The following is a 57671-nucleotide window of genomic DNA, read 5'->3' as shown; positions in this document are numbered from 1 at the left end:
ACTCCGGGTGCAGCCGGCGCATCCAGCCGAGCCGCTTCTGCACGACATCGTCCCCGAAGTCCACGCCCTCGGCCTTCGCCACGGCAGCGGCCTCGGCCAGCAACTGGCCCAGGGTCGCTGTCAGCTCCTCGGAGGCCAGGATCTCGCCGATGGGCGCGCGGGTCAGTGTCGTCAGCCCGGCGAACGGCACGATGAACAGGAACTTGTCCCACAGCTCGGCGCGCATGTCTTCCGGGACGGCCACGTTCAGCTTCGCCTCGGCAAAGGCCGCCCGCAGCGTCTCGACCCGCTCGCTGCCCGAGCCGCCGGAGTTAAGCTCCCCGAACCGCGCGATCGCGCCCTTGCTGGTGTGGGCGATGACGCCCGGCTCGGCGATGCTCGTCTCGATGCGGATCGTGCCCGGCAGCGCCACGCCCGCCCCGAGCACGGCGTCGATGCGCTCGTGGTTGTCGATGCCGTTCTGGACGGTCAGCACCGTCGCGCCGGGGCGCAGCAGCGGCTTGAGGGCGGCAGCGGCCGACTCGGTGTCGTAGGTCTTGACGGTGAAGAGGAAGAGGTCGGCCGGGCCAAGCTCGCCGAACTGGTCCGTGGCGTTGACGGACGGCAAGGCAAAATCGCCGTCGGTGCTCTGGACCCGCAGCCCACCCGCCTTGAGGGCGTCCAGGTGCGCCCCGCGGGCCAGAAACACGACCTCGTGGCCGGCCTGCGCCAGCCGTCCGCCGACGTACCCGCCGACCCCACCCGAGCCGATCACCGCGACGCGCATTCCGATCTGCCTCCTGAACGCTCCGGCCGCTCGCCAGATCCGGGCACGCAGAGTGTCCCAGGGGCGGCGCGGCCGGGGGAGTATGGCGCACGGCGCGGCTGGCTACAACGTCCGAGCGGCTACCATCAGGGCGATTGCATGTTTGATGTCGTCGTGCCGCCGCGTCGGGGCTTGAAAGCCCCGCCTACCATCCTGCTGTCGCTGCGCGACGCGCCAGGCTCGCCAGCCCCAGCCGTTCCCGACGGCCGTCGCGCAGCGACTGAATGACTGTAGGCGGGGACTTCAGTCCCCGACCGCCCGTTCCGTGATGCTTCGGGGACACCAATGAACAGGCAATCACCCTGATGCTGCTACCAGTGCAATCGTATGTTGAGCGCGTCGTGCCGCCTCGACGGGGCTTGAAAGCCCCGCCTACCATCCTGCAGTCGCTGCGCGACGCTGTAGTCTCACCAGTCCCTGTCCGTGCCCGGCGGCCGTCGCGCAGCGACGGCGTGAGTGTAGGCGGGGACGTCAGTCCCCGACCGCCCGTTCCATGATGCTTCGGGGACACCAATGAACATGCCATCGCCCTGCTTCTCGCAGGCCGCCGCGCGCAGGGTCCGCCGGGGACACCGGCCCCGGTAGCTGCCATCCGGTTCGTTCGGCCATTCGCGCTCCCGAGTCATCGCTGCCAGAGACGACAAGAAGGCCAGAGGGGATGTCCCCCCTGGCCTCCAGGCGTCCGGTCAGCCGCGCACCCTCGCGAGATCCAGCCAGCAGCCCCGCTCGCGGACCCTGCCGCGCCCGACCTGCGTATTTTCTGGTTAGACAGTCAGCAAAGTCGAGAATACCCGATGATGCGTCCCCGCCGCCAGCCGGACGCAGCGCAATCGCATGCTTCTTGGCGTTTCCAGAGCGTGGTAAGACGCGCAGTCGGGGCTTTCAAGCCCCGACTGCGCTGCACGATGCCGTCACCAGGCAACCACCCTGCCCCCGGCCGGAACCTCCGGCTGGCGCTGATTCGCCATTCTGTCAACATGCCGATGCTGTCACGCGGGGTATCCCTCGCGCGCCGTCCGCTGCCCGAGCAGCCCGTAGTGCTCGTCGAGATCCCGCTGGTAGGCATCCACCGAGCCGTCGAGCACCTCGCTCAGGCGGACGGCGCGCCCGGCCTGCGAGGCCTCCACGATGGCGAAGCTCGCCGCGAGGTCGTGCAGGCCCTCCTGGCCGCTGGTCTCGGCCGGCGTGCCGTTGAGGATGCCCCCAAGCCAGCTTTCGTAGAGCAGCGCGAACGAGTCCGACAGGTCACGCGGAAACAGCCGCGCCACCTCGGCAGCCGTCGCCCGCTCCAAGAAGTACGCCTCCAATGAGGTCGGCTCCTGGCCGTCGAGGTGCAGCGCGTCGCCGCGCAGGCTGCCCTTGCTGCCGAACAGGTTCAGGCCAGACGACGGCATCGGATCGCCGTGCCCCGCGAACGAGAACGACAGTTGCCCGATGGCCCCTGACTCGAAACAGGCGACGGCCATAAACGCGTCGTCGGCGTCGCACTGGACGGTGTCCACGACGTTCCCATCGACGTCTCGGTAGTAGCGAGTCGGCTCGAACACGCGCGCGAACGCCGCCACCGACTCGACCTCGCCGCAGAGCATCCGCAGGCGGTGGAAGATGTGCGGCCCGATGTCCAGCGAGGCGCCGCCCGCCCCGACCAGCTTCTGGTGCCGCCACGGCGAGTTCCCGACGAAGTGGTCCGGCGACCACATCGCCGTGCCGAGCGCCGTCACCGAGACCATCTGCGGCGTGCCGAGATCGCCCCGGTCCACCAGCCACTTCGCGATACGGACGCTCCGGTTGTAGCGGGCGTTCTCCAGCACGGCCAGCGAGACCCCACGCTGCTGCGCCGCGTCCAGCATCATGCGCGCCGCCCGCACCGAGATCGCCAGCGGCTTCTGCACCACCGCGTGGCAGCCGGCCTCGATGGCCGCCAGGGCCTGGGTGTGGTGGACGCTGACCTCGGTGGTGATGTCCACGGCGTCTACCACGCCTGCCGCCAGCATGTCGCGCACGTCGGTGAAGACCTGCACTTCGGCATCGTCCTGGAAGTCCGAGACGGCGATGGGCGGCGCCAGCAGCGGATCGGCGGCCATCGAGGGCGGTCCGGCCATGCCGCCCGCCCTGCGGCCATCCGTCCCGACCAGCGCATGCGCCCGCTCCGGATCGCGCGAGCAGACCGCCGTGATCCGGAAATCGTCGAAGCCAGCCGCCCGCAGCGCTTTGTAGCCGTGCAGGTGGGCCGGCACGATCCGCCCGGCCCCCACGATGCCCACCCTGATCGCCGCCATGGTGCTCCCCTCGCGCACGGTCCGCCCGTTCGGCCATCCGTGCCTCATCGCTGCCATCTATCCGCGCGACAGCGTAGCACGGCCTGGGAGCGCAGCGTCCCCCCTAGGAGCGCAGCGATCTCCGCCGCCCCCGTTTGAGTCAACCCGCCGGCGAAGCGCCCAGGAGGTCGACGACCGCGCGCGCAGAAGATGCCGCCTGTTACACCAGGAGTGGCGCTATACTCGCCCCATGACCCCGTCAGTCGCGCCCGCCCCATCCCCGAGCCCAACCGATGTGCTCGCCGCCCTGTTCGAGTACTACGGCCCGCCGGCCCCGCGCCAGACCAACGGCCCGTTGGCCGGGCTGATCCAGACCATCCTCTCGCAGAACACCTCGGACGTGAACACGGACCGAGCCTTTGCCAGTCTCTGGGGTACGTTCGGCTCGTGGGAAGCGATCCGGGCCGCGCCGACGGCCGCCGTCGCCGACGCGATCCGCTCCGGTGGGCTTGCCGAGATCAAAGCGCCGCGCATCCAGGGCGTCCTTCACGTCATCCAGCAGGATCGTGGCGAGCTGGGCCTGGACTTCCTGGCCGAGCTTCCGCTCGACGACGCGCGGGCGTACCTCACCCGGCTGAACGGCGTCGGCCCGAAGACTGCCGCCTGCGTCCTCCTGTTCGCGCTGGGGATGCCGGCCATGCCGGTGGACACGCATGTCCACCGGGTCAGCAAGCGGCTCGGACTCATCGGCCCGAAGGTCAGCGCTGAGGCCGCCCACCAGATCCTTGAAGCCAGCATGCCGCCCGACCAGATGTACGAGGCTCACATGCTGCTGATCCGGCACGGCCGCGTGCTCTGCAAGGCGCTGCGCCCCCGCTGCGGCGCCTGCCCGCTGACGGCCGTCTGCCCGAAGGTCGGCGTCGAGGCGTAGCCGGCGGCAACCGTCGTTCCCGGCACGCGGCAACACCGGCTCCGGGATAGTCGCAGTCGGCTGGTATCATCGGCCGGCGTGAACGACCTCGCCTGCCGCGACCATCGACCCCGCCAGGAGCCCCGGTGAGCGCCCTCCGCGACCGTCTCCACCTGGCCGGCCCCGAGCCGTTGGTGGCCCTGGTCACGGTCCTCGGTGCGCTCTGGCGGCTGGCGTCGGTCCGGTTCAACGTCTGGCCGCACGGCGATGTCGTCATCGACGCCGCCATCGCCGAGAGCGTCGCGTGGCAGGGTCGGCTGCTCGTCCCGTTCGTGGACGTGCGGTACTACCCCAGCGAGCCGTTCGGGTTCGGCTATCCGCCGGATCAGCATCCGCCGCTCTGGCCGCTGCTCGGGGCGCTGCTCGTGCCCCTCACCGACGACGGCTACAGCGCGCTCAAGGTGGTGAGCCTGCTCGTCGGCGTGGCCCTGGTCCCACTCACATTCGTCGGGCTGCGTCGGCACGTCGGTCAGCCCGCCGCCCTCTTCGCCACCGTGCTGGCGGCCTGCTCGTTCCCGCTCGCCGATTTCTCTGGCAACGGCTCGCTCTGGGTGCTGCTGGCGGCCTGCTACCTCGGCTGGCTCTGGCTCATACCCTGTGACGTGGCGAACATGGCTACGTCATCCAGGAATACGTCGCTTCGATGGGCCGGCCTCGGCGCGGTCATGGGCGTGGGGTATCTCACCAACTACCCGGCCGTGGTGCTGCCCATTGCGCTGCTGGCCCTGCATCTCGTGCGCCACCGGCTGGCCGCCTTCCGTCCCCAGGCGCTGGCCGGGCCGGCCATCAGCGCCGTCGTGATGCTCCTGGTCATCCTGCCGTGGCTGGCCTACAACGCCGCGCAGTTCGGCGGACCGTTCTGGAGCCAGCCGTTCCAGCGGACGCTCGCCGGCGGCAGCCGACAGGTTGAATACGTCCTGGTGAACGGGCAGGCCGTCAAGCGAAACCTCCCGCAGACCGCCAGCCGCGCGGCCCTCCTCCGCGAGCGCGCCCTGGATCTCTACGGCAACGTCGGCTTCCTGGTGAAGCAGTCGCTGGTGATCGCGCCGATCCTGGCCGGCCTCTTCGCCCTCGGGCTGGTGCTGCTGGTTCCCGGCACGCCGCGTCTCCGCGAGTCTGCACCGGCCGGCCAGGCCGCGCCACCCGAGCCGAACCCCATCCCCGTGGCGGTACTGGCCCTCGCCCACCTCGCGCTGATCGTCTGGTGGCCCACCACCAAGTTCCGCTACCTGATCCCGCTGCTGCCGCTGGTCTTCGGCATCGGGGCCTGGGCGCTCGGGCAGATCGGGCCGGTCGCCGTCCGCCACCGGCTCGCCGCGATCACCGCCGCCCTCTGCCTCTTCACCAACGCCTGGACGATGCTCTCGATCCCGAGTCGGACCTACTACTACAACGGCGGCCTGGTCGGGGACAACTTCGGGCAGCAGGGCGAGCGCATCTTCATGGAAGATGCCGCCCGCTTCCGAGCCGCCGCCGACGCCATCGTCGCGCGCGGCCAGGGCACGATCCTGGCAGACCACATCCTGGCGCCGTTCACACGGATGCCGCTGGTGGTCAACTCGACGGGCTACCCACCCGACATCATCGAGCACCTGATCGAGCAGTACGGCATCCGCTACATCGTCATCGACGTGCCGCACGCCAACCTCTATGACTTCCTGACCCCGGACCGTATCTGGTCGGACGAGAAGCTGACTGTGCTGGAAGTCCGCCCGCGCGCAGTCACAGCGCCGCGCTAGAATCCCCCATGCGCTGGAGCGGTGTCGGACTGGTCGCGGGGGCGTTCCTGGTCGTGTTTGGGCTGGGCGGCCTCCGGTTGATTTTCGGGGTCTGGATGCGGCCCCTGGAGTCCGATTTCGGGGTGGATCGCAGCGCGATCAGCCTTGTGGCGTCACTCGGGCTGCTGGTGTTCGGGCTGGGGCAGCCGCTCCTGGGCCGACAGGTGGACGTGCGCGGGCCGCGCCTGATCGTCCCCGGGTCCGTGCTGCTGACGGGCGTCGGGGTCGTCGCGGCGTCGCTGATGCCCTCCTATGCTGGCTTCGTCATCACCTTCGGCATGATCGCCTCGCTCGGCTTCGCCGGGGCGGCCAACGCCACCATCGTCGCGCTGGTCGCCCAGCGGTTCGAGCAGAATCGGGGCCTGATCTACGCCATCTGCAGCGCCGGCGGGCCGCTCGGACAGATGACGCTGGCGTCCGTCGCTGCCGCCGGGGTCGAGGCGTTCGGCTGGCGCCAGACGATGCTGTTCTTCGGCGTGGTGCTCCTGGCGGCCGTCCTGCCGCTCGTCGCCGTGCTGCTGCGAGGCTCTGCGCCGCCGCGCAAGGAGCCGCTGCCCAGCCTCGGCGAGACCATCCGCCTCGCGTTCCGTGCGAAGGGGTTCGTGCTGCTCTGGTGGGCCTACTTCATCTGCGGCGTGACGACCCTCGGCCTCGTCCACACCCACGTGGTGGCGTACGGCGCAGACCGCGGCCTGCCGCAGATCTCGGCGGCCGGCATCCTCAGCCTCGTCGGGCTGTTCAACATCGGCGGGCTGATCCTGGCTGGCCGCATCGCCGACCGCTTCGGCGGACGCCGGCCGCTGATCGCCGCCTTCACGATCCGCTCGGTGGCGCTGCTCTGGCTCGCCAACGCCACAACCGAGGGGCAACTGATGCTCTTCGCGCTGATCTTTGGCCTGACCGACATGGCGACGATCCCGTTCTCGGCAGCGGCCACCGTCCAGATGTTCGGGCCGCGCATGCTCGGCGTGCTGACCGGCTTCCTGGCCGTCGCCCACCAGACCGGCGCGGCGCTCGGCTCGTATGTCGCCGGGCGCGGCTACGAGCTGTTCGGCGGCTACCCGCCCGTCATCATCGTGGCGGTGGGCGTAGCCCTGACCGGCGCCCTGCTCAGCTTCGCGATGGATACCCGCCCGGTCCGGTATGGCGCGTCGGCCGGGACCACCGGCCTCGCGCCCACGGGCGCCTGAGACGGGTGTCGGCGTGTCCTGACCTTCGGGCCACCGTGACGCGGCAGAACCAGCGCGCTACAATGGCCGCCTAGCCGCCCCTCCGGCGGCCGACTCTTGGGGAGAGGTTTGCCACCGGCTCACGTTCCCGACTTCGTAGCGCCAGTCAGAGCAGTTCGCCCAGGCGATGGCAACGGTGCCTCGCGACAGAGATGTCTGTTTCTTCACGACCTGGGGAGGACACGGAATGACCGCTCATCACACCGCTTCACGCATTTCGCGCCGCATGATGCTCGGCTCGACCCTGGGATTCAGCGCCGCGCTGCTGGCGGCCTGCAGCGCCCAGGCGCCCGCGCCCAGCAAGCCTGCTGAGTCGAAGCCCGCCGCACCCGCCCCGACGACCGCTCCCGTCCCGACTGCCGCTCCGGCAGCACCAGCCGCCGCCGCCAAGCCGACGGAGGCTCCGGCTGCCGCCAAGCCAGCCGAGGCCGCCAAGCCGGCCGAAGCGGCCAAGCCGACCGCTGCCCCGGCCGCGGCCAAGCCCGCGGATGCCGGCATCCTCCGCGCCACCGACGCCAACCCGAAGCGCGGCGGCAAGGCGACCTTCGCCTTCAGCGTCACTACGAACCACTTCGACATCCACCAGGGCGGCGGCCCGGCCCCGATCCTCTGGCACACCTACAGCAACCTCGTCCGGCTGAACCCGGTCGACGGCCTGAAGACCATCGTTCCGGAGCTGGCCCAGAGCTGGGAGGTCTCGCCGGACGGCAAGGTCTACACATTCAAGCTGCGCCAGGGCGTCAAGTGGCACGACGGCACCGACTTCTCAGCCGACGACATCCTGGCGACCTACAACCGGATCCTGAACCCGCCCTCCGGCATCGTCAGCGTGTTCAAGGCCCGCTTCGGCGCGCTCAAGTCGGTCGAGGCCCCGGACAAGCAGACCGTCAAGATGACGCTCTCCGAGCCGCGCGCCTACTTCCTCGAGCTGCTCACCGGCGAGCAGGGCATGATCTACTCGAAGAAGGTGCTGGACGAGAACGGGGGCGACCTGCGGAAGATCATCGCCCCGGGCACCGGGGCCTACGTCTTCAAGGATCACAAGGTCGGCGAGCGCTGGATCCTCGAAAAGAACCCCAACTACTGGGACAAAGAGCTGCCGTACATCGACACGCTCGAGTTCATCCACGCGCCGCAGTGGAGTGACCGAGGCACCGCGATCCTGGCCGGGCAGGCCGATATCTCCTGGAACGTCTCCAAGGAGACCTTTGAAGAGGGCAAGGGCCGCGCCAACGAGATCGGCACCTACATGGTGCCGGGCGCGGGCGCGTACATGCTCTACTTCAACACCGCCAAGAAGCCGTTCGACGATCCGAAGGTGCGGCGAGCGTTCCACCTGGCCCTGAGCCGGCAGGATCTCTTCGAGGCGTTCAAGACCCAGGAGCCGCTCAACTACACCCGGTACATGAGCCACGGCTTCGAGTTCGCGACGCCGCCCGACGAGGTGCTCAAGCTGCCGGGCTACCGTGCAGACAAGGCCGCCGACATCGCCGAGGCGAAGAAGCTGCTCCAGGAAGCCGGCGTGGCCGACAAGCTCAAGGGCATTGAGATCCTGACCGCGTCCGTCGGGCCACACGCTCAGACGCTCGCGCCGGCCTCCCAGGCGATCCTCAAGGCGAACATCGGCGCGGAGACGACCATCAAGGCCGTCGAGCGGGCCGTCCTCAACGACGAGCTGAAGAACGGCCAGTGGGATCTCTCGCTGAACACCATCGAGCTTCGCATGTACGATCCAACGCTCGGCTGGATCGACTACTTCACCAAGGAAGGCCCGACCAACTTCGGCAAGTACACCAACCCGAAGATGGACGAGATGCTCAAGAAGCTCGACGCCGAGACGGACCCGGCGAAGCGCAAGCCGATGTTCCGTGAGATCGAGGACTTCCTCGATCAGGAATCGCCGTGGATGACCATCGGCTTCACCAGCCACCTCCACATGTGGAAAAAGTACCTCAAGGGGATGCCGATGGAGCGCGTGCGGCTCTCCTGGAACAAGACCGACACCATGTGGATCGACAAGTAGGAGCGAGTTGTCAGGTGTCAGTCGTCAGTTCTCAGCAGGAGCAGTCCTCTGAGAACTGACGACTGACACCTGAAGACTGAGAACGTCCACGATGCATCTCTACGTGCTGCGCCGCCTCGTGATCTCCATCCCGACGATCATCGGCGTCACGCTGCTGATCTTCTTCGCCATGCGCATCCTGCCCGGCGACCCGCTCGAGATGATCGAGAGCGAGCAGGTGGGCACCATCCGCCTGACCCCCGAGCAGCTTGCGGCGGCGCGCGCCAGTCTCGGACTGGACCGCCCGTACTACCAACAGTACCTGAGCTGGATGTACGACGTGCTGCGCGGCAACTTCGGCACCTCGTTCTGGCGGGGCGAGCCGCTGATCGAGCTGATCATGCGCCGCGCCCCGATCACCATCCAGATCGCCATCATGGCCATCGTCGTCTCGTGGGTCATCGGCCTGCCCATCGGCATGCTGTCGGCCGTCCGCAGAAACTCCGGCCTGGACTACGCCGCACGCTTCTTCGTCACGTTGTTCCAGGCCATCCCGAGCTTCTTCCTGGGGATGCTCGCCATCCTGGTCGGCATCCTGTACTTCAGCTGGCGGCCGTCCATGACCATCGTCTACCTCTGGGACGATCCGGTCAAGAACTTCCAGATGACGGTCGGGCCGGCGCTGGCGCTCGGCGTCGGGCTGGGGGCGTTCATTGCCCGCATCGCCCGCTCCTCGACGCTCGAAGTGCTGGGCGAGGACTACGTGCGGACCGCTCGCGCCAAGGGCCTGCGTGACAAGGGCATCCTGGTGCGGCACGTCCTCAAGAATGCCCTGTTGCCCGTGGTGACCGTCTCCGGCCTGGCGCTCGGCGGTCTGATCGGCGGCTCGGTGGCCGTCGAGCGGGCATTCGGGGTGCCGGGCCTCGGGCTGGCGCTGGTGATGGCTGTCACCGAGCGAGACTGGATGCTGATCCAGAACCTGGCCCTGTTTTACGGCGTCGTGTTCATCCTGGTGAACCTGATGGTGGACGTCAGCTACGCGCTCATCGATCCCCGCATCCGGTACAGCTAGGCTGCCGAGACATCGGCCAGCGCTGTGCTGGCAATGGAGCTACACCGTATGGCAAGGCCGCTTGAGATGGCCCCGGACGCGCGGCCCGGACCGGCCCCCATGGGGGAAGTCGCCGCGCCGACGCAGATGCGACGGCGACCGCGGACCAGCTTCCTCGTTCGGTTCTACCGCTCGTCGCTGCTCGGCACCGGGGCGGCCATCGCGCTGCTGGTGATCTTCGGCATCGGCGCATTCGCGAGCGTCGTCAGCCCGTACGATCCGCTGGCCGCGAACTTCGCCGCCACCCGCCGCGAGCCGTCGCTCCAGTATCTGCTCGGGACCGACTACCTGGGCCGTGATGTCCTCTCGCGCATCTTCTACGGGGCGAGGATCAGCCTGCTGGTGGCCGTCACCTCGGTGCTGCTGGGCGACTCCATCGGGTTCGTCTGGGGCGTAGCGTCCGGCTACATCGGCCGCCGCTTCGACATGATCAGCCAGCGCGTGCTGGACATCATGCTCTCGTTCCCCGGCCTGATCCTGGCGATCCTGCTGATGGCCGGCCTCGGGCCACGTCTGGAGACGGTCATCATCGCCATCGCCATCTCGCGGGTGCCACTCTCAACGCGGGTGATCCGGGCCGTCGTGCTGTCGGTCAAGGAGACCTCGTACGTCGAGTCGGCCCGCTGCATCGGAGCGACGTCCCTCCGGGTGATGGTGCGCCACGTTGCGCCGCAGTGTCTGGCGCCGTTCCTGGTGATCTTCAGCGCCAACCTGGGCACGGCGATCTTTGCCGAGTCAGCGCTGGCGTTCCTGGGCATCGGCGTGCCCGAGCCAACGCCGACGTGGGGCCGCATGCTCGGCGGCGTGCTGAGCGAGGCGTTCCGGCCGCCCTGGTGGCTGATCGTGTTCCCGGGCCTGGCCATCACCATCACGATCATGGCCGCGAACCTGTTCGGCGACGCCCTCCGCGACATGCTGGACCCGAGGCTGAAGCAGCGCCTGAGCTGAGGGCGTGGGCGTGGGGCGTGGGCGTGGGCGTGGGCGTGGGCGTGGGCGTGGGCGTGGGCGTGGGAATGATGCGGTGAAAGGAAGCAACTCCCCATGTCATCCTGAGCGCAGCGAAGGACCTCACCCGCTGACCGTCAACGCTCGCGCCACCCGCCGAGCGTCACCTTGCACCCCACCCGCTGACCGTCAACGTTCGTGTCACCCACTGGCCGTCAACGTTCGCGTCAGCGGGTGAGGTTCTTCGCTGCGCTCAGGACGACAATTGCAACTTGCACGTTTGCACAATCATCCACGCCCCACCATCCGCGACCCTCGATCCACTCCTTCACGTATCTGTTCGCGAGACGACAGACACGAGCGGCAGAATCGCGTATGCTGTGCCCATATGGTCGCGCTTGCTCCTGCCCAATCAGCAACCGGCCTTGACGAGGCCGAGCGGCTCCGCCAGTTTCACGAGGTCTGCCGGCGCGATCTCGTGCAGCTGGCGGGCGTGCACACCTCGTGGTTTGCGCGGAACGCGCTCCAGATCGGCATGCGCGGCCAACTGCGGCGCTTCGCCGACAGTATGGCGCACTTCAACGAGCGTCTGGACAGCCACGGGCTTGCCCACGCCGCCGTCGATATCTGCGCCCGCTACAACGGCACGGTGGACTCGCGCGGCGCGCAGTCGATTCCCGCTGACGGGCCGCTGCTGCTGGCCTCGAATCATCCGGGCATGTTCGACACGCTGGCGATCTACGCCACGCTGCCGCGACAGGATATCCGGGCCATCGCCCGGCCGCAGCCGCTGCTGAATCTGCTCTCCTCGCTGGCCCCGAACCTGCTCCTCCTGCCAGATGAAGGCCCCGGCCGTTCCGGCAGCCTGCGCGAGGTCTTGCGCGTCCTGCGCGAGGGCACGCCACTGCTGATCTTCCCGGCCGGCCACCTGGAGCCCGAGCCGGTGCTGATCGGGCGGCACGGCCCGGGTGACGACTTTCCCACCGAGCCGTTTCAACCGTGGTCGGCCGGTATCGGTACGATGGTCAGGATGGCCGCGCGCCAGGGCATCCCGCTGAAAGTCGTCCCGACCTCCATCGTCGGCGTGCTCTCGTTGAGCACCTGGAACTGGTTCGGACCGTTGATCCGCCGCCGTCCGACGCTCCGTCGGCGCGAGGATCTGGTGGCCGTGCTCCAGGTCGCGTTCCCGTCGTTCGGCCCGACGACGATCCGTGTGACCTACGGCGAGCCGATCGATGCTGCCGAGCTTGCGGCCGAGGAACCCAGCCCCGAGGCGATCACGGCTCGCGTGCAGGGCATCGTCCGGCAGCAGATCGCAGCGGCCCGCAACGACCTTCTCGTCGTGTGAGCGCGCGTCCGCCGTTGCCCGCGCGCAAGACGCGATGACGTGCGGGGAACGGACGGCTACCGTTCGAGCGCCACGCCGAGGTGGCCGGCCGCTTCGTGGAACGTGTCCACCACGGCCAGGCACCCTTCCAGTACCAGCGTCGCCGTCGAGGCCGTTCGCAGCCCGATGGCTGTCATGCCGGCCCGCCGCGCCGCCAGCACGCCATTGGCCGAGTCCTCGATGACGGCGCAACGCTCCGGCTGCACGCCGAGCAGTTCGGCGCAGCGCAGGAAGATGTCCGGCTCTGGCTTGCCATGCTGCACGTCGTCGCCGCCAACGATCACGTCGAAATACTGGCGGACGCCCAGGTTCGTCAGGATCTGCTCGACCCAGCCGTGCCCGCTCGACGATCCGACCGCGCGCGGCACGCCGTGATCCACCAGCCGCTCGATCAGCTCTCGCGCGCCCGCCGGCGGCGTCAGCGGCTTCCCGAACTCGATCAGCACCTGCTGGCGCGTCTCGGCGATATAGTAGGCGGCGTCGTGGGCCAGCCCCATCGCCGGGATGATCTCGGCCAGCATGTCCGGGAACCGCACCCCGATGTAGCGCGCGTTCTCCTCAGGGCTGAGGTACTTGCCCTCGCGGGCCAGCACGCCGTTGGTGGCCGCGAGGTAGATCGGCTCGGAGTCGAGCAGCACGCCGTCCATGTCGAAGATGACGGCATCAAACAGGCAGACACTCATGCGCCGAGTGTACCCGGACCATGCCTACCCAGGCGAACGTGCTCCGGCTAGTCCGCGTACAACTCTGAGAAGAGGTCGTCTGGCGTGAGATGAAGGCCGGGTAGGACGCTATCCAGGTCGATTCGATCTTCGTTGCGCAGCTCAACGCGTGAGCCATCCGCGCCGAAGCAGATCACATCCTCGCGGTCGGGATCGATCATCAGGCTGATCTCCACCCCGTTCGCGCAGTACCAACGGCACTTGGCCTTAAGGTCAGCCCGGCTTTGGTCCGGCGAGACGATCTCGACAACGATATCCCACGGCGTCTGAAATTCCCTGAGGAGCTTACCATCCGCTCGTCTCGGCAGATTCTCCCAGCGATACACCCCAACATCCGGGACGGGCGACCAGCCCCCGAATGTTGCGCGCGTTTCGGGAAATGCCCGTGCAAGTCGACGGGGACGCCCGTACAGGTTCACCCTCTCGGTGAGAGCATACTGGGTCGCACCGTGATACGCTTTTGGGGACACCTTTCGTACGACCCTCCCGTCGAGGTACTCAAGTCCGGGGCTCTCCTCGGGCAGCGCCAGGAACTCGTCCAGGGTCAGGCGGCGGCCAGTCAGCGTCATCATGCTCCTCCCGCGTGGGCCTCGCATGGGTATCGTACCAGCCGCCGCCCGTCACACCCTCGGGGGGGATCTCGGCGTGTCGAAGCCACGTCGAGCGTATCGGGCGCTCGCGTCAATGCTTCCAGGGCACGCTCGACTACCGGCGTCCGAAATACAGCGCCGAGAACAGTTCGTACGGTGTGATGCGGAAGCCTGGGATGACGCTCTCAAGGTCAATGACATCGTCGCCTCGCACCACGATGCGCGAGCCATCCGCTCCGAACCGAAGAACATCCTCTCGGATCGGGTCGATCATCAGACTGATCTCGACGCCATTGGCGCAGTACCACTGACACTTGTCAGCTACGTCGGACCGGCTTTGATCTGGCGAGACGATCTCGACCGCGATGTCCCAGGGTACGAACGAGTCCGTGACGACCTTACCATCCGTATCCTGAGGTACGCGGGACCATCGGTAGACGCCCACATCAGGGATGCGGCTTTGCCCGCCGAACGTGGCTCGCGTCTCAGAGAAGGCCACCGCAAGCTCACGGGGCTCGGCGTAGACGTTGACGCGCTCAACGAACTTCGACTGAATCCGACCGTGGTACATCTTTGGCGACACTTTGGGTACCACCACCCCGTCGATGAATTCGAGGGCCGGGCTCTCCTCGGGCAGCGCCAGGAACTCGTCCAGGGTCAGGCGGCGGCCAGTCAGCGTCATCGTGCTCCTCCCGTGTGGGCCTCGCATGGGTATCGTACCAGCCGCCGCCCGTCACACCCTCAGTACGGGAACTCGAGGTCAGGCCGCTGCTGCGCGTAGCGGGCCTGGGCCACGCCCAGGTTCTCCTGCAACTGGATCGTCAGGCCGCCGTCGACGACCAGCGCGTGCCCGGTGATGAACGACGCCTCCTCCGAGCAGAGGAACACGATGGCATTGGCGATATCGACCGGGCGGCCCGTCCGCCGCAGCGGGTACTGCTGCTCGAAGAAGCGCAGCCCCTCAGGGTTGGTGTCCCAGCGCTGCTGCATCCGCTCCGTCACGATGTGCCCAGGGCAGATCGCGTTCACCCGAATCCCGTCCTGGCCGTAGTCGCAGGCCATCTGCTTGGTCACGCCGATCACCGCGAACTTGCCGGCCTCGTAGATCAGCGACTTCGCGGCCGTCAGCAGCCCATGCACCGACGACAGGTTCACAATCGAGCCGCCGCCGCTCTCCCGCATGTGCGGCACCGCGTACTTGGTCGCCAGAAACATCGACTTGACCAGGACCGCCATTCCACGATCCCAGGCCGCCTCCGAGATCTCGGTCGCGCCGCCGGCCCCGTCCGCGCCCGACGGCGAGTAGGCGTTGTTCACCAGGATCCGCAGCGAGCCCCACTCGTCGACGGCCCGCTGCACCATCGCCTTGATGTCGTCGTGGCTGCCGGTGTCGGCCTGCATCGCCTCGGCAATGCCGCCGTTCGCCCTGATCCGCTCGACATTCTCCTGGGCCAACGCCGGGTTGATGTCGGCGATCAGCACCTTCGCGCCCTCTTCGGCCAGGCGCCGGGCCGTCGCGCCGCCGATGCCCGTTGCGCCGCCCGTCACAATCGCGACCTGTCCTGACAGTCGTTCCACGTGGACCCCCTCGCTGCGAGCTGGTGTTGAGTTGGCTGCGTGAGCCGACCTCGGGCATGCTGCCACAGGGCCGGCACCCGATCATGGTAGCCGCACACGAGGTACCATGATGGCTGCCATCGAACATGATGGCTGCCATCGAAGAGGAGGGCGGACAACGTGAAGATTGTCGCCATCGACAACCTGCTGATGCGGGTCGAGCGCCAGAACTGGCACTTCGTCAAGATCACCACGGACGAGGGCATCACCGGCGTGGGCGAGGCGTCCGTCGAGGGGCGCGAGCTGACGGTCTGCGCCGCCGTCGACGAGTTCAAGCGCTACCTGATCGGCGAGGATCCCGGGCCGATCGAGCACCACTGGCAGCGCCTGCACCGTCACGGCTTCTGGCGCGGCGGGATCATCCTCAACTCGGCCATCGCGGCCATCGAGCAGGCGCTCTGGGACATCAAGGGCAAGAAGCTCGGTGCGCCCGTCTACGAGCTGCTGGGCGGGCCGACCCGCAACCGGGTCCAGGTCTACACCCACGCCGGCGGCCCGACCGCCGAGGCCACGGTCGAGCACGTCCAGAAGCTGATGGAAGAGGGCTACCGGGCGTTCAAGCTCGGGACCGGCCAGCCGAAGAACGGCATGGACGAGCGCACGCTGATCCGCGCGGCCGCGAAGAAGATCGAGGCCGTCCGCAAGGCGGTGGGCGAGGACGTCCACCTGGCGCTCGACAATCACGGGCGGTTCTCGCCGTTCTACGCCATCGAGCTGATGCACGCCCTGCAGCCGTACAACATGCTCTTCCTCGAAGAGCTGGTGCCGCCGGAGAACCTCCAGGCGCTCAAGAAGGTCACCGACGTCAAGGCGAACGTGCCGCTGGCGACGGGTGAGCGGCTGTTCAGCAAGTGGGAGTTCCGCGAGCTGATCGACGAGCAGATCGTGGACATCGTCCAGCCGGACATCTGCCACGCCGGCGGCATCCTGGAGCTGAAGAAGATCGCGGCGATGGCCGAGGCGCATTACATCAAGGTCGCGCCGCACAACCCGAACGGGCCGGTCGCCACGGCGGCCTCGCTGCACCTGTCAGCCGCCATCCCGAACTTCCTGATCCTCGAAACGGCCAAGAACGAGCCGCATCGGACGATTGCCCAGAAGACGGGGTTGAAGATCGAGAACGGCTGGATCGAGCTGCCGAAGACGCCGGGCCTCGGCATCGAGCTTGACGAGGAGGTCATCGCGGCACACCCGTACAGCCCGCGCGACTACGCCAGCGAGTACTACCCCGACGGCTCGGTGGCCGACATCTGACACGGGGATTCGGGTTTCGGGTTTCCGGGGATGGCGCCCCCGAAACCCGAAACCCAGAGTCCGAAACCTACGGTACGAGGCTGGCCCGGGTGATGTGCCCCTTGTCCTGGGCCGCCAGCACCTCGTTGACCTCTTCCAGCGGGAAGCGGTGCGAGACGATCTTGTGGAACGGGTAGACGCTGCTCTTCCGATCCAGCATCCGCAGCGCCTCGCGGAGGTGGCGCGGCTCGTAGACGTGAATGCCGGTGATGGTGCAGTTGTTGGTCACCCAGAACGACGGATCGGCGTCGTAGGTCAGGCCCGGCGAGATATTGCCGATCTCGACGTAGCGCGCGCCCTGGGCCATCATCTTCATGCCCTCGGCCACGACGGCCGGGAAGCCAGCCACATCCACTACGACATCCGCGCCCCAGCCGCCGGTCAGTTCCTTGACGCGAGCCGCGCGATCCTCAGGCGTCTTCGACTCGCGCATATCGATGACATGATCCGCGCCGAACGCCTCGGCAAGATCCAGCCGCTCCGGCACCCCGTCCACGACGATGACCTGTCCCGCGCCGCGCTCCTTCGCCACGGCGATGGCGTACAGGCCCAGGCCGCCGGCGCCCTGGATCACCACCGTCTCGCCGGTCTGGAGATTGCCAACGTCCATGCCGCAGACCACCTGCGAGAACGCGCAGTTGACGCCGACGACCAGGTCGTCAGACAGATGGTCCGGCACCTTGAAGACGGTGTGCCGGGGCCGCAGGTAGAAGTAGTCGCCCCAGCCGCCGTTGAAGTAGGGCGGCTGATCGCACGGCACGGCTGTGTGAGCGTAGCGCAGCGGGCAGGCCCGGCTCCGCCCGGCGAGGCAGTTCTTGCAGCGGCCACAGGGGAAGAAGTACTGGAAGACGACGCGGTCGCCCTCTTTGAGCGGCTGCCCATCCGAATCCGTCGTGACGCCCTCGCCGAGCTTCTCGATGAAGCCGGTCATCTCGTGGCCGTTGTGGCGGGGCAGCGCCCAGTTCCGCTTGATCGGGTCCAGCTCGCCGCGCCAGATGTGCAGGTCGGACCCGCACACATTCGAGAGCGTGATCCGGACCAGGGCGGCTCCTGGTTCCACGTCAGGGACCGGGTACTCGCGGATCTCAAACGGTGCGCCCGCCTTCGCCAGGACGACCGCGCGACCAGTCTTTGCCATCGTGTCCCTCCGCTTAGTGGGTCATGGATCGTAGATCGTGGGTGGTAGGGATCGTGGTCAGTCCGAGAACGATACACCGTCAGCTCGTTCCCATGACCGATGACCCTCGATCCACGACCGGCGGGCGCAGCCTACGGCAACAGGTACTGCGCCGACACCCAGCCGGTGACGCCATCCGACGTGCTGCCGGTGGTGCGGACGTTCTTCCAGGTCACGCCGCCGGCCTTCACGTCCTCGCCGACCACGTCGAGCTGCGTGTCGTCCAGCAGGATGGCGATGACCCGCGCATCGGGCCGAGGCTCGGCACGCAGGTTCGCACCGGTCCCACCCGTCTTCGTGATCCGCAAGCGGATGAGCGCCGTTGGCGACGCCGCCGGTGGCTCGGGCAGAGCCGCCGTGGCCGGGCTGGCCTGTGCAGCCGGCGTCTCCAGCAGCGGGGCGGCGCTCGGCTCGGGCGTCGGCTCCAGGGCCGGGACGAGCGTCGCCGTTGGCGCGAGCGTCGGCTCGGGTGTCGGCGCAACCGGAGTCGGCGAGGCCGCCTGCGCGGCTGCCGACAGGCGAGGGCGTGACGCCCCCCGCGCCAGCTCCTGCTCGCGCCACGCCTTCACCGCTTTCCAGGCCGGGCGCGGCGAGTGGTCCTTGTTCAGGATCGCGAACCAGGGCATCCCGTCCTGCGGCGCGGTGTGGTACGGCGAGGTGCTGGCGTCCAGGTTCGAGAGCAGCAGCCCGGTCATCCAGGGCCAGTTCCTCTGCGCGTACTGGAACGAGCGCACGACGTACTCGGCCTGCTTCTCTGCCGAGACACGCATCCAGTCGTACTGGCCCATGTTCTTGCCCGAGTCCAGCAACCAGCCGAACTCGGTTCCCCAGAGCGGCGTGTTGCCGTCGCCCTGCTCCACCATGATCTGCCGATACAGCTCGGCACGGCGGAAGCAGATGCCGCAACTGCCAGGGTCCGTCTCCGGCTCGAAGTTGCCGCCGTAGTTATGGATGGCCACCACATCCATCGAGCCTTTGACGCCCGCCGCGTACATCCCGCGCAGAAACTCCAGGTCGTCCACCTGCGCGGCCGGCGAGAGGCCGCCGGCGATCACCAGGGCGTTCGCGTCGCCCTTCTTGACGCCCCGGTACGCCGCCTTCACGAACTGCGCGTAGCCGGACGGGCTGGGGTCGCCGCCCCACTCGAACGGCAGGTTCGGCTCGTTCAGGACCTCGTAGGCGACGATGGCCCCCTTCCCGTGCGCGGCCATCGCGGCGTAGAACGCTTCGACCGCGCCGGTGTCGGCCTTCGACGGCTTGCCACCGGCCCAGTCGGGCGCGCCGTCCACCCGCACCACGAGCTTCATGTCCTCGCCGCGCGCCGCCTTCATCACGTTGTCGAGATCGTTCTCGGACGATTCGCGGAACGTGTAGCGGCCCCGGCGCGGCTCCAGGCGCGCCCAGTTGACGATCATTTTGGCGTGGGTGAAGCCGCCTTCACGCGCCATCGCCATACTGCGCGGGTTGGTGGTGTCGACGATGATGCCGACCGCGAAATCATCGAAGGCCTCGCCGCTCGACTGCGCGAGGGCCGGCGTTGACGGCAGCGACGTGGTCAGCACTCCGAGCACCAGCAGCGTCACGCCGACCACAGAGAACCAGAGCCGCACGAACCCCTCCAGGCGATACAGGCATCGTCGTCTAGAACGAGCCTTCAGGCGTGACGGGTTCGTAGCAGGACGTAACGAGCAGCCGGACAGCCAGCCGAGCGCGGCGTCGCTAGCCGACCAGGCGTCCGAGCGGCCCATGCGACACCCAGCCGCAGGCGTCGGGGAGGTAGAGGCAGGTGAAGCGGATCATCGGGACGGCGAAGGCGGCCATCGCAAACTTCATCGACTTGCCGAGGAAGCAGGCCAGCAGGAAGCGCCAGAGCGGGTACTTGAGCACGCCCGCCGCGAATCCGATGGCGTCGAAGACGGGATTCGGCACAAACGCGAAGAAGACGACGCACCAGAACCCGTACTTGACCATCAGGTGGTTGGCGCGGTCATACACCTTGTTCTGCGGAAACAGCTCGCGCCCGCTGGCCCCAAGGACGTATCCCGACAATTCGCCGAGCGCGCCGGCGATGCCGGCCACCAGGGTCACGCCGAACGGATCGAGATACAGCGCGGCCCGCGCCACGATGAAGAGGTATGGGATCGGCAGGGCCACGCTGGCCGTCGCCACGAACACGACGCCGAACACGCCGACGTAGCCCCAGTTTCCGACCTTGTCCCAGTCAATCGGGAAGAACAGAAACAGGCCGCTCATCGCCCCGAGCGCCAGCAGGGTCAGGACGAGCTTCCAGACCGAGCGCTTCGCCGGCGGGGCCTCGGGCTGCTGGTCACCAGACGGGCGCAGCTCGACGGGCGGCGTGATGGGGCGCACCGGTACGGGGCGCGAGGCGGCAGCCGAGGATACGTGGTCAGTCATGCACGGGAAAAATCGTTCAACACGGATCGGGCCTTGTACGGATGCTCCGGAGGTCTCACTCCGTGGAACGCGCATGCCCCTCTCATTGGGACGGCAGCGAGCGGATCATACTGCGCTTCTCGCCCTATCAGCCAGAGAAATGCGTGTCATCACCTTGCGAGCACGTTACGAGCATCAGCAAAGCCCGCCGGCCGCCGTCCACAAGCCTGCGGCAGGCGCTCGCGGACGGCGCCGTGGCGTGTGCTCACCGCCCGCCACGACAGATCGAACGGTAGCTCTCTTCGACCTGGGCGTTGAGGTTCGGCGAGTTGAGCGTGCGGTAGATGTCGGAGAAGAGGGCGAAATCCTCCTGCGAGAGCAGCTTGGACACCTCGTCCGACGAGGGCAGGCCGCCCTGCCGCTCGGCCAGCCAGCGCACGAAGTCGCGCTCGGTGTTGAAGGCGGCCTGCTCGCGGGCCACGCAGTCGCCGTAGCCACCGCCCATCCGCGTGGTCGTGGCATGATCCGAAGCGTGCCGCAGCTCGTGGGCCAGCACGTCGGCCAGCAGCCACGTCGAGACCTCGGTGAAGTTCGGGTTGACCATCAGCGTGCGGTCCGCCGGGCGGTACGCCGCGAACGCCCGCCGCGCGATCTCCTGCGAGCTGTAGATCGCCACGCCGTGGTTGGCCGCGGTGGTCAGCAGCTCACGACCTTCCGGCCAGAGCCAGAGCAACGAGATGGCCTCGGCAAAGCGAGCCTCGGTCACCAGCCCGGCCCCGATGTACTTGTACTGGAGCCAGTTCGAGTCTTGCAGCTCGTTCCACTGCGCCCACCACTCCTCGCGGCCACAGCTCGGGTTTCGACTCAGGCAGGGCCAGCCGTTGTTCGCCGGGGCCTGGTCGATGGTCCGGAAGACGAACTCGTTCGGGGTGCGCCGCCGGCCAGCGCCAATCGCGGAGACGGCCGCCGACTCGGTGCGCCCGCCGCTGGCAACGGAGCCGGACCCACTCGCCGGTGCGCCGGACGGCTGACCGCCAGCCGGCCGGGCCGTCGCCGGCGGATCGATGCTGTTGCCTTCCCAGGTCAGCAGGCCGCGAGCGGTCAGCGCCCAGTGCCGATACCCATCCGTGAAGGTGGCCGTGTTGGTGGACTTGCGCCAGAAGGCGAGACCGGTGGTCGTCTGCTGGAGCACGTCACCGCTCGCGCCGTCGGTGTGCTCGCACTCGACGGGATCGCCCATGACGTCGCCCAGGATCGACTTGAGCTGCGCGAAACCCTGCACAAAGGCGGGGGCTGCGCCGGGAGCACAGAACGGCGCGCCTTGCGCCAGTGCCATCGGCGCGGGCTGCCCCAGAAGAATGGTCAGGGCGAGAAACGCCCCGACGATGCGAGCCAGCGTATGCATGCGAGTTCCCCCGCCTCGTGTGGGCGTCCCGACCGGACGGTCGGGCAACGTCGGATCGCCTTCCGGACCGCCTGTCGAACTGTCTTCGGCGTACAACGAACGACGCAGCGCGCCGGTGACCGCTGGCAGCACGGCTCGCCCGCCGCACGCGCCACCGCGATCAGTCAGGCCCGACGTTGTGCGATGCATCGGTTATGACAAACGAACGGCCTGGCCGGTTTCGGCGCTGCGGTACAGCGCCTCCAGCGCCCGTGCCTGGGCCAGCCCGTTCTCGGCCGGCGCCAGGAGCCTGCCTGCCCGCACGCTCCTGGCGAAGTGATCGGCCTCCAACCCCATCTGATCGGCGCCAGGGACCGTTTCCGTCCGCCGCTCCCCGCGCGACGTGATGGTGATCTCGGACGGCAGGCGCTCCGGCTGGAACGCCTTCTCGACGAGGATCGCCCCGTCGAAGCCGCTGACCTCGTACCGAGCGGTGCTGGTCGTGTCGAAGCTGCCATCGATCAGCGCCATCCGATCCCCCGGGAACCGGACCACCGCTGCAAAGAGGGTGTCGACGCCCAGGAGGGGATCCTTGCGCTGGAACGCCGTGACCTCGACTGGCTCCGCGTCGAAGAGGAGACGCGCAGCATTCAGCGCGTAACAGCCGACGTCCATGAACGCGCCGCCATCGAGACCGGCCTGCACCCGGACATCCGGAGTCGGAGCCGCGCGCCGCTCATCAGGCATCGCATAGGTGAACGAGGCCCGCACGATGGTCGGCTCGCCGATCGCGCCGCTGGCGATCAGCTCACGAACGCGGGCGTGCTGCCGATGGTGGCGGTACATGAACGCCTCCATCAGCACCACGCCGGCCGCCTCGCACGCCGCGATCATCTGCTCGACATCCGACACGCGGCGGCTGAGCGGCTTCTCGCACAGGACGTGCTTGCCGGCGGCGGCTGCCTTGACGGTCCATTCCGTGTGCAGCGAGTTCGGCAGTCCGATGTAGACGCCGTCGATCTCGGGATCGGCCAGGAGTTCTTCATAGGAGCCGTACGCCCGCGGGATGCCAAGCTCGCAGGCAAATGCCTGGGCGCGCTCGAGATCGCGGGCAGCCACGGCCGCCACGATACCCTCGGATCCCGTCCGGACGCCCGGCACGAAGCGCTTGCGCGCGATGTTGGCGGCGCTCAGGATGCCCCATCGAAACGGCTGCTCTGCCACACATGTCTCCCAGGCGACTCACACGTGCCGATCCGTTCAGCACGAGTCGTCGTGAAGGAAGCGTACCATCGGGCGGGCCATCGGCCAACGATTGCCGCCCGATGCAGTGGCGCGGTGTTTGGCGACGAACACACGGAGCAGTGAGGGGCTTCCTGCCGTTCTCTGCCTACCGGGGGTTCGCGCCCGACGGCTGCGAGATCTCCTCCAGGGTTGCCCCCTTCAGCCGGTCGTCGCCCAGGTCCGTCGCAAGGTCGGCCAGGGCCACCACGCCGACCAGCCGGTCGCCGCGGTCCAGCACCGGCAGGCGTCGAATCTGCCGTTCGCGCATCACGCGGGCGGCGGCGTCGGCCGGCTCGTCTTCGAAGACCCAGGTCAGCTGCGGCGACATCACCTCGCGGACGTGGGTGGTGTTCGGATCCTTCGCGGCAGCCGTCGCCCGCACCGAGAGGTCGCGGTCGGTGACGATGCCGATCAGCTTGGAGCCGTCGCAGACGGGCAGCGAGCCGACGTCGAGATCCCGCATCTTCCGCGCAACCTCGGCGATCGTCGCCTCTGGATCGACCGTCGCCACGCTGCGGGTCATGACGTCCCGCACGGCTGGCTCACTGCCACCAGACATCGTGCCGGCCGAGCCGCCCATCATCGAATCGAGCCAGCCCTGACGGTACGCCACGTACGCGCCGCCGGCCATCGCCCCGCCGAGCAGCCAGGGCGTCCAGCCCCAGCCCGAGTTGTAGGACGGATCGACCTCCTGCACGAGCCGCTTGCGGTACTCGTGCAGCTTGGCGTCGATCAGGTCCGAGCCCTGCTTCGCCAACAGCTTGCTGCGCTTGTCGAGCTCCAGCGGCTGCAGAAGCTGATCGCTGGCGCGCTCGCCGGCCTTGCCGTACTCACGCAGCATCATGGCGATGGGCAACACGGCCAGCGGCAGCCACGCCGACTTCGACTGCGCCGCTGCCTGCCCGAGCATCCGCGGGAAGTCGCTGCCGGCCGATGCCCCCAGCGATGTGCCCGCCGCCAGCAGGGCTGCCTTCAGCCGCTCGCCGCGGGACTGCTGCTTCTGGCGGCGCTTCCACCAGAGATAGCCCAGACCACCCGCCGCCGCCGTCATCGCCAGCCCGCCCAGCGACGACATGATGGGCATCATGCCGTTGCTCTCGCCGCGCCCGAACGTGCCCGGCTCTTCCTGCCGGTCGTCCCAGGCCCGGTAGCCGCTGGACTCCGCGCCAACCGGAGTGTTGCTGCCCTGTCCGGCCGGGGCGGCCGACGAGCTGAAATCAGAACCGCTCGGATGGGACGACTCGACGCGGCTGGCCGAGCTGCCGGCCCGCCTGCGCTGGGCGGCTGCCGGCCCCTGGCTGGAAAACGGCGAGGTCGCCTCGCCGGCGGCCGGGGGCACTGAGCCGCCGCTTGTCCGCGCGCCGGCCGCTGTCGGCATATTCGTCGGGGTGTCGATCAGCTCGCCGGCCTCGGTCCAGGACTCGGGGCCGCCCTCGCGGACCGTCGCCGCGCGGGACTCATCTCGTGGATTTGCATCCATGACCCTGCTCCTCCTCGGTTGCGGATGGGCGGCCCGACCACAGAGGCTCCGCACGCTGACTGGCAGCGCGCGGAGCCTGGCAAGCACGGCTCGCCTCGGAAGGGCGTTCGCCCCGTGGCCCCGGCAAGTGCAGAATCTATGCCTACCCGGTGTGCTCCAGGCGAAGCAGGGAGGCATGACGCGCTACGGGCGGAACTCCCAGACGAGGACCTCCGCGCCCGCGCCACCCGCCGGCGCCGTCACCGTGCGGCCGTCCGCCGCCACCAGCCGGGCGGCGTCGCCCTCCGCGAGCGAGCCGGCTCCCTCCAGGTCAACCGGACCGCGCGCCACGTACAGGTGGACGAAGGGCGCGTCCGGCAGGGCCACGCTGGCCCCGGCCGTCAGCCGAGCGCCCCACAAGGTCGCCGCCTGCTGCTGGATGGTGACCGCGCCGTCGTGGCCGCGCCCGGAGGCGATGGGGACGAGCTGGCCGCTGTCGATCAGGCTGCCGATATGGGTCTCCTGGTACCCGGGGTTGATGCTCTTCGTGTCGGGGAGCACCCACATCTGGACGAAGCGCACATCCGTCTTCGCCGAGTAGTTGATCTCGGAGTGGAGGATGCCGCTGCCGGCCGACATGCGCTGCGCGTCGCCCGGCACGATCAGCCCACGGTTCCCCTGGGAGTCCTTGTGCTCGAGCTCGCCCTCCAGCACCCAGGTCACGATCTCCATGTCGCGATGCGGATGGGTGTCGAAGCCGGTGCCAGCCTTGACCACGTCGTCGTTCGAGACGAGCAAGAGGCCGAAATGGGTGTTCTTCGGATCGTAGTGGCGGCCGAAGCTGAAGCTGTGCCGGGAGTCGAGCCAGCCGGTCCGGGTCTGGAATCGGTCCGCGGCACGTCGGATGTCGACGGTGGGAACGGTCTGCGCCACGAGAGTGTGCCTCCGCGCACGCACGATGGCGTGCGGTGCAGCCTGCCCCGGCCAGCACAGCGCGCTGAGCGGACAGGGAGCTGAGTGCCTCGACGCCCGCACTGCGTCGGATCGTTCAGCCATGAACGATAACAGCGGGCGTGGCAGCCGTATTCCGTGCTCCAGGCTGGAGGCCCTCACCCCCCGACCGAGGGAGGCCCGACTGGGTCGGGGGGTGAGGGCCCTTACCACAGGAAGTAATCAATCTTCATCAAGCCCCGACGACGCTGCACGACGCGCTCAACATGCAAGCGCCCTGCCGACCGCTGGTGCCGGTTCGCGCCCGAGTCGCTATCATGTGAGTCTTGAGCCAGCACGTTCAGCCCATCGACGCCGAGGCTGCGCTGCCCAGAGAGACCACCGGTGGTCTGTTCTCGGCGGTCGTGCGCCTGTACCCGGCGCTCGCAGTCCCCGAGTTCCGCCTGCTCTGGTTCATGTCGTTCCCGTCCACCATGACGTGGTCGCTGTGCGCCGTTGCGACGGGCTACGCCGCCCTCACCATCTCCGGCTCGGCCACGGTCCTGGGCATCGTCACCGGCCTGAGCGGCCTGCCGATGCTGGTGCTCGCGCCGATTGGCGGCGTGGTGGCGGACCGCTTTCCCCGCAAGAACGTCATCATCGTGGCCCAGTGCATCCTGGCAGCCGGCGCGCTGGCCCTGGCGATCCTCAGCCTGCTCGGGATCATGGAAGTCTGGCATCTCGCAGCGCTGGGCCTGCTCCAGGGGGTCGCGTTCTCGTTCAACATGCCGGCCCGACAGTCCCTGCTGATGGAGGTCGTCGGGCCGAAGCTCACGCGCAGCGCCGCCGCGCTCAACACCGCCGCGCCCAACTTCTCGCGGGTGGTCGGCCCGAGCGTCGCCGGCATCATGCTGGCCACGCCCGGCATCGGCGTCTCGGGCGTGTTCGTCACGATGTGCATCATGTACGCCATCGTCTTCGTGTCGCTGCTGCGGCTCCCGCCGAGCGCGAAGCCGCCGGCGGCCGGCAGCGGCATGCGGGCCGTCTGGGACTCGTTGCTGGAGGGGTTCCGCTACATCCTGTCGTCAGCGGTCCACCGGGGACTGCTCGGCACGGCGTTCGTGCTGCTGATCCTGGGCGCGCCGGTCCTCCAGATCATGCCGGTCTTCTCGGAGCACGTCTTCAACGTCGGCGCGACGGGTCTCGGCATGCTGCTCTCGGCCAACGGCATCGGCGCGCTGATCGGCTCGGTCGGCGTGGCCGCCGTGACCGGCTTCCGGCGGCTCGGCCTGATCCAGGTCGGCTTCGGGTTCGCGTTCGCCCTCTCCATCGTCGGGTTCTCGCTTGCGCCGAGCCTCTCGATGGCCGTGGTGATGATCGGCCTGTTCGGGGCGGCGCAGTCGTGCTACATGTCGCTGAACAGCACCATGCTGATGGGCAACACCGAGCCACGGATGTACGGTCGGGTGCTGAGCGTCTACCTGATGACGTTCGCGGTGACGCCCATCGCCGCGATGCCCCTGGCATGGCTGACCGACGTGATCAATCCGCAGACGGCAACGCTCGGAGCGGGGTTGGCCGTCCTGGCAGCCGTGGTGATCCTGGCCGTCGCCAGCCCGGCCACCCGCACGGCTCGGTAGGTCATCGGCCCCAGATCTGGCAGCGGCCAGTACAATGGCTCTGCGGGTCGTGCACGGTCATGGACACCAGGGCGATTGTCGGGACGAGGAGCGACGTGGCAAGAGCGAAGCGGGCGGGCGACGCCGAGCATCCTCGGAAAGCATCGAGCGAGAACCGGGTCTCGGCAGCGTTCTTGCGCGCCCTGGCAGACCTCGACTTCGTCCGCAACTGCACCGTCGAGTACACGGACGCCGGCCTCGCCATCTGGACCATTATCGACGCGCCGCTCGACGACCGCGCGGCCCGGCAGCAGGTCTACGACGCCGAGCTTGCCGCCGCGGACGAGGCGCCCGAAGCCCGCGTGACGTTCCGCCTGCTCAACGTTCGCGAGCACAGCGCGGAGACGCTGCATCAGCTGGTCCCAAGCCTGCCCGACGAGTGGCTCACGGGCGAGGGCAGCGCCTGACGTGCCGAACCGTGCCGAGCATCTGGCAAAGGCGCAGGCGAACGAGGCGCTCAGCCTCTCCCTGCAGTCAGGGCCGGCGCTCGACTGGTCGGTTACCATCCTGTTCTACGCCGCGCTCCACCTGGTCGAAGCGGTGCTGGCGCCGCAGGCGCACTCGCGCACCCACATCGAGCGAGATGGGCGCGTCCGTCAGCATCCGCTGCTCCGCCCGATCTACGGTCAGTATCGTGAGCTGAAGGACGCCAGCCTGCTCGCCCGCTACGACTGTCGGCGCTTCACCCCGGCAGACGTGGCGCTGCTGCGCGCGTACGAATATGACGTCATCAAGCAGCACCTGCGCCAGCCGCTCGGCCTGACGTTCTAGCCTGACGCCCGGCCTCCCAGGTTGAACCGCGCGCCGCGCCGGTCTACGATGCCGGCCCAGAGGCCGTGCACCGCTCGCACGGCCGCGCGGCCACGTCCAGGCAGCGATTCCGTGCCAGACAGCACACGCCGCCGGCCGGCCTCGACGCAAAGGAGCTACGGACGCATGACGGCACAGCCGTTCACCCTGGGGGCAACCGCCAGCGCCCCGCCGCCCGATCAGTGCATCGAGATGTACCGCCAGATGGTGCTCATCCGCCGCTTCGAGGAGCTGGCCCTCAAGCTGCGCCTTGACGACCGCATCCACGGCGTCGTGCACCCCTACGTCGGCGAGGAGGCCATCGCCGTCGGCGTCTGCGCCAACCTCCGCGTTACCGACCGCATCGTCAGCAACCATCGCGGCCACGGCCACTGCATCGCCAAGGGCGCCCACGTCGACCGCATGATGGCCGAGCTGTTCGGGCGGCGCGACGGCTACTGCAAGGGCAAGGGTGGCAGCATGCACATCGCCGACTTCAACGTCGGGATGCTCGGCGCGAACGGCATCGTCGGGGCGGGCCTGCCGATCACCGCTGGCGCAGGCGTCGCGGCGCAGCTCGAAGGCGGCGACGCCGTGGCGGTCGGCTTCTTCGGCGACGGCGCGACCGGCGAAGGGCCGTTCCACGAGTCGCTCAACATCGCCTCGCTCTGGAAGCTGCCGGTCATCTGGGTCTGTGAGAACAACCAGTTCGCGGTGGATACGCCGGTCGCGTCCGGGCTGGCCGCGCACAACGTGGCAGACCTCGCGGCCGGCTACGACATGCCCGGCTACGTGGTGGACGGTAACGACGTGCTGGCCGTCTACGAGGCCGCGAAGAAGGCGGTGGCGCGGGCGCGGGCCGGCGAGGGGCCGACGCTGCTCGAATGCAAGACCTGGCGCAAGCACCAGCACGCGCTGCGGAACGTCGTCAATCCCGAGAGCCGCCCGGCCGATCAGGTCGCCTACTGGTCTGGGCGCGACCCTATCGAGGGGTTCGAGCGCTACCTGGTGAGCCAGGGCATCCTGAACGCCGATCAGCTTGCGGATGTCGGCCAGAGCATCGACCACGACCTTGAGGACGCCGTCGCCTTCGCCGAGGCCAGCCCGTACCCCGAGCCGGAAGAGGCCCTGGAAGACGTCTTCGCGCGGTGACGCCGCATTCCTAGACAGGACAGTGCACATGCCCACGATGAGCTTCGCCGCCGCGCTCGAAACAGCGATGGCCGAAGAGATGCAGCGCGATTCGCGCGTCTACACCATGTCAACCGCCCCCTCGCCGGCCCTGCTCAAGGAGTACGGCGAGTCCCGTGTCCGCCGCATGCCGATCTCCGAGGCCACCATGACCGGCATCGCGGTCGGGTCGGCCGGCTGCGGCTTCCGGCCGGTCGTCCACTGGCGCTCGGTCACGTTCGCCTTCATGGCGTTCGATCAGGTGGTGAATCAGGCCTGCAAGATCCGCTACATGTTCGGCGGCCAGCGCGACTTTCCCATCGTGTTCCGCGCCAGCTACCTGAACGGCACCCGTTCGGCCGCCCAGCACTCGCAGACCGGGTACGCGCTGTACGCTCACCTCGCCGGCCTCAAGGTGCTGCTGCCCTCCGGCGCGGCGGACGCGCGCGGCCTGCTCAAGACGGCCATCCGCGACGACAACCCGGTCGTCTTCTTCGAGCCGGGCCGCATCGACCCGATCGCCGAGGAGGTGCCGGACGGCGATGGGCTGGTGCCGATTGGCGTCGCCTCGGTCAAGCGGCCCGGCACGGACGTGACGATTGTGGCGCTCGGCTACATGGTCTACCCGGCCCTGGCCGCCGCCGAGAAGCTGGCCGCCGAGGGCGTCTCCGTCGAGGTGGTCGATCCGCGCACGCTGGTGCCCCTGGACGCCGAGACGATCCGCAACTCGGTCCAGAAGACCGGGCGGCTGATCGTCGTGGATGAATCTGCGCCGACCTGCTCGATGGCCTCGGAGATCGCCGCCGTGGCCGCCGAGGATTGGGACACCTGCCGCTCGCTGAAGGCCCCGATCCGCCGCGTGACGACGGCCGCCGTACCGATCCCGTTCAGCCCGCCGCTGGAAGACTTCGTCCTGCCGGACGAGGGCAACATCCTGGCGGCCGTCCGCGAGCTGCTCGGGTACGCCGCCCCGGCCGGCGTCCGCTGACCTCCCGATCTCTTCTCGTACACTCGGAGCTGCAATGAGTGACACAACGCCCGCCGACAGCGGGTTTCAGCTCTCGGCAAACCACGTCGGCGTGAGCGTCAGCGACCTCAGCCGATCTATCGCGTTCTATCGCGACCTGCTCGGCTTCAACATCGCCTACGAGCGCGGCGAGGTCACCGCCGAGTACATGCCGCGCCTCGTCGGCATCCCCGGCGCGCGGTTGAAGATCGCCGGCCTGGACATCCCCGGCCTGCACCTTGACCTGATCGAGTACATCGCGCCGAAGGGCGCTCCGCGGGCCGGCCCGCCGAACGATGTCGGCAACGTCCACATCGGGTTTACCGTAGACGACATGTGGGCGGCCTACAACCGGCTGGCAGCGGCTGGCGTCGAATTCAAGTGCGAGCCGGTCAGCCCCACGACCGGCCCGAACAAGGGCGGCTGGGCCGTCTATTTCACCGATCCAGATGGGACGACCCTGGAGATGATCCAGCGGCCGAAGTCCGAAGGCTGACCGGGACAGCCACCCGGCACACGAGGCCAGCGCAGCGCGTACGACGGGCTGCGCTGGCCTCACGCACCCTGGCCCCGCTGGGCCTGCTGCTGCTCGTACTGCTGGTCCGGACACCCGTCCGTCCAGCACCACCGGTGTTCCACGGCCTGCCGCCGAGCGTCCCCGAAGCGGCTCAGCCCGACCAGGCTGGCCCCCGCTTCGTGAACCTGCCGCCGGGCTACGGCGCGTCGCTCTACCAATCTCCAACTGACGGCCCGTTCCTGGCCGAGTGGAGCGGCGGCACGCCAATGACCGCCCTCGGGCAGCGCTTCGAGGACGGCCACGCCCGCTGGCAGCTTGCGCGCGACCCGCTCGGCAACGAGGGCTGGATCGCCGACCTGTTCCTGAGCGAGCAGCCACCGGATGACGCGCCGCCAGACGGGGACGAGTCGTACCTCTCCGCCGTCTCCTGGGCCGGCGAGATCGTCATCTGCGCCAACCCGGCCGGCGGGCCGCCCGGCCTCGACGGCGACGACTTCGTCACGCTGGTGGCGGTGGCCGTGGCACGCTGGCAGGCCACGGCGGATGGCCTCCTGCCCCTCCGCACGACCGGCCGCTGCGAGGCCGACCCGAACCTGCGCGGAGACAAGGTCAACGTCGTCGGCTGGACGCCGGACGTGGGCCTGGTCATCGCCGGGTTGGCCTGGCCCGACGCCGACTCAGGCACGCTGAGCGAGACGGACGTGATGCTCAGCCGAGGCTACTTCGAGCGGCTCCACGCGCAGCGGCCCGGCCAGACGATCCGCGCCTGCGCCTTCTCCACGCTCGTGCATGAGCTTGGGCACGTGATCGGGCTGGATCACCCGCGCTCACGCCTCCTGAAATCGAGCATGCAGGCGGTCGGGGCGTCCCGCTGCGACAAGGCGATCCCGAGCGCCAGCGACCGCGCCCAGTTGCTCAAGCGATACAGCCCGTCAGGCCAGGAACAGCGCCCCACCGATTGACCACTCGAACGACGACTCGATTCACGGAAACTCGGCGGTCGAGGGCCACGGCGAGGCCTCGCCGACCGGTACCATGTGGCAGGATACGGCACGACAGGGGTGACGGGCGGCAGCGGGCTGCTCGTCTGGGTGAATGCGCTCGTGGACCTCCTCGGCACAACTGCGCCTCGCCGTGCGCCACGGCAGCGAGACGCCCGGCCATGACGGCCGCGACATCCACCGACCGGACTGGCGCGCAGGACCGGCCAAGCAGCCGCGACGTCACACCGGCTCAGCGCTGGGCCATGTGGATGATCGGGTCCGAGATGGGCCTGTTCATGATGGCGATGGGCCTGGTCGGCCCGCTGACGTTCGTGCCGCTGTTCGTCAGCCGCCTGAACCCCGATCCGTTCGCCATCGGGCTGGTCACGGCGGCGTTCCAGCTTGGCTGGCTCCCGCAGTTGTTCGTGGCAGGGTACGTCGAGCGCAGCCACAAGAAGTGGCCGTGGGTCCAGTGGTTCGGCAGCATCGAGCGCCTGCCGATCCTGGTGCTGGCCCTCTGCGCGCTGGCCGCGCCGAGCGTGGGCGTCCCGATCCTGGTCGTGGTCTACCTCGCCTGCTTCGCGCAGACGATGTGCGGCGGCTTCGCCACGACGCCCTGGCTGGAGGTCATCTCGCGCGCCGTGCCGGGCCGCCTGCGTGGCCGCTTCCTGGGCGGCTCCACGATGGTCGGCACGCTCCTGGGCGCGGGAGCCGCCGCGTTCGCCGCGCCACTGCTGGACTCGCTGGAGTTCCCGTACGGCTTCGCAGCCTGCTGGGCGCTGGCCTTCGGCATCTTCCTGCTCAGCCTGATCCCGCTCTGGATCTACCGCGAGCCGCCCGGGCCGCCACCGCGCCCCAAGCGCTCGCTGATGAACCAGCTTGGCGATCTGCCCCGCATCATGATCGACGACAGGCGCTTTCGGCGGTTCGTGGGCGGCCTGATGCTGGCGGCGCTCGGGACGATGAGCAACGGGTTCCTGGCCGTCTACGCCGTCTCGCAGCTGGGCGCATCTGATGATCTGGTGGCGTGGTTCACGGCGGCGCTGCTGATCGCGCAGACAACGGCCAGCCTCGCGTGCGGCTGGCTGGCCGACCGCTTCAACATGCGGGTGGTCGGCATGGCGATGGGCCTGTCGTCTGCCGTGCAGGCAGTCGTCGCACTGCTCGCGCCGAGCGCAGCCTGGATGCTGCTGGCCTTCCTGCCGCTGGGGGCCGTCCAGTCTGGCAGCATGCTGGCCCGCATGGCCGGCCCCATCGACTACGCCCCGCACGACCGCTTGCCGACCTACGTGGCGCTGTCCGGGGCGCTGGTGAGCTGCTGTACGGCCGCCGCGCCGCTGCTCGGCGGGCAACTGGTGGCGTGGCTCGGGTATCCGTGGCTGTTCGGCTTGAGCGCCCTGGTGGCCCTGCTGGCCGTGCCGATGCTCGGCCAGGGGGCCGCGCCGCTCCCGCGCCCCGTCGTCGCCGTGCCCGTCGACGGCGAGGCCAACGCCTGATGCGCCGCCTATACTTCCCGCGCCTCTGGCAGCAGCCCCAGAACGTCCGGCCGAGGAGTGCCTGAAGGATGACCGTCTCGGTTCGCTGGCTCGACCACACCGCCATCGCCGTTCACAGCATCGAGGCGGCGTTGCCGCTCTACCGCGACCTCCTCGGCGGGGATCCCGAGGAGATCCACCACAACGAGCAGGCCGGCTTCTCGGTGTTGCAGCTCCGGTACCCGCACGGCGGCGGCATCGAGCTGATCCAGCCGTACGGCCCGAGCGGCTTCCTGCACGACTTCCTGGCGAAGCGCGGCGAGGGCGTCCACCACATCACGTTCCTGGTCAACGACCTCAGGGCCGCCGTGGCGGAGGCCCGAGCAGCCGGCGTGCGCGTCGTGGACGAGAACTACGACAACCCGCGCTGGTTCGAGGCGTTCATCTCGCCGCGCAGCGCCAACGGCACCATCGTGCAACTGGCGCAGACGGACGACGGCTTCAAGGATCCGATGCAGTTGTGCTCGCCGCACGCGTTCCCGCACATTCACCGGCCGGGGTAGACACGGCAGAGATCAACGCAGCTGGCAATCAGACGGGGCTTGATGGCGTTTGACGAATGAACCACGTAGTCCGTGCGTCAGGTCGGGGGCTCTCACCAGGGCACGTGCAGGTTCATTGGTGTTCCCGAAACACCGTCAAGCGAGCGGTCAGGGACTGAAAGCCCCGACGAGGTGCACGACGAGTCCCTCATGCCAGTGCCCTGGACGCCCTCACACGAAGCCATCCGCGCGCTCGGACGTTCGGGTATCCTGGTGACACATCCGGCGCCACCGCCGCGTTGACCGAGGCACGGGCATCGCGCACCGTCCACGCGGAACCGGGATGACGCGGACATCGTCGTCATCCGCACGACCACGCTCTTCGGGGTACGCATGTTTCGAAAGGTTCGGCTGCTCCTGGCGGCCCTCCTGCTGCTGTTGGCCGCTATGCCGGCGGTTCCACCACCGGTGGCGTCCGCCCAGGTGCGAGACGGCGCCACGATGACGGTCCTACGCGGGCAAGTCGCCGTCATCCACGCCGACGGGACCGCCGTGCAGCCGGCGCCGAGCGGCACGCTCGTGAAGGCGGGCGACGAGATCCGCACCCTCTCGAAGACGGGCGCGCTGATCACCTTCTTCACCGGCACCGAGATCGAGATGGGCGAGGACACCATCCTCGCCGTCGACCGCATCGCGGTGGATGGCTCAAAGGTCGACATCTCGCTCAAGCAGGTCTTCGGGACCACCCTCAATCGGGTGCAGTCGCTGACCGACCCCTCGTCGGTGTACCGCATCGACGCCGGCGGCGCGACAGCGGTGGTGCGGGGCACCACCTTCCTGCTGATCGGCCCGGTCGCCACGTCGCGCGGGAACATCTCGGCGCTCATCTGCCTGGACGACTGCGACGGTCGCACATCGTTCGCTGGCTGCCCGGTTGCGCCGTTCACGGCGTTCGGCGTGCAGGTCGGCGGCGGCAAGGCCCAGTCCGACTGCGAGGTCACATCGGTGGACAAGGGCGCGGACTACTGGAACGCCGCGTTCGAGGCGATTACGACGTTCGAGCAGACGTTTGCGAGCGCCAGCGGCGACACCAGCCCCGGCGTCAGCAACCCCGGCCGCGACGACGGCCAGCGCCACGCCGATCAGCGGCAGGACCGCGAGGATCGCGATCAGAAGGACGTCGTCACCGTCTTCTCAAGCTGCAGCATCATCGCCGGCGGCCCGCCGGCGCCCGGCCCCTCGCCGAGCCTCTTCGGCGGGTTCGGCAGCGTGACCGAAGGGAACGCCGGCCCGACGACGCTCAACGTCTCGGTCTTCCTGCTGCCTGCCGCCTCCAGCACGGTCACCGTCAACTACGCCATCGGCACAGCCGGCACGACGGCCACACCGAGCGTCGATTTCGTGGCGGGGAGCGGCACGCTGACCTTCGCGCCCGGCGTCACGCAGCAGGACGTCCCGATCACGGTCAACGGCGATCTCTCACCCGAGCTGAATGAGCTGGTCATCGTGACGTTGTCCGGCGCCAGCGGCGCGCCGATCGGCTCGGCCACGGCCATCGGGGTGATCCAGGACGACGACTCGCCGATTACCGTCTCGGTCCTGCCGACGTCGGTGATTGAGGGCAACACTGGCACCACCAGCATGCAGTTCACCGTGACTCTCTCGCGCACGTCGCCCGCCACGTTCAACGTGGACTACCAGACCATCGGTGCGGGGACGGCCATCAGCGGCGTGGACTACACGCCCGTCCCGCTCACCACGCTCAACATCCCGGCCAACACCCTCACGGCGACCTTCACCGTGCCGATCCTGACGGATACGATCCCCGAGCCTGACAAGACGGTCCAGGTGCAGATCAGCAACCCGACGAGCGGTGCGACGCTTGGCGCCTCCACGGCGAGCGGCACGATCGTCGACGACGACGGTCCGGTCTCCGTCTCCATCGGCAACGCCATCGTCGCGGAGGGCTGCGACGGCACAACCCACGCCGCGTTCACCCTGACGCTGTCCGCGCCAAGCGGCACGACCGTGACGGTCAACTACACGACAGCCAATGGCACCGCCACGGCCGGCAGCGACTACCAGAGCACCAGTGGATCGGTCACCTTTGCCCCAGGCACGACGATCCAGAACGTGATCGTCCAGGTGATCGGCGACGCGATCCCCGAGCCTGACGAGACGTTCCAGGTCAACCTGACGACCGCGACCGGCGCAACGATCTCAGTGCCCAGCGGCACCGGCACGATCCAGAACGACGACTGATGAGGGTGGCAGGTCGTGGATCGAGGGTCGTGGGAACCTCTTCCACGACCCTCGATCCACGACCCATGACCTTCAGGTCAGACGGGCATCGTGCGCTTCGAGTGCGCCCGGCCGATCCTGGCGTTCTCCTCGCTGTGGCCGGAGATCACCCGCACGCCCTCGTCGATCTTGGCGCGGGTCAGCTCCGGCGTCGGCGCGCCTTCGAGGAACGCGATGCCATACTTGCGGCAGAGGCCGAAGATCTTGTCCCGGGCCTCCTGCATCTCCTTCGGGTACGGGTTGCGCTGCATCGTCTTGTAGCCCAGCGAGAAGCTGAGGTCGCCGGGGCCCATCTCCGCGAAGCCCAGGCCCGGTACTGAGAGGATCTCCTCGGCGTTGGCGACGCCCTCGGGGCTCTCCAGCTTCACGCCCAGCAGGATCTCGCCGTTCGGGTTCAGCGGCCACGGGTCGCACTTCTCCAGGTACTCCTCGAGGGAGACGCCCCAGATCGGCGTGCAGGTGTTCTCCGAGCCGCGTCCGCGCGTGCCCAGCCCGAGCAGCGGGCGGCCTTCCTTCGAGCCGGCCGCGCCGCGGGCCGCGCCGGCCAGCCGGTCGAACGGCGAGGCGAACGATGGATCGGTCCCAAGCAGCCCCTGCGGGAAGCGGCAGGACTCCACGAACGCCCGCACCGCCCCCGCCGTCTCGGCCTGGCAGAGCAGGATGCCGTGGACGCCGCGCGCCAGGATCTGGCGGAACTGCCAGGCGTTGTAGAGGACGTACTCCTCGTTGATGCCGTTGACAGGGGCCTCGACGATGACCGTCGGCGTGCGGTGGCCGGAGTTGGTGGGGCCGCCCTCGACGAGGCCCGCCATGTACTCGGCCAGCCCGGCCATGTCGAACGAGCCGTGCTCCATCCCGACGTTGATGTAGTCGGCCCAGGTCTTCGCGTCGATGCGGCCCTGCTCGCGAGTCAGCACATGACCGCTGTGCGGACCCATGTAGTAGATCGGCTGATCTTGTTCGAGCAGCTCAATAGCCCGACTGATGCGCTTGGGCATGGGGTGGCGTCCTCCATTGGAAACATCCGAGGGAGGTTGTAGCCCACCAGTAGCCTCTGGGGCAGACCCCCACCCGCATGCGGGAGAGACACGCCGCGCTCCCAGCCGGGCCGGGGTAGAATCGGCGGGCGGAGCGCGGCGCGGGCTGGGAGGCCGGCTGCGTGCAGGCCGCGAGTCTCGGCGCAGCGCCGAGCGGGAGCAACGGCGTGAAGAAGTTCGGCTGGCTCGGCGTCCTGGTGCTGTGCGCGGCGCTCGGGCTGCACAACGGCTCGCGGATGTCCCCGATCCCCCTGATCGAGGAGTTCCGCCTCCGGTACGGCGTCGACTACGCCGGCGTCGGCGCGGCCATCGGGGCGTACACGCTGGCCTACGCCTTCGCCCAGCTGGTGGCAGGGATCGCCGCCGACCGCCTCGGCAACGTCAAGCTGATCCGAGCCGGCCTGCTGACGATGGCGCTCGGCTCGGGCATCTTCGCCGTTGCCAACAGCTACCCGCTCGGAGTTGCCGGGCGGGCGCTGATGGGCGTCGCCGGCGGCCTGCTCTACGTGCCGTCGCTCTCCTACCTGTTCAACGCGTTCGGGCGTGCGGACCGAGGCAAGGCGATGGGGCTGGCCCAGAGCGGCATCGGCGCGGGCATCGTCCTGTCGATCCTTCTGATGCCGCCGTTCTACCTGGCGCTCGGCCTGACCGGCGCCTACGCCGTCTACCCGACCATCGCCATCGTGCTGCTGTTCGGACTGACCCTGTTCGTGCCCGACGCCGAGGTGGAGGCGAAGAAGGCGACTGGCAGCGTCCGTGCGCTGATCCGTAACCGCGACTTCTGGCTGCTGTTCATGGGCTTCGCGTTCATCGGGATGCTGGCGCAGACGGCGGTGATGTCCTGGACGCCGACGTACCTCCGCCGCGAGTTCGGGTTCGGGGTGGCCGAGGCCGGCATGGCCGGCGCAGCGATCTCGGCCGGCCTGATGGTCTTCTCACCGATCTTCGGGGTGCTGGCGGACCGCTGGGGATCGCGCCTGCGGGTGATGATGGCCGGCAGCCTGCTGGGGATGGCCGGGTTCCTGCTGCTGCTCCTGACCCACGACGCCTGGCTGGTGATCCTGGCCGGCATGCTGGTCAGCGCGGGGATGGCCGCCACCATCCCGATGCAGATCGTCTACGCCGGCGAGCGGTTCGCGGCGGTCGGGGCCGGCACGGCAGTGGCCATCATCAACACCGGCGGGCAGTTGAGCCAGTCGCTCGACGGGCCGTTCTACGGCACCCTGCTCGACTTCGGCCTCGGGTTCCAGACGATCTGGCTCGTGGCAACCGTCCTGGGCATCGTGCGGATCGTGGCCGTCGCGCTGCTCACCGAGGAGCGGCATCAGTCATCGAGCGCAGCGCCAATGCGATCCGCAAGACGCTGATCTCGCCGCCTGATTTCGCGAATGTCATCAAGGGCACGGCGACTCCATTCGACCGCGCGACTCACCAGCCCATCTCACGCCTGACATCGGCGTGAGAGACTGTCTGGCCTTGCGCCCTCTCCGCACGAAACTCGGCCAGAGCGACGAGATCCTCTTCGGTGAGCGGCTCATCGTCCTCGGGATAGTCTGGGACGAGCAGCGGTTTCAGCCCAGCTTCAGCTTCTGGAAGGCGGCTCTCTGGTAGGGCGTCCAGAAGGTCATGAAGTTGTTCGCGGGTCATCGCCACGATACACCCCCAAACAGGGCCAGGTGGGACTTCTTGCCCCGTACCGTAGAACGCAATTCGTGGCCGTGCCGACACTACAGAAGCGGTACGGCCCCCTCCGGAATAGCCTGAGCGGCGCCAGCGCTCTGATATCATCCCGTGCGGCAACGCCGAGTCTGGAGGCGGGGGCTGGCAGGATGAATGCACGTCTGACCGCCGCACTACTCGCAGGGCGCGTCGCTACGGGTCTGAGCCGCACGCTCGGACGGGGGGGCGGCACCGTCATCGCGGGGCACGTCGTGCCGCGCATCGACCCGACCGCCCTGCGGACCGTGACCCGCCGCCTGCGCCACGGCAGCGTGCTCGTCTCGGGCACCAACGGCAAGACCACCACCAGCCGCCTGATCTCACACATCTTGCAGCAGGCATCGCTCCAGCCGCTCCACAACCGGGCGGGCGCGAACCTCGTCTCAGGGCTGGTCTCGGCCATCGTGGCCCAGACGAGCCTGGGCGGCTGGCCCCAGGCCGATGTCGGCATCTTCGAGGTCGACGAGGCCACGGTGCCGGCCGCCCTCCGCGAGATCCGCCCGCGCGCCGTCCTCCTGAACAACATCTTCCGCGATCAGCTTGACCGCTACGGCGAGGTCCATTTCGTGGCCGACCTCTGGGCGAAGGCCGTCGCACACCTGCCGACCGACACCACGCTGGTGCTCAACGCCGACGATCCGCTCGTCGCGACGCTGGGCCACGAGCGCGCCGAGGCCGCCGTCTACTTCGGCGTCGGAGACGCGAGCGTGGGCAGCGGCGAGACGCCTCACGCCGCCGACGCCCGCATCTGCCCCGTCTGCGGCGCAGCCTTCGTCTATACCGTCTACTATTACGGACACCTCGGGCAGTATCGCTGCCCCAGCTGCGGATTGAACCGTCCCGAGCCACGCGTCGAGGCGACCAGCGTCACGCTGCGGGGCGACCGTGGCAGCCTGGTCACCATGCGAACGCCCCTCGGGGAGATCCAGGCGACCCTCAGCCTGCCGGGCCTCTACAACGTCTACAACGCGCTGGCCGCCACTGCCACCTGCCTCACGCTCGGCCTCGATCCCGAAACGATCCGCGCCGGGCTGGAGAGCTTCACGGCGGCCTTCGGGCGACTCGAACGGGTGCGGGTCAGCGAGCGCGAGCTGTTTCTGGCGCTGGTCAAGAACCCGGTCGGCTTTGGCGAGGTGCTCCGCACCATCCTGACAGACGGCGAGGAGCGATCCCTCGTCATCGCCATCAACGACCATTTCGCCGACGGCACCGATATCTCATGGCTCTGGGATGTGGACTTCGAGCAACTCGAGGGCCACGTGCGGACAGCCATCTGCGTCGGCACCCGCGCCGAGGATATGGCCGTCCGCCTCAAGTACGCCCTCGTGCCCGAGGAGCGCATCCTCGTCGAGGCCGATCCGCGCCGGGCGCTGGCGCTCGCGCTGGAGCGGGCTGCGCCGGGGGAGACCATCTACGTCCTGCCAACCTACACCGCCATGCTCGAGCTACGCGAAGTCCTGCGCCAGGATGGTCACGTGGCAGGTTTCTGGCAAGACTAGCCGGGCGCAGTGATCGTCACCATTCGGAGCCGCTACCACCCCTCACCCGCGCGCCTGCGGCGCCGCCGCCGCGCGAGCCTCGCGGAGAGACGCCCCTGATGCGTTCACTGCGACTGACCCTCGTCCACCTCTACCCCGACCTGATGAACGTCTACGGCGACCGAGGCAACATCATCACGTTTCGCCGCCGCTGCGCCTGGCGGGGCATCGACCTGGACGTGCAACCGGTGAGTCTTGGCGACCGTCTCACTGCTGAAACGACCGATCTGATCTTCTTTGGGGGCGGCCAGGACCGTGAGCAGGCGGTGATCTCGCCAGACTTCGTGACCGAGAAGGGTGCGGCTGTCCGCGAGGCCGTCGAGGATGGGGCCGCCCTGCTGGCCGTCTGCGGCGGCTATCAGCTGCTTGGGCACACCTACACCACGGTGGACGGTCAGGAGCTGCCGGGCGTCGGCGTCTTCGACGTACGCTCTGTGCCCGGATCGCGCCGCCACATCGGCAACCTGGTGGCCGAGGTCGAGCTGAACGGGACGACGCGCACGCTGGTCGGGTTCGAGAACCACAGCGGGCAGACCTATCTCGGACCCGGCTGCCGGCCGCTGGGCAACGTCCTCCAGGGCGGCGGCAACAACGGCGAGGACGGCACCGAGGGCGCTGTCTACCGTGACGCCTACGGCTGCTACCTCCACGGCTCGCTGCTGCCCAAGAACCCGTGGTTTGCCGATCACCTGATCCAGCGCGCACTCTTCCGGCGGTACGGCGAGGAGATCCCGCTCGCCCCTCTTGACGACTCGCTTGAGGATCGCGCCCATGCTGCCGTGGTCAACCGCGCCCGCAAGCTCGGCAACCAGCGCAGCGGGGCCTGGTAGGCGCGGCGCGTATGTATCACCAGGCGCGCAAGCTGGCTGGCTACTCGTTGCTGGTCATGGCCGGCTTCGTGGCGAGCCGCGTGCTCGGCCTGGTCCGCAATGTGGTGGTCGCCCAGCAGTTCGGCACCGGCCGCGAGTACGAGGCGTTCATCGCCGCGCTGGTGATCCCCGATCTGGTCTTCCAGGTGCTGGCCGGCGGGGCCGTCGGCTCGGCGTTCATTCCGGTGTTCAAGGGGTATTTCGCGCGGGACGACGATGCCGGCGCGTGGCGGCTGACCAGCCGGGTGATGAGCCTCGCCCTGGTCGTGACCGCGCCGATCTCCCTGCTGCTGGCCCTGTTCTCCCGCCCGCTCACCGAGATCGTCGTGCCGGGCTGGGACGCCGAGTCCAAAGAGCTGACCGCCACGCTGATGCGGACGATGCTGATCTCACCGGCGATCTTCGCCGTGAGCGGCTTCGCCATCAGCGTCCTCAACTCGTTCCAGCGCTTCGTGCTGACGGCCCTCGCGCCGATCCTCTACAACGCCTCGATCATCGTCAGCGCCCTGGTCTTCCGTCACCTGGGCATCGAGGGCGTGGCGATTGGCGCGGTGGCCGGTGCGCTGCTCCACCTGCTGATCCAGGTGCCCGGGCTGATCGACGTCGGGATGCGCTACCGCTTCGGGCTGAGCTTGAAGGACCCGGGCGTCCGCGAGGTGCTGCGGCTGATGGGGCCGCGCATGATCGGCCTGGGCGTGGTCCAGGTCAACCAGCTGGTCAACGTCGTCCTCGCCTCGTACTTGCTGATCGGCAGCCTGGGCTACCTCAACGTCGCCTGGCTGATGGTGATGACGCCGCTGGTGCTGGCGATGGCCGTCTCGACCGCCGTCTTCCCGACGATGGCCGAAGAGAGCGCCCGCGACCACTCGGAGGCCGTCGGCGAGGTCTTCGTCCTCTCCCTGCGAACGATCCTCTTCCTCACCATCCCGATGGCGGTCGGGCTGGTGACGCTGGGCGAGCCGCTGATCCGGCTCCTCTTCGAACGCGGCGAGTTCACCGCCGTCAGCACCGAGCGCACCCACTTCGCACTGACGTTCTACGCCATCGGGCTGGCCGGGCACGCCACCGTCGAGATCGTGGATCGCGTCTACTACGCCCTGCACGACACCTGGACGCCGGTCAAGGCGGCCTCGCTGGCGTTCATCCTGAACCTCGTGCTCGGGCTGTCGCTGATGTGGTCGCCGCTGAACTACGGGGGGTTGGCGCTCGCGAACTCCCTGGCCGCGCTGGCCGAGGCCGCCTTGCTGCTCTCGATCATCCGACGGCGCATCCCGAGCCTCGATCTCGTCCCGGTCCTCAAGTCTCTGGCGCGGACGGTCGTGGCGAGCCTGCTGATGGGGCTCACCGTCGCCATGCTCCCACAACTGTTACAGGATCGACTGGCGCTGCCTTCGACGGTCGAGCTGACGCTCGTCGTCCTGTTCGTGGGCATTTCGGGCGGGATGGTCTACTTCGTCTTCTCATATCTATTACAATCGGAAGAGCTACGGGTCCTGCTCCGTCTCGCGCGTGCCCGCGGCTGATGCCTCATGATGCACGGTGGGCACGACTCTTGCGATGCGGACGCTCTCTGGCACACCCCAAGTCGGCGGCTCGTGGCGATGCGCCTGAGTGATGTCAGCCGTTGGTGTGCCCCCGGAGTGAGAGCATGTCCGCGTCACCGTTCCAATCCGGGCGCCGGACTGGCGGGTCCAGTCGGGCTGGCCGCGGCAGCCGCATGAGCACCGATCCGCTGGCCGCCGGCCAGCCGCCGTTCGTCAACAAGCGGCTGAAGGGGCGCTACAAGCTCGGCACGCCGCTCGGACAGGGCAGCCTGGGAACCACCTACCGCGCTGAGGACGTGCTGCTCCAACGGCCCGTCGCCGTGAAGGTGTTGGCCGACCGCTACGCTGACGACGCCGAGTTCCGCGAGCGGTTCATGGCGGCGACAGCAGCGGCCGGGCGGCTGATCCACCCGCACGTGGTGACGGTGCTGGATGCCGGGGTGGCTGACGGGCGGCCCTTCGTGGTGATGGAGCTGGTCGAGGGGCAGAGCCTGCGCTCGCGGATCAATGAGCGTGGCCCCCTGCCCATCCCGGATGCCCAGCGACTGGCGCTCCAGTTGGCCGAAGCGCTGGCGACAGCCCACCGGCAGCGGGTGATCCACGGCGACCTTCGTCCTGAGAACGTGTTGATCGACGAGAACGGCAACGCCAAGCTGACCGACTTCGGCTTCGTGCGGGCGGCCGTCGCCACGGACGTGACCCTGCTCGGCACCGTTCAGCGCGCCAACTACACCCCGCCCGAGCTGGCTATCCGCGACAGCGGCGACGAGCCAACGGATGTCTATGCGCTGGCCGTCGTCGTGTACGAGATGCTGAGCGGGACGACTCCGCGCGGCCCGGGCAGCGGGCAGGACCGGCAGGCCGCCATCGCGCCGGTCCCCGTCCGACGCCGCCGGCCGGAGGTGCCCGCCCATCTCGACCTGGCCCTCTGGCGGGCGCTCGAACCAGACCTCCGCGAGCGCATCACCAGCGCCACCGACTTCCGCCTCGCCCTGAGTGGCCGCACGACGGCCGCCACGGCCCCGCCCCCACCCGCGCCGACGCCGATGCAGGCGGCCTGGCGCTCGGAGCCGCGCCAGCGGCAGCGAGGCGGCCGGGACGGCAGCTTCTTGATGGCGATCATCCCGCTGCTGGCAACGGCCGCCCTGGTGGCGGCGGCGGTCGGCGGGATCATGTTCTTCATCCCGCGCCTGTTCGACGGCTTCCGGATGACCGACGTGCCATCGCTGGTCGGCCGGACGCTCCCCGAGGCCATCGGGCTGGCGGAGTCGAACGGGCTGACCGTCAAGGCCAGCGAGAGCGTCCCCACCGACGACCAGCCCAAGGGTATCGTGCTGACCCAGGACACCGCCGCCGAGAAGCGGATCCGGCGCGGCAGCGAGATCAAGGTCACGATCAGCGCCGGCATTCGTCCGCCGAGCGTGCTCGGAAAGCCCGTCGAGGAGGCGCGCGTGCTCCTGATTCGGGCTGGCTGGAGCGCCGTCTCCACCGAGAGCCGCGGCGACTTGCCCGGCCCGGCCAACACCGTGGCCGGGATGAAGCCCAGCCCCCAGGAGGCCGCCGAGGACCGGCGGCAGCCGATTGTGCTGTACGTCTCGACGGGCAACCTGGCGGCCGGCCGGGCGATTCGGCTGGAAGGCGGTGCGCCCGGCTCGGCTGAGATGCTCGACGGCAAGGTGGAGACCGCCGGCTACCTGAACAAGGGCGCTCCCACCTGGATGGAGATCGACCTCGCGCAACCGGGACCGCTGGCCGGGGTCGAGCTGGTGACGGCTCAGGATGCCCCAGACGTGACCATTCACGAGGTCTGGGTCTGGACGGCGGACGGCCAGTTCCGGGGCATGCACACGTTCGTCGGGCCGACGTCTGACGGCCAGACGCTCACCACGCGGTTTCCTGAAGCGGTCCAGAACGTCCGGAGCGTTCGCATCGCGACGACCCAGGCAGCAGGTCGCACGGGCTGGCGAGAGATCCGCCTGTTTGACCGATAGCTTGCTGCGTCCCCGATGTGCGGCCGTTGCGCCCAGGCGAGAAGCATCAGCCTGTAAGGGTGCTGTCAGGTCCCACGAATGCGCAGGAGGCGTGAGCGTGCCCGACATAGCCGACGCATATTCACCCACACTGACTACCCCAGACGTTGACAGGAGCACGCTCAGGGGCTACCGTCGTTTCGGCACATGATGGACAATTCGACGATGCAACGCGACCACAGCGCACCTGACGCCCGTCCGCCGCAGCACGCTGCTGGCGACGGCTTCGTTGCGCTCGCATCGGCGCGCAGCAACATATCCGGCAGCGCGCTAGATTCGACGGCGTCGATTGACGAGTTGTTCTCGATCCTCTCGCACGAGCTGCGCGCGCCGCTGACAACGATCAAGGGGTCGTCGCGCACGTTGCTGCGCCACTTCGGCGTGTTGGAGCCGGCTGCTGCCCGCCAGATGCTGGCCGACATCGATCAGGAGGCGGACCGGCTGCACCGGCTGATCGACAACCTGCTGCAACTGGCCCGCGTCGGCGCTGGCGCATCGGCCCTCAAGACTGAGCCAACGTCCCTCGATGTCCTGATTCGGAAGGTTGTCGCGGATCAGACGCCGCGCGCCGGATCTCGGCGGCTGCGGGTGCGTGTCCCGGCCGACCTGCCCCGTGCGGAGGTGGACCCGGTCCGCATCGAACAGGTGCTGAGAAACCTGATAGACAACGCTGTCAAATTCTCGCCGGACGGCGGGACCATCGACGTGACCGCGACGACGCAGGGCACGCTGCTCGCCATCGCCGTGAAGGATGATGGCCCTGGCGTCCCACCTGAATACCACCAGCGGGTCTTCGAACGCTTCTTCCGAGTCGAGCGCGAGCACGGGACAGTGGCCGGGGCCGGCCTGGGCCTGGCGATCTGCCGGCGCTTCGTGGAGCTCCACGGGGGCGCTATCGAGCTTGACTCACGCCCTGGTCAGGGCGCAACCTTCCGCTTCACGCTCCCACTTGGCGAGCGTGCGGCTTCACTCTCTGCGAGCATAGAGGCGTGCGGATCATGAGTATGAATCGCCGGATCAGCGTCCTGGTCGTCGACGACGAGCCGCGCGTGCTGCGGTTCGTCCGCGCCGAGCTGGAAGCGGACGGCTATCGGGTAGTCGTCGCCAGCAATGGACGTCAGGCTATCGAGTTGCATGAGACGGAGCGTCCGGCCCTGGTCATCCTCGACCTGATCATGCCGGATCTCGACGGCTTTGAGGTGCTCAGACGGATCCGCGTCCATGCGCGTACGCCCGTCATCGTGCTCACGGCGCGCGCCAGCGACGTGGACAAGATCCGGGGTCTGGACCTGGGCGCGGACGACTACCTGACCAAGCCGTTCAACCCCGAGGAGCTGTCCGCGCGGATGCGCGCCGTGATGCGCCGGACGCAGGGCCTCCCCTCGATGAGCGAGCAGACCGTGCTGTCGTTCGGCGAGGTCGAGGTGGACATGGAGCGGCGGCGCGTCTCGGTGGGCGGCGAGGACGCCATGCTCTCGCCCACCGAGTGGCAGCTGCTGATGAACCTGATCCAGAACGCCGGCCGGGTGATTCTCCACGAGGATTTGCTCGGGATGACCTGGGGGCCGGAGTACCGCAACGACCTCCAGTACCTGCGGGTCTGGGTCAGCCGGCTGCGCCGGAAGCTCGGGGAGAGCTCGCACCACCCGGGGCTGATCAAGACCGTGCCCGGCGTCGGCTACATGATCCGCGAGCCGGATCACGACGACGCCGACGCCGTCCTGATCACCTGAGGTGGCAACGAGCGTCCGGCGCCACCGGCAGGCGGATGTTGCGGTGGTCATGGCCCGCTGGATCTTTTGCACCGGGGCCCTTCCGTATGGCATCCTCCCCCGCTGTTGTCTACACGTATGAGAGCGCTCGTCATCGTCCCGACCTATAACGAGCGGGAGAACCTCCCCAGGCTCGTGCCCGCCATTCTGGGGCAAGGTGAGATTTTCCACGTCCTCATCGTGGACGACAATTCGCCCGACGGCACCGGCGCCATCGCCGACGAGTTCGCCGCCGCGGACGCCCGCGTCAACGTCCTCCACCGCGATGGCAAGCGCGGCCTCGGAACGGCGTACGTCGCCGGCTTCAAGTGGGCGCTCGAACACAACTTCGATTTCGTGTTCGAGATGGATGCCGACTTCTCCCACGACCCGAACGACCTTCCGCGCCTGCTCGACGGCGCGAAGCGCGGCGACTGTGCCATCGGGTCACGCTGGGTTACTGGCGGCGGCACCGAGAACTGGTCGCTGCTGCGTACGCTGATCAGCCGGGGCGGCTCGGTCTACGCGAAGACGATCCTCGGCGTCCCGGTCAACGACCTGACCAGCGGTTTCAAGTGCTTCTCGGCGTACGTCCTGCGGTCACTCGATCTGGACTCGATCCACTCGAACGGCTACGCCTTCCAGGTCGAGCTGAACTACCGCTGTCACCGGCTGGGGTACAAGATCGTCGAAGTGCCGATCAAGTTCGTGGATCGGCGCGTCGGCAAGTCCAAGATGTCGGCCTGGATCGTGGTCGAGGCGATGGGTGTCGTGTGGCGACTGCGGTTCTCGAGCGATCCGCCGCCGAACTCCGTGCCCGCCGCGACGACAAAGGCGCCGCGCAGCTGACCTCAGCCCCCGGCGAAGTACGCCACGATGCCGCCGACGTACCCTTTCGCCAGCGCCTGCCGCGCGTCCTCGCGCAGCAGAAGCTCGGCCTCGGCGGGGTTGGAGAGGAACAGCCCCTCCACCAGGGCGCTCGGCATCGGGCCGCGCAGGCTGAAGAAGTGCCCGTACGGCTTGCCGGCCGCCAGGTCTTCCTTGGCGCCCCGGTCGGCCGTCTGGTAGCCGACCTCCGCCAGTTCGGCCACCACCGAGCGCTGGAGCGCCAGCGCGAGCCGCCGACTGTCCGGGCCGGCACTCTCGCTGTTGTAGTACGTCTCGGTGCCCCGTAGCGACGGGGGCCCGCCGTTGAAGTGGATCGAGACGTAGATCCGCACGGTCCCAACCGCGGCGATGCGGGCTGATTGCTCGATCTCGGTGCGGACGTTGATGTCTCGGTGGGACATCGCCGTCAGCGGCTCGTGGTCGGTGCGGCTGAGCCTGACCGACAGGCCGGCTGCTTCGAGCATCGGCCTGATGCGCTCGGCGATGTCGAGCGTGTGCTGGTACTCGCCGAAACCGCCCCCGCTCGCGCCAACATCCGCACGGCTGTGTCCGGGGTCCAGCCCCACGTCGGCGTCGAACCCCTCGGGCGCGGCCAGCACACCCCGAGACGACGGCAGCGCCAGCCCTGCTCCAACGAGAACGCCGGCCTGTAACACCCGCCGGCGCGTCAGATACTGAGAGGCCATGATCCCAGTATACCGGGCGGCCGGAGCGCGGGGGACGCCCCGGGCAGCGCGCACTACCAGAGGCCCGTACGCTTGCGGTACCCGGCCACCACCACGCCCCCAAACAGGACCATCCCGATGGGCACGCCGGCGCAGGTCAGGCCCGAGCCGCCAGCCGCGCTGGAGCCGCCAGTCGGGCGCGGCGACGCCTGGACGATGCGCGGACGGAACGCCAGCACCAGGATGCGCCCCGGCTGCAACGCGCCCGAGCTGGCAATCGCCGGGGCGAACGGCGGCAACGCTTCCGGGGTGCCCGGCAGCCATTCCTGCCAGGCGGGCAGCGTGCGCCGCCAGACCTCGCTCTCAGGGCGGCCGAGCGCGCCGGTCGAGTCGCCGGCCTCGGTGATGACGTACTTCCGAACCGTGCCGTCTCGGTGGTACGCGATACGGAAGGTGCGGGTGAAGTTGGCGGGATCGGTCTGATCGCCAACGGTGTCGTCCACGCGCACGAAGGGGATGGTCGGATCGTCGAAGTAGTAGGCACGGAGGCCCTGGAGGGTCTCTTCGGTGCGAGTCGCCCGGCCGCGCACCGCGCGGAACTCGTCAAGGTACCGGCGGTTGGCGTCCACGGTGATTTTGGCCGTCCGCTCCGCGAGCGCCCCGCGAATCGTCCGCACCTGGAGAAAGTCAGGGTCAGGCACGTCGTAGATCTTCTTCGCCTCTTCGACGGCGTCCGACTGGCCGCCCTGGATCTGCACCTCGACCTGATCTGGCGAGGCAGCCCGCGTCAACCGGTACTGCACGATCGGGTCTTTGGGAAACGTCGTCAGTTGATCCCCGCTGTACGACTCGAACTGCACACGCTCGGGCGGGCCAGCCGTGCGAGTGACGGTCTTTGAGACGAAGGTGCCGGCCGGAACTTCCAACACGAAGAGGTCGCCGGGCTTCACCAGGCCGGCCTCGCGGTCCGGGTAGGCCGCCTTGAACCCCTGCTCGATCAGCTCGATGACCTTCTGGTCGCCCTGCTCGATGGCGATCATCGGCAGCCGGTTGAAGCCGAGATCCCAGAGGGACGCACCCTGCCCCAGCGTAATCTGATAGCGGTCAACGCGGCGGGCCGGGTCATTGCCAAGCGGCGTGATCTCGTAGGCCCCTTGCGCGGAGGCCACGCCGGCCAGGGCAGGCCAGAGGCAGAGCACGAATGCGACGAGCAGGCGCCAGGAATGCCGCTGCCGACACGCCCTCTTTCGGCGGTCAACCATGCCCCAACAACCCCCTCCGCCTCGTCCTCAGGCGGCCATTGTAGGGGTGTCTCCGGCAGCCGGTGGCTGCCCGGCATCACAGTTCGCGGTGGCCCGGGCAAGCCCGCCCGTTTCCCCGGGCAAGAGGCATTCGGACGAAATTCGGAGAAAACGGCCCGGAAATCGGCCCTTCGAGTGGGGTTCAGGCGTGGGTGAAGTAGAGCACGTCGCCGCGTCGCTCGCGGTGGACCAGACCGCGTACCCGCAGCTCCTCGAGGTGCGCGAGCGTCTCGGTCAGGGCCATGCGCTGCTGCCCCAGCCCCAGCTCGGAGAGCTTGCGCCGACGGCGAGTCCAGGGCAACGCGGCGGCCACCTGGTACCCTGTACACGCGCCGTGCTTGACCGACTCCAGCACTTCGGCCTCGCGCTCGTCGTGGTGCTCCAGCAGCTCGCGGACCCGCCGGCTGATGCTGTGGAACGGATCGCCGTGGGCCGGCAGCACGAGGTCGGCGTCCAGCTCGCCCACCTTCCGCAGTGACTTGAGATACTGCCCGAGGGGGTTGCCCAGGTATTCGCGCGCAAGGCTGACGTTCGGGGAGATCGGGTCCAGGACGTGGTCGCCTGTCATCAGCGTGCGGCGCTCCTCGTCGTAGAGGCAGATGTGGCCGTTCGTGTGCCCCGGCGTCCAGACGACCCTGAACGTGTGGTTGCCGGAGTGGATCTCGTACCCCTCCTCCAGCTTCACGTCTGGCTCGACCACGGTGCAGAGCTGCCGCATGGCCGCCATTCGCACGCGCTCTTCGTCGATCATCTCCGAGGGCGCGCCGTTCAGCAACAGCCACGAGTTGAGCCGCCCGAGCATCTCGCCGAAGTCCACCATCTCCTGCTGGACGTGGACCCAGTCCAGGCGGTGCATCATGAGCCGGGCCTGCGTCAGCCCGATGAGCGTCCCCGCCATGCCGTAGTGATCGGTGTGAAAATGGGTGATGACCAGCGTTCGGATGTCCCCCAGCCGCACGCCCAGGCCCGTCAGCTGATGGTGAAGCGCGTCCAGGACGTCTGGCATGTCCCAGCCGCAATCGACCAGGGTCCAGCCGTCCTCGGTGCGGATCAGGTAGCCGTTGGTGAAGCGCAGCGGGCTGCCGGTCAGCGGCAGACGGAGCAGGTGAACACCTGGGAGAACCTCGGCGCCGGGGACTATGTCACTCATAAGCTCTCAGGGTATCCTCACGGGCGCGCAGTTGCACGCCGGCGGATCTCAGCCACCTCGTCGTCGGTGGTCTCACGGATCACCTTGCCGGGCGTCCCGGCGATCACCGAGCGCGCCGGGAACGCCTTGCCCTCGGGCACCAGCGTCCCGGCCTGCACGATGCTCCCCTCGCCGACGCTGCTGCCGGTCAGGATCGTGGCGTCGCGCTCGACCAGGACGGCATCCCCAAGCGTGCAGCCGTGCACAATGGCGTCGTCCTCGACCACCACGTCGGAGCCGATGCGCGTCGGAAACGTCGGGTCCATGTGGACCGAGATGGCCTGTCCGAACCGGACGCGGTCGCCAACGGTGATGGTGTCCTGGTCGGCCCGCAGCACCGTGCGCGCGCCGATGCGGACCCCCGCCCCGAGCGTCACCTTGCCGATCACGAAGCCCTCAGCGTCAAGCTCCAGGCCATCCCCGACGACCGGGGTGATGCCCAGATACGGCAGCAGCGGCATCAGCCTGCTCCTTCTGTCGTGTGGTAGCCGGCGGCCGTCAGCAGTCTGGCCGCCGCCGTGTGCGAGTCGAGCGTGCCGGCCCGCGCGGCGTCGAGGAGGTCGCGGACAGCCGCGTTCTCGTGGAGCATACGGCGAAGCTGCCGCCGCAGCGCCCGCTCGGCCAGCTCCACGACCTCTGTCTCGGTGCGGCTGGCACGGCGCTCGGCCAGCTCGCCGCTGGCCTCCAGGTGGCCGCGGTGCCGCTGCAACGCAGCCCACAAGGCATCGACGCCCCTGCCTTCCGAGGCGACCGTCTCCAGCACGGGAGGACTCCAGCCGTGCGGTCGCCGGCCGCCAAGCTGGAGCATCGAGAGCAGCTCGGCGACGGTGCGATCTGCACCCGGTCGGTCCGCCATGTTCACGACGAACAGGTCGGCGATCTCCAGCACGCCAGCCTTGAGCGTCTGAACGGTGTCCCCAAGGCCCGGCACGGCGATAACCAGCACCGAATCCGCGATCTTGACCACGTCCAGCTCGCTCTGCCCGACCCCGACCGTCTCCAGCAGGACGAGGTCGAAGCCGTAAGCGTCGAGGAGGCGCGCAGCATCACGGGTGGCGTCGGCCAGACCGCCGAGGTTGTCGCGGGCGGCCATGCTGCGGATGAACACCCCCGGGTCAGCGTGGTGGCTCATCATGCGGACGCGGTCGCCGAGGATCGCACCGCCCGAGAACGGGCTGGAGGGATCGACGGCGATGACGCCGACCGTCAGGCCAACAGCCCGCGCCGCCGCGATGAGCCGGTCAACCAGGGTGCTCTTACCCGCGCCCGGCGGCCCGGTCACGCCGATAGTCCAGGCGCGGAGCGGTCGCGGCCCCAAGCGGCGCATCACATCCGCAGCCTCGGGACCGCCACGCTCGACGCGGGTGATCGCCCGGGCCAGCGCCCGGGGCGTATCCAGCGTCAGCGGTTCGGCGGCAGCTGCGGACATCGGCGCAGAGGATACCACCGCTTCCAACGGCACGGGGCGACGACTGGCCTTAGCTGCCACCCGAGCCGGTCTGCCGCGCCGCCCGCACCGCCTCCCAGGCGTCCTGGTCTACGATGGTCCCGCCGTCCACCGACTGGTCGATCTGTTTGCGACGGCCGTCGAACAGCACGCGCAGCTTCATCGGTCGGAAGCACTTCGAGTCCACAACGCCCTTGCTGACGATGTACTTCGCGTTGCCGTTCGCGAGCGCGCCGATGTCCTCGTCGTCCTCGGGCTGCTCGCTGATCTCGCTGACCTCGCTGGACATGTTGATCCGGACTCGGACCACGTCCTGGCAGCGATTGCACTGGACGTAGACGTACACGCCTCGGTCGACGCTCCCATTCGCGCTGCCGAAGCCAAACATCGACTTGAGCGCATCCACGAGGCCCACGGTCGTCCCTCCATGCGCGGCCTGCTCCCTGAGTCATGATTGTACGAGAGGCGGACCGCTTCGCCGACGGGAATCTCGACGCCGTCAGCGAGCCGTACCAGCGACGGGGTCGGCCGGCAACTGGATCAGACGACCGGATCAGGCGGCAGCCACCTCGGCAGGCCGCTCACCCTCGGGCTTCTGGTTGCGCGTCGCGAAGAGCGAGGCCAGCACCGACACGGCCAGGATCAGCCCGATCACCGCCAGGGAGGGCCAGATATCGACCCTGTAGGCCGTCTCGGTCAGGCCCATCTTGACGCCCGCGAAGATCAGGATGCCGCCCAGCCCGACCTTCAGGTACTTGAAGCGGTACATCATGTCCGCCAGCACGAAGTACAGCGAGCGCAGGCCGAGGATCGCGAAGGCGTTCGAGGCGAAGACGATGAACGGCTCGCGGGTCACCGCGAAGATCGCCGGGATCGAGTCGATGGCGAACAGGATGTCCGTGGTCTCGACGATCAGCAGCACCGCGAAGAGGGGCGTCGCCACCAGCTTGCCGGCGTGCCGCGCGAAGAAGCGCTGCCCGTGGTACTCGTTCGAGATCGGGATGAGGCGGCGGACGAGCTTCAGGGCCGGGTTCTTCTCGGGGTGCACCTCGGTATCGCCGCCGAACGCCATCTTGAGGCCGGTGACCAGGAGGATCGCGCCGAAGACGTAGATCAGCCAGTGGAACTGCTTCAGCAGCTCGGCGCCCGCCACGATGAAGATCGCGCGGAAGATGATGGCCCCGACGACGCCCCAGAACAGCACTCGATGCTGGTACTTGCCGGGCACGGCGAAGTACGCGAACACCATCGCGAAGACGAAGATGTTGTCAACCGACAACGCCTTCTCGATCAGGTAGCCGGCGAAGTACTCGCCGCCGCGCTCGGCGCCGAGCCAGGCCCAGACCACGCCGCCGAACAACAGGCCAAGGCTCACCCAGATGACGGACCAGATGCTCGCCTCCTTGACGGACACGACGTGCGCATCCTTGTGGAAGACGAAAAGGTCCAGGGCCAGCAGGCCCAGAATCAACGCGGTGAACGCAACCCACATCCAGGTCTCGATCAACGAGGCCCTCCCGACAAAGCGCCGTAGCGCGTTCGTCGGAGGTCTCTCTCGATCCGCCATGGATCGGCGTCGCCGGGCCTGGAAAGCTGGCCGTACTGACGACAACGCCCGGGGAGATACTCCCCTCCGCTGGGTGCAGCCTAGCAGACGAGACGTCTAAACCTGAAACCTCTTGCAGGTATTTCATCGGACCTTTAGACAGCCGTGCAGCGGCATGTCGGATCGCCAACGGCAGCGCATCAGGGAGTGGGCTAGAATTCCGGCGCGCCGCTCGCCCCGCCCCAGGCTCGTCCTGGCCGCGCTCGCCCTCGGCGCATGGGTGATCCTGACCGGACGCCTGGCGCATCCGCCCGTCCGCATGCCGGCCTGGAGAGAAGATGACGACCGCCCCGCAGACCGTCCACGCGCTGCTAGACACTGGAGCCGCCGACGCCGTAGCCATCGCCGCAACCGAGCGACCGCCGCTGACCTTCGGCGCGCTGCGTCAGCTCGTGCGGGACACCGTCGTCTCGCTCAATCAGCTCGGGTACGGGCGCGGCGATGCCGTCGCCATCGTCCTGCCGAACGGCCCGGAGATGGCGACGTCGTTCATCGCGGTGGCCTCGGCCTGCGTCAGCGCGCCGCTCAACCCGGCCTACGTGGACGACGAGCTGGACTTCTACCTCTCAGACCTCAAGGCGAAGGCGCTGCTCGTCGAGGCCGGCAGCGACTCCCCGGCCGTAACGGTGGCGAACAAGCTCGGCATCCCCATCGTGGAGCTGGTCGCCGACAAGTCGGGGCCATCCGGCACGTTCACCCTGCGTGGCCCGGACGGCCAGGACATCGTACCTGACCCGGCCCGCGCGCCAGACCTCGCCCAGCCAGACGATGTCGGCCTGATCCTCCACACCTCGGGCACCACCTCCCGCCCGAAGCAGGTGCCGCTGCGCCAGAAGAACCTCGCGGCCTCGGCGCGGCACATCGGCGCGACGCTCAAGCTCACCCCGAACGACCGCTGCATGAACATCATGCCGCTGTTCCACATCCACGGCCTGATCGCCGCGACCCTCTCGTCGCTGGCGGCGGGCGGCTCGGTCTTCTGCACGCCAGGCTTCAACGCCCTGCGCTTCTTCGCGCTGCTCGACGAGGCCAACCCGACCTGGTACACGGCCGTCCCGACGATGCACCAGGCGATCCTGACCCGTGCCGACCGCAACGCCGAGATCATCGCGAAACACCCCCTGCGACTGATCCGCTCGTCGTCCGCATCGCTGCCGCCGCAGGTGATGGCCGCCCTCGAATCGACCTTCAGCGCACCGGTCATCGAGGCCTACGGTATGACCGAGGCAGCCCACCAGATGGCCTCGAACCCGCTGCCACCGCGCGCCCGCAAGCCCGGATCGGTGGGCGTGGCAGCCGGCCCCGAGGTCAGCATCATGAATGACGAGGGTGAGCTGCTCGGCCCGAGCGAGACCGGCGAGGTCGTCATCCAGGGGCCGAACGTCACGGCCGGGTACGTCAACAACGAGAAGGCCAACGCCGACGCGTTCACGAACGGCTGGTTCCGCACCGGCGACCAGGGCTACCTCGACAACGAGGGGTATCTCTGGCTGACCGGCCGCCTGAAGGAGATCATCAACCGGGGCGGCGAGAAGATCTCCCCGCGCGAGATCGACGAGGTGCTGCTCGACCACCCGAGCGTGGCGCAGGTCTGCACCTTCGCGATGCCGCACGAGAAGCTGGGCGAAGAGGTCGCGGCGGCGGTGGTGCTCATCGAGGGCATCCCGGCCACCGAGCGCGAGCTTCGCGACTTCTGCGCTGGCCGCCTCGCAGACTTCAAAGTGCCGCGCAAGGTGGTGATCCTGCCGGAGATCCCGAAGGGCGCGACCGGCAAGATCCAGCGGATCGGCCTCGCGGAGAAGCTGGGCCTCGGGAAGTAGCCTTCCCCAGCCCGGCTTCCGGGGCGCACTCACATAGGCTTCGTGGATCAACTGAGCGATTGTCGTTTCTCGGCGGCGCGCAGCCTTCAGGGGTCATCCTGAGCGAAGCGAGCTTGCGAGCGGCGTCGAAGGATCTTCCAGACGTGAAGGTCAGCGGGTGAGATCCTTCGCAAGCTCAGGATGACACTCTCGACCGGCTGGCGACCTTTGAGAGGAATGCGGGGCAACGGGAAGACGGGTTACTCAGTGAACAGTGCACTGGGGAGGCGGAGTCAGATTGCGTTGGAGCGTGACTAGATGAAGCTCTGTATCTTCGGGGCCGGCGCCATGGGCGGCTGGATCGGCGGCCTGCTGGCGCGGCAGGGCGTGGACGTGACGCTCGTCGCGCGGGGGCCGCACCTGGCGGCCATGCGCGAGCGCGGCCTGACGATCCGCATGAACGGCGAGGAGTTCGTCACGCACCCGCGCCTCGCCGAGTCTGCCGAAGCGGCCGGCCCCCAGGACTACGTCTTCATCAGCCTCAAGGCCCATTCGGTGCCGCCCGTGGCCGAGCTGATGCGCCCGCTGCTCGGCCCGAACACCGCCGTGGTGACGGCGTCCAACGGCATCCCCTGGTGGTACTTCTACAAGCTGGCGGGACCGTGGGAGAACCACCGTCTGGAGACCGTCGATCCTGGGAACAAGCAGTGGGACGTTTTCGGGCCGGAGCGGGCTGTCGGCTGCATCCTCTGGCCCGCCTGCGAGGTCGTGGAGCCGGGCGTCATCCAGCACGAGTACGGCGACCGCATCTCCGTGGGCGAGCCTGACGGCAGCAAGTCGGAGCGAGTCCAGGCGCTCTCTCAGGCGCTGGCGTCGGCCGGCCTCAAAGCGCCCATCCGCCCGAACCTCCGCAACGAGATCTGGGTCAAGCTCTGGGGCAACCTCTCGCTGAACCCGGTCAGCGCCCTGACGCTCTCGACGCTGGAGGACCTGACCCGCGATCCGCACACCCACGCGGTGATCCGCCAGATGATGGTGGAGGCCCAGGCGGTGGGCGAGAAGCTCGGGGTGCGATTCGCGATGACGGTGGACAAGCGGATCGAGGCGGCGCAAGAGGTCGGCGCGCACCGCACGTCAATGCTCCAGGATCTGGAGAAGGGCCGCCCGATGGAGATCGACGCGCTGGTGGGCGTGGTGTCGGAGCTTGGGCGGCTGGTCGAGGTGCCCACCCCGACGATAGACACGGTCTACCACCTGGTAGTGCGCCGGGCCCGCGAGGCCGGCTCCTACCCGGGGTGAGGGCCTTTCCGTCCTGGCCTACTGCCCGTACAGTTCCGGCAGCACCCGGCCCATCGTGGCCACCAGCGCCCGCGCCTCCTCGGAGAGCAGGAACTCGCGGAACGCCGTTGCGACGGCGCTGAGGGCGTGCGCCTGATCCGACACCAGCACCAGATCGCGCCCCGGCGCGAGGTCGCGGGCGCGCGGCACCCCGAGATCGTGGCGGGCGTGGTCCCCCACCAGCGCGTAGGCCGACACAAACCCGATCCCCATGCCGGCACTCACCGCCGTCAGCACCGCCTCGGTGCTGCCAAGCTCGCCGACGACCCGCACGCGCTCTGACGGCACGCCAGCCGCCTCGAAGGCCGCCAGCACGGCGCTGCGCGCGCCGGAGCCCTCCTCGCGGAGGACAAGCGGCTCCTCGGCCAGCCGGGCGGCCGTCAGATCCGGCAGCGCGAGGATCGGGTGGCCGAGCGCGGCGATCGGCACGAACTCGTTGCGCCCCAGCACCTCGACGGTGCAGCGCTCGTGGCGGAACGGCCCGCCGATGACAGCCAGCTCGACCTCGTTGCGCAGCAGCCGCCCGATGGCCGTTCGGGTGTCGGCAATCGCCATGCGGATCGTGCTGCCGGGGTGCCGCGCCTGGAAGACCGGCAGCAGGCGCGGCAAGACGGTCTCGCCGGGGACCGGGCTGGCGATGATCGACAGGACGCCGCCAGTCCCCGCCCGCAGCGCTTCGAGATCGCGCTCCAGGGTCTCAAGCGCCAGGATCACCCGTGTCCCGAGATCGCGGACCCGCTGGCCGGCCACGCTCAGGCGAGCGTTGCGCGTCGGGCGGGCGAACAGCGGCTGCCCGAAGTGCTCCTCAAGGGCGCGGATCTGCTCGCTGACAGACGGCTGCGTGATCCCGAGCCGGCGGGCGGCAGCCGAAAACCCGCCTTCCTCGACGATGACCAGGAAGGTCTGCAAGTTGCGGAGCAGGGGCGGCGGAAATCGGACGGACATGGGAGAGGACGCCAGCCAGGGACCGGCGCGCCCAGTGTAGCCGATTCGCGCGCTCCGTGCGGCGCATCAGCCGCCTACCCCCCAGGGCGATTGCATGTTGATGTCGTCGTGCCGCCGCGTCGGGGCTTGAAAGCCCCGCCTACGATCCTGCAGTCGCTGCGCGACGCTCCAGTCGCACCAGTGCCTGCCGTTCCCGACGGCCGTCGCG

The 57671-nt window shown here is 68.7% G+C and carries 51 protein-coding genes (1 of these 51 running past the window's edge); 28 read left to right on the top strand and 23 right to left on the bottom strand.

All coding sequences use genetic code 11. The features are described from left to right. On the bottom strand, window positions 1-766 hold the 5' portion of the coding sequence (locus IT306_22165; GenBank protein MCC7371137.1) for a 2-dehydropantoate 2-reductase. The gene continues 176 nt to the left of window position 1, outside the view; the window shows 766 of its 942 coding nt (coding positions 1-766); its start codon is at window positions 764-766; its stop codon lies beyond the left edge, outside the window. A 1028-nt stretch (window positions 767-1794) separates the two neighbouring features. After that, the gene (locus tag IT306_22160) at window positions 1795-3084 is read right to left on the bottom strand and encodes a Gfo/Idh/MocA family oxidoreductase (protein ID MCC7371136.1); all 1290 of its coding nucleotides are present in this window, start codon (window positions 3082-3084) and stop codon (window positions 1795-1797) included. A 229-nt stretch (window positions 3085-3313) separates the two neighbouring features. On the opposite strand from IT306_22160, the gene IT306_22155 reads away from it, so the two are divergent. The 7 genes from IT306_22155 to IT306_22125 all read left to right on the top strand — a co-directional run bounded on the left by IT306_22155 (window position 3314) and on the right by IT306_22125 (window position 12446). Then, window positions 3314-3994 carry an endonuclease III gene (locus IT306_22155; GenBank protein ID MCC7371135.1) on the top strand — a complete coding sequence of 227 codons (681 nt, stop codon included), beginning with the start codon at window positions 3314-3316 and terminating at the stop codon, window positions 3992-3994. 125 nt (window positions 3995-4119) lie between these two features. Continuing rightward, complete coding sequence (locus IT306_22150; GenBank protein ID MCC7371134.1) at window positions 4120-5772, top strand: glycosyltransferase family 39 protein; 1653 nt, start codon at window positions 4120-4122, stop codon at window positions 5770-5772. Window positions 5773-5780: 8 nt separating this feature from the next. After that, entirely contained in the window at window positions 5781-7001 is a 1221-nt protein-coding gene (locus tag IT306_22145) for an MFS transporter (GenBank protein ID MCC7371133.1), read from the top strand. 226 nt (window positions 7002-7227) lie between these two features. Further along, window positions 7228-9063 (top strand): ABC transporter substrate-binding protein, encoded by a 1836-nt coding sequence (locus tag IT306_22140; protein ID MCC7371132.1) that lies wholly within the window; start codon window positions 7228-7230, stop codon window positions 9061-9063. 91 nt (window positions 9064-9154) lie between these two features. Continuing rightward, window positions 9155-10114, top strand: a complete 960-nt coding sequence (locus IT306_22135) for an ABC transporter permease (GenBank protein MCC7371131.1) — start codon at window positions 9155-9157, stop codon at window positions 10112-10114. A gap of 48 nt (window positions 10115-10162) precedes the next feature. After that, window positions 10163-11101: an ABC transporter permease gene (locus IT306_22130; GenBank protein MCC7371130.1), complete on the top strand. Its 939-nt coding sequence runs from the start codon at window positions 10163-10165 to the stop codon at window positions 11099-11101. Between the two features lie 385 nt (window positions 11102-11486). Further along, window positions 11487-12446 (top strand): 1-acyl-sn-glycerol-3-phosphate acyltransferase, encoded by a 960-nt coding sequence (locus IT306_22125; GenBank protein ID MCC7371129.1) that lies wholly within the window; start codon window positions 11487-11489, stop codon window positions 12444-12446. A 56-nt stretch (window positions 12447-12502) separates the two neighbouring features. On the opposite strand, the gene IT306_22120 is transcribed toward IT306_22125, so the two are convergent. The 4 genes from IT306_22120 to IT306_22105 form a co-directional block, all read right to left on the bottom strand. Then, window positions 12503-13168 carry an HAD family phosphatase gene (locus IT306_22120; GenBank protein MCC7371128.1) on the bottom strand — a complete coding sequence of 222 codons (666 nt, stop codon included), beginning with the start codon at window positions 13166-13168 and terminating at the stop codon, window positions 12503-12505. Window positions 13169-13215: 47 nt separating this feature from the next. Continuing rightward, complete coding sequence (locus tag IT306_22115; GenBank protein MCC7371127.1) at window positions 13216-13779, bottom strand: Uma2 family endonuclease; 564 nt, start codon at window positions 13777-13779, stop codon at window positions 13216-13218. Between the two features lie 133 nt (window positions 13780-13912). Continuing rightward, a complete protein-coding gene (locus tag IT306_22110; protein ID MCC7371126.1) occupies window positions 13913-14479 on the bottom strand; it encodes a Uma2 family endonuclease in 567 nt (188 codons plus the stop codon). 59 nt (window positions 14480-14538) lie between these two features. After that, the gene (locus tag IT306_22105; GenBank protein MCC7371125.1) at window positions 14539-15375 is read right to left on the bottom strand and encodes an SDR family oxidoreductase; all 837 of its coding nucleotides are present in this window, start codon (window positions 15373-15375) and stop codon (window positions 14539-14541) included. 159 nt (window positions 15376-15534) lie between these two features. Here IT306_22105 and dgoD point away from each other — a divergent pair, with 159 nt between their 5' ends. Further along, complete coding sequence (gene dgoD, locus IT306_22100) at window positions 15535-16668, top strand: galactonate dehydratase (GenBank protein ID MCC7371124.1); 1134 nt, start codon at window positions 15535-15537, stop codon at window positions 16666-16668. 67 nt (window positions 16669-16735) lie between these two features. Here the strand turns inward: dgoD and IT306_22095 are convergent, their stop codons facing one another. The 7 genes from IT306_22095 to IT306_22065 all read right to left on the bottom strand — a co-directional run bounded on the left by IT306_22095 (window position 16736) and on the right by IT306_22065 (window position 25461). Beyond that, complete coding sequence (locus IT306_22095) at window positions 16736-17845, bottom strand: zinc-binding dehydrogenase (GenBank protein ID MCC7371123.1); 1110 nt, start codon at window positions 17843-17845, stop codon at window positions 16736-16738. 131 nt (window positions 17846-17976) lie between these two features. Further along, window positions 17977-19494: a cellulase family glycosylhydrolase gene (locus tag IT306_22090; GenBank protein ID MCC7371122.1), complete on the bottom strand. Its 1518-nt coding sequence runs from the start codon at window positions 19492-19494 to the stop codon at window positions 17977-17979. A gap of 109 nt (window positions 19495-19603) precedes the next feature. Continuing rightward, window positions 19604-20299, bottom strand: coding sequence for a VTT domain-containing protein (locus IT306_22085; GenBank protein MCC7371121.1), 696 nt, complete (start codon window positions 20297-20299; stop codon window positions 19604-19606). Between the two features lie 244 nt (window positions 20300-20543). Then, entirely contained in the window at window positions 20544-21683 is a 1140-nt protein-coding gene (locus tag IT306_22080; GenBank protein MCC7371120.1) for a hypothetical protein, read from the bottom strand. A gap of 192 nt (window positions 21684-21875) precedes the next feature. Further along, complete coding sequence (locus IT306_22075; GenBank protein MCC7371119.1) at window positions 21876-22886, bottom strand: Gfo/Idh/MocA family oxidoreductase; 1011 nt, start codon at window positions 22884-22886, stop codon at window positions 21876-21878. A 166-nt stretch (window positions 22887-23052) separates the two neighbouring features. Then, window positions 23053-24426, bottom strand: coding sequence for a CBS domain-containing protein (locus IT306_22070; protein MCC7371118.1), 1374 nt, complete (start codon window positions 24424-24426; stop codon window positions 23053-23055). Window positions 24427-24609: 183 nt separating this feature from the next. Next, on the bottom strand, window positions 24610-25461 hold the full coding sequence (locus tag IT306_22065) for a pirin family protein (protein MCC7371117.1): 852 nt from the start codon (window positions 25459-25461) through the stop codon (window positions 24610-24612). 221 nt (window positions 25462-25682) lie between these two features. On the opposite strand from IT306_22065, the gene IT306_22060 reads away from it, so the two are divergent. From IT306_22060 to IT306_22015, 10 genes are all read left to right on the top strand, one after another. Next, window positions 25683-26975, top strand: coding sequence for an MFS transporter (locus IT306_22060; GenBank protein ID MCC7371116.1), 1293 nt, complete (start codon window positions 25683-25685; stop codon window positions 26973-26975). 95 nt (window positions 26976-27070) lie between these two features. After that, a complete protein-coding gene (locus IT306_22055; GenBank protein MCC7371115.1) occupies window positions 27071-27421 on the top strand; it encodes a hypothetical protein in 351 nt (116 codons plus the stop codon). A 1-nt stretch (window position 27422) separates the two neighbouring features. Next, the gene (locus tag IT306_22050; GenBank protein ID MCC7371114.1) at window positions 27423-27785 is read left to right on the top strand and encodes a hypothetical protein; all 363 of its coding nucleotides are present in this window, start codon (window positions 27423-27425) and stop codon (window positions 27783-27785) included. Window positions 27786-27950: 165 nt separating this feature from the next. Further along, window positions 27951-28955, top strand: coding sequence for a thiamine pyrophosphate-dependent dehydrogenase E1 component subunit alpha (locus IT306_22045; GenBank protein MCC7371113.1), 1005 nt, complete (start codon window positions 27951-27953; stop codon window positions 28953-28955). A gap of 28 nt (window positions 28956-28983) precedes the next feature. Beyond that, window positions 28984-29961 (top strand): alpha-ketoacid dehydrogenase subunit beta, encoded by a 978-nt coding sequence (locus IT306_22040; protein ID MCC7371112.1) that lies wholly within the window; start codon window positions 28984-28986, stop codon window positions 29959-29961. Window positions 29962-29995: 34 nt separating this feature from the next. After that, window positions 29996-30475, top strand: a complete 480-nt coding sequence (locus IT306_22035) for a VOC family protein (GenBank protein MCC7371111.1) — start codon at window positions 29996-29998, stop codon at window positions 30473-30475. Window positions 30476-30609: 134 nt separating this feature from the next. After that, window positions 30610-31458, top strand: coding sequence for a hypothetical protein (locus IT306_22030; GenBank protein ID MCC7371110.1), 849 nt, complete (start codon window positions 30610-30612; stop codon window positions 31456-31458). Window positions 31459-31658: 200 nt separating this feature from the next. Continuing rightward, complete coding sequence (locus tag IT306_22025; GenBank protein MCC7371109.1) at window positions 31659-32975, top strand: MFS transporter; 1317 nt, start codon at window positions 31659-31661, stop codon at window positions 32973-32975. Window positions 32976-33043: 68 nt separating this feature from the next. Then, entirely contained in the window at window positions 33044-33517 is a 474-nt protein-coding gene (locus IT306_22020) for a VOC family protein (GenBank protein MCC7371108.1), read from the top strand. Between the two features lie 372 nt (window positions 33518-33889). Continuing rightward, window positions 33890-35758, top strand: a complete 1869-nt coding sequence (locus tag IT306_22015) for a FecR domain-containing protein (GenBank protein ID MCC7371107.1) — start codon at window positions 33890-33892, stop codon at window positions 35756-35758. Window positions 35759-35835: 77 nt separating this feature from the next. Here IT306_22015 and IT306_22010 read toward each other — a convergent pair whose 3' ends face one another. Continuing rightward, window positions 35836-36795 carry a hypothetical protein gene (locus tag IT306_22010; GenBank protein ID MCC7371106.1) on the bottom strand — a complete coding sequence of 320 codons (960 nt, stop codon included), beginning with the start codon at window positions 36793-36795 and terminating at the stop codon, window positions 35836-35838. Between the two features lie 161 nt (window positions 36796-36956). Between IT306_22010 and IT306_22005 the strand changes: the two genes are divergently transcribed. Beyond that, window positions 36957-38201 (top strand): MFS transporter, encoded by a 1245-nt coding sequence (locus IT306_22005; protein ID MCC7371105.1) that lies wholly within the window; start codon window positions 36957-36959, stop codon window positions 38199-38201. 61 nt (window positions 38202-38262) lie between these two features. On the opposite strand, the gene IT306_22000 is transcribed toward IT306_22005, so the two are convergent. Further along, on the bottom strand, window positions 38263-38487 hold the full coding sequence (locus tag IT306_22000) for a hypothetical protein (GenBank protein ID MCC7371104.1): 225 nt from the start codon (window positions 38485-38487) through the stop codon (window positions 38263-38265). A 176-nt stretch (window positions 38488-38663) separates the two neighbouring features. On the opposite strand from IT306_22000, the gene IT306_21995 reads away from it, so the two are divergent. From IT306_21995 to IT306_21965, 7 genes are all read left to right on the top strand, one after another. After that, window positions 38664-40052, top strand: a complete 1389-nt coding sequence (locus IT306_21995) for a Mur ligase family protein (protein MCC7371103.1) — start codon at window positions 38664-38666, stop codon at window positions 40050-40052. 98 nt (window positions 40053-40150) lie between these two features. Continuing rightward, window positions 40151-40921, top strand: coding sequence for a glutamine amidotransferase (locus tag IT306_21990; protein ID MCC7371102.1), 771 nt, complete (start codon window positions 40151-40153; stop codon window positions 40919-40921). Between the two features lie 11 nt (window positions 40922-40932). After that, window positions 40933-42483 carry a murein biosynthesis integral membrane protein MurJ gene (gene murJ, locus IT306_21985; protein MCC7371101.1) on the top strand — a complete coding sequence of 517 codons (1551 nt, stop codon included), beginning with the start codon at window positions 40933-40935 and terminating at the stop codon, window positions 42481-42483. A 194-nt stretch (window positions 42484-42677) separates the two neighbouring features. Next, window positions 42678-44495: a protein kinase gene (locus tag IT306_21980; GenBank protein MCC7371100.1), complete on the top strand. Its 1818-nt coding sequence runs from the start codon at window positions 42678-42680 to the stop codon at window positions 44493-44495. A gap of 204 nt (window positions 44496-44699) precedes the next feature. Beyond that, window positions 44700-45536, top strand: coding sequence for a hypothetical protein (locus tag IT306_21975; protein ID MCC7371099.1), 837 nt, complete (start codon window positions 44700-44702; stop codon window positions 45534-45536). Between the two features lie 2 nt (window positions 45537-45538). After that, window positions 45539-46267, top strand: coding sequence for a response regulator transcription factor (locus IT306_21970; GenBank protein MCC7371098.1), 729 nt, complete (start codon window positions 45539-45541; stop codon window positions 46265-46267). A gap of 117 nt (window positions 46268-46384) precedes the next feature. Continuing rightward, a complete protein-coding gene (locus tag IT306_21965; GenBank protein ID MCC7371097.1) occupies window positions 46385-47134 on the top strand; it encodes a polyprenol monophosphomannose synthase in 750 nt (249 codons plus the stop codon). A 2-nt stretch (window positions 47135-47136) separates the two neighbouring features. Here the strand turns inward: IT306_21965 and IT306_21960 are convergent, their stop codons facing one another. The 7 genes from IT306_21960 to IT306_21930 all read right to left on the bottom strand — a co-directional run bounded on the left by IT306_21960 (window position 47137) and on the right by IT306_21930 (window position 53267). Continuing rightward, complete coding sequence (locus tag IT306_21960) at window positions 47137-47859, bottom strand: N-acetylmuramoyl-L-alanine amidase (protein MCC7371096.1); 723 nt, start codon at window positions 47857-47859, stop codon at window positions 47137-47139. A gap of 53 nt (window positions 47860-47912) precedes the next feature. After that, complete coding sequence (locus IT306_21955; protein ID MCC7371095.1) at window positions 47913-49100, bottom strand: hypothetical protein; 1188 nt, start codon at window positions 49098-49100, stop codon at window positions 47913-47915. 181 nt (window positions 49101-49281) lie between these two features. After that, entirely contained in the window at window positions 49282-50289 is a 1008-nt protein-coding gene (locus tag IT306_21950; GenBank protein ID MCC7371094.1) for an MBL fold metallo-hydrolase, read from the bottom strand. A gap of 17 nt (window positions 50290-50306) precedes the next feature. Next, the gene (locus tag IT306_21945; protein MCC7371093.1) at window positions 50307-50789 is read right to left on the bottom strand and encodes a gamma carbonic anhydrase family protein; all 483 of its coding nucleotides are present in this window, start codon (window positions 50787-50789) and stop codon (window positions 50307-50309) included. Further along, entirely contained in the window at window positions 50789-51757 is a 969-nt protein-coding gene (meaB, locus tag IT306_21940; protein ID MCC7371092.1) for a methylmalonyl Co-A mutase-associated GTPase MeaB, read from the bottom strand. The genes IT306_21945 and meaB overlap by 1 nt, the downstream gene beginning before the upstream one ends. Before the next feature lie 49 nt (window positions 51758-51806). Beyond that, complete coding sequence (locus tag IT306_21935; protein ID MCC7371091.1) at window positions 51807-52190, bottom strand: hypothetical protein; 384 nt, start codon at window positions 52188-52190, stop codon at window positions 51807-51809. A gap of 138 nt (window positions 52191-52328) precedes the next feature. Beyond that, entirely contained in the window at window positions 52329-53267 is a 939-nt protein-coding gene (locus tag IT306_21930; GenBank protein ID MCC7371090.1) for a TerC family protein, read from the bottom strand. A 392-nt stretch (window positions 53268-53659) separates the two neighbouring features. Here IT306_21930 and IT306_21925 point away from each other — a divergent pair, with 392 nt between their 5' ends. Next, window positions 53660-55201 carry an AMP-binding protein gene (locus tag IT306_21925; protein MCC7371089.1) on the top strand — a complete coding sequence of 514 codons (1542 nt, stop codon included), beginning with the start codon at window positions 53660-53662 and terminating at the stop codon, window positions 55199-55201. 297 nt (window positions 55202-55498) lie between these two features. Continuing rightward, the gene (locus IT306_21920; protein ID MCC7371088.1) at window positions 55499-56479 is read left to right on the top strand and encodes a 2-dehydropantoate 2-reductase; all 981 of its coding nucleotides are present in this window, start codon (window positions 55499-55501) and stop codon (window positions 56477-56479) included. Window positions 56480-56497: 18 nt separating this feature from the next. Here IT306_21920 and IT306_21915 read toward each other — a convergent pair whose 3' ends face one another. Further along, on the bottom strand, window positions 56498-57463 hold the full coding sequence (locus IT306_21915; protein MCC7371087.1) for a LysR family transcriptional regulator: 966 nt from the start codon (window positions 57461-57463) through the stop codon (window positions 56498-56500). Window positions 57464-57671 lie beyond the last annotated feature (208 nt).

This window comes from Chloroflexota bacterium (assembly GCA_020850535.1).
GTDB lineage: Bacteria > Chloroflexota > UBA6077 > UBA6077 > JACCZL01 > JADZEM01.
The sequence above is the reverse complement of the archived record's forward strand: the minus strand, read 5'-3'. Positions and strand labels throughout refer to the sequence as shown.

Bases quoted from the DNA above. Each gene is read 5' to 3' on its own strand.
- IT306_22130 (MCC7371130.1), top strand. From the start codon at position 10,163: ATGGCAAGGCCGCTTGAGATGGCCCCGGACGCGCGGCCCGGACCGGCC.
- IT306_22020 (MCC7371108.1), top strand. From the start codon at position 33,044: ATGACCGTCTCGGTTCGCTGGCTCGACCACACCGCCATCGCCGTTCAC.
- IT306_22025 (MCC7371109.1), top strand. From the start codon at position 31,659: ATGACGGCCGCGACATCCACCGACCGGACTGGCGCGCAGGACCGGCCA.
- IT306_21945 (MCC7371093.1), bottom strand. From the start codon at position 50,789: ATGCCGCTGCTGCCGTATCTGGGCATCACCCCGGTCGTCGGGGATGGC.
- IT306_22120 (MCC7371128.1), bottom strand. From the start codon at position 13,168: ATGAGTGTCTGCCTGTTTGATGCCGTCATCTTCGACATGGACGGCGTG.
- IT306_21955 (MCC7371095.1), bottom strand. From the start codon at position 49,100: ATGGTTGACCGCCGAAAGAGGGCGTGTCGGCAGCGGCATTCCTGGCGC.
- IT306_22095 (MCC7371123.1), bottom strand. From the start codon at position 17,845: ATGGCAAAGACTGGTCGCGCGGTCGTCCTGGCGAAGGCGGGCGCACCG.
- IT306_21920 (MCC7371088.1), top strand. From the start codon at position 55,499: ATGAAGCTCTGTATCTTCGGGGCCGGCGCCATGGGCGGCTGGATCGGC.
- IT306_22110 (MCC7371126.1), bottom strand. From the start codon at position 14,479: ATGACGCTGACTGGCCGCCGCCTGACCCTGGACGAGTTCCTGGCGCTG.
- IT306_22160 (MCC7371136.1), bottom strand. From the start codon at position 3,084: ATGGCGGCGATCAGGGTGGGCATCGTGGGGGCCGGGCGGATCGTGCCG.
- IT306_22115 (MCC7371127.1), bottom strand. From the start codon at position 13,779: ATGATGACGCTGACTGGCCGCCGCCTGACCCTGGACGAGTTCCTGGCG.
- IT306_21975 (MCC7371099.1), top strand. From the start codon at position 44,700: ATGCAACGCGACCACAGCGCACCTGACGCCCGTCCGCCGCAGCACGCT.
- IT306_21970 (MCC7371098.1), top strand. From the start codon at position 45,539: ATGAATCGCCGGATCAGCGTCCTGGTCGTCGACGACGAGCCGCGCGTG.
- IT306_21930 (MCC7371090.1), bottom strand. From the start codon at position 53,267: ATGTGGGTTGCGTTCACCGCGTTGATTCTGGGCCTGCTGGCCCTGGAC.
- IT306_22035 (MCC7371111.1), top strand. From the start codon at position 29,996: ATGAGTGACACAACGCCCGCCGACAGCGGGTTTCAGCTCTCGGCAAAC.
- IT306_21980 (MCC7371100.1), top strand. From the start codon at position 42,678: ATGAGCACCGATCCGCTGGCCGCCGGCCAGCCGCCGTTCGTCAACAAG.
- IT306_22080 (MCC7371120.1), bottom strand. From the start codon at position 21,683: ATGCATACGCTGGCTCGCATCGTCGGGGCGTTTCTCGCCCTGACCATT.
- IT306_22070 (MCC7371118.1), bottom strand. From the start codon at position 24,426: ATGGATGCAAATCCACGAGATGAGTCCCGCGCGGCGACGGTCCGCGAG.
- IT306_22045 (MCC7371113.1), top strand. From the start codon at position 27,951: ATGACGGCACAGCCGTTCACCCTGGGGGCAACCGCCAGCGCCCCGCCG.
- IT306_21915 (MCC7371087.1), bottom strand. From the start codon at position 57,463: ATGTCCGTCCGATTTCCGCCGCCCCTGCTCCGCAACTTGCAGACCTTC.
- IT306_21990 (MCC7371102.1), top strand. From the start codon at position 40,151: ATGCGTTCACTGCGACTGACCCTCGTCCACCTCTACCCCGACCTGATG.
- IT306_22140 (MCC7371132.1), top strand. From the start codon at position 7,228: ATGACCGCTCATCACACCGCTTCACGCATTTCGCGCCGCATGATGCTC.
- IT306_22125 (MCC7371129.1), top strand. From the start codon at position 11,487: ATGGTCGCGCTTGCTCCTGCCCAATCAGCAACCGGCCTTGACGAGGCC.
- IT306_22145 (MCC7371133.1), top strand. From the start codon at position 5,781: ATGCGCTGGAGCGGTGTCGGACTGGTCGCGGGGGCGTTCCTGGTCGTG.
- IT306_22010 (MCC7371106.1), bottom strand. From the start codon at position 36,795: ATGCCCAAGCGCATCAGTCGGGCTATTGAGCTGCTCGAACAAGATCAG.
- IT306_22015 (MCC7371107.1), top strand. From the start codon at position 33,890: ATGTTTCGAAAGGTTCGGCTGCTCCTGGCGGCCCTCCTGCTGCTGTTG.
- IT306_21950 (MCC7371094.1), bottom strand. From the start codon at position 50,289: ATGAGTGACATAGTCCCCGGCGCCGAGGTTCTCCCAGGTGTTCACCTG.
- meaB (MCC7371092.1), bottom strand. From the start codon at position 51,757: ATGTCCGCAGCTGCCGCCGAACCGCTGACGCTGGATACGCCCCGGGCG.
- IT306_21960 (MCC7371096.1), bottom strand. From the start codon at position 47,859: ATGGCCTCTCAGTATCTGACGCGCCGGCGGGTGTTACAGGCCGGCGTT.
- murJ (MCC7371101.1), top strand. From the start codon at position 40,933: ATGTATCACCAGGCGCGCAAGCTGGCTGGCTACTCGTTGCTGGTCATG.
- IT306_21925 (MCC7371089.1), top strand. From the start codon at position 53,660: ATGACGACCGCCCCGCAGACCGTCCACGCGCTGCTAGACACTGGAGCC.
- IT306_22155 (MCC7371135.1), top strand. From the start codon at position 3,314: ATGACCCCGTCAGTCGCGCCCGCCCCATCCCCGAGCCCAACCGATGTG.
- IT306_22085 (MCC7371121.1), bottom strand. From the start codon at position 20,299: ATGACTGACCACGTATCCTCGGCTGCCGCCTCGCGCCCCGTACCGGTG.
- IT306_22040 (MCC7371112.1), top strand. From the start codon at position 28,984: ATGCCCACGATGAGCTTCGCCGCCGCGCTCGAAACAGCGATGGCCGAA.
- IT306_21995 (MCC7371103.1), top strand. From the start codon at position 38,664: ATGAATGCACGTCTGACCGCCGCACTACTCGCAGGGCGCGTCGCTACG.
- IT306_22135 (MCC7371131.1), top strand. From the start codon at position 9,155: ATGCATCTCTACGTGCTGCGCCGCCTCGTGATCTCCATCCCGACGATC.
- IT306_22065 (MCC7371117.1), bottom strand. From the start codon at position 25,461: ATGGCTGAACGATCCGACGCAGTGCGGGCGTCGAGGCACTCAGCTCCC.
- IT306_21965 (MCC7371097.1), top strand. From the start codon at position 46,385: ATGAGAGCGCTCGTCATCGTCCCGACCTATAACGAGCGGGAGAACCTC.